The organism is Mucilaginibacter sp. (assembly GCF_025362475.1).
In the GTDB taxonomy this organism is placed as follows: Bacteria; Bacteroidota; Bacteroidia; order Sphingobacteriales; family Sphingobacteriaceae; genus Mucilaginibacter.
The window spans coordinates 57672-115342 of record NZ_JANYGH010000023.1; the positions used below are offsets into that span (position 1 = coordinate 57672).

Here is a 57671-nt window from a genome sequence, read left to right on the forward strand (position 1 = left end):
TAAAAGCATGTCGGCATCCGTTTTGCCTAACCGGAAAACCCAGGTATATATTGGGATAGCTGATTATTGGACACAGCAGGCAGACCCCGCAAATTACAGTCAATGGAACTATGTAAGGCACAACGCAGACGGCTTCTATGCTAATTTTATATCCATGTGGCAGAATAAATATCAAAGCAGCGCGCCACAGCAAAACATAAACAATATGCGTAGCGCATTTGTCAACAACGGCTGTTTTTTTGAGACCAGCCTGGAAACACAGGTTAACGATGGTCCAAACGGTGCGAATAATCAAAGCACAGATGAAAACTCGATAGCGGCGCTAAGCACAGGCGGTTTTAACGTTAACAACACTAGCCTTAACTATGGCGTAAATGCCGGAAGAGTAAATACATTAAAGACTTACCAATATACCAGGACCTGCATGGCACTGGAAGGCGCCTGGACATTTGGAGGGGACATTAACGGGGCTGGTAATTCCCAGGTAAGACAGGATATATTGGCAACAGATGGCGTGGAGCTTGACGGGCCAATGGGGTTTTGGTATTCTAACGGCGGAGGTATGCGCGAGGGGACTTATTCAGCCATTCAATTTGCTCATAGTCACGGATTGTTAGCAACTATATTGTTATCGCCGTACAATGCCGGCCAAAGCGGATACAATGCTACTAATGATTTTTTTAATACTTCAAAACAATGCGTCCTGAATTGCGAAGATAATAATGCAGCGCCCGACATTTGGGCCATATGGACTTACGGCGAAGACCCTGGTCAACCAGCATTCCCGGAATCTGTTACCACAAACGGACAAACTGCCCCGGCTAATACCATGATGGGCGTTGGCTATTGGTTGCTTAAGCATTTAAACAACCTTCCTCAATTTCAAATACCTAATACAGGGGCGGTAGGTAATAATACATCCGTAAATATTATTGACAATTCGCATGCTCAATTGACCATGAATACCCAGGGGGATACCACCAGTTTTTACGCCATGCCAATCGTTTTTTCAAATGCCCCCGACCCGAAAATAGAGATCTCACCAGTCATCAGTGCAGCCCTCAGCGGAGACACGACCAACTGGAAGGTTACTTTCAAACTTGGAAGCCAGGATGTTACAAATCAAATATTACACAATGGCGGCCTGAACTGCGTAGGAACTAAACGCATCACCAACAACAGCAATCTTAACCTGGTTATGAATCTCAAGGCCTCTAACCAAGCTGCGCAGCCAATCAGCGTGAATTTTACAACCATGAGCAACATTGGAAATACAGGCAACATCAGCAACTATTCAATTGTGGCACAAACACAGTCGGGCCTGATAAACGGGGGGATATATCAAATAACCAATCGCTATCTTAATAAAGCACTTGAGTTTGCCGGTGCCGGTACAGCCAATGGAACCTTAGCCGATTTGTTCGACTGGAATGGAACGCTTACGCAACACATGCGACTAAACAACCAGGGAAATGGTTATTTTCGTTTAACACCGATGCATGACACCGGAGCATGCCTGGACAACTCAGGTTCCTTAGCTAATGGAGCCCAGACAACACTTTGGGAGTGGAATGGCGGAACCAACCAGATGTGGTCACTATCCGCAATCGGCAATGGTTTTTATAAGATTATAAACCAGACCAGTGGAAAGGCGCTGGAGGATACCGGTTTTGCCACTAATAACGGCGCTGCGGCTTGTCAATGGGATTATGTTGGCGGCGCTAATCAACAATGGAAATTTACTTATTTGGGCAATTAAAATTGCGGCTTCGGATCCGGTAAGTGGCTGAGAAGTGTCATTTACCGGATTAATTAAACTGTCGATTCGTTTAAAAAGTGATTGCAGATTTATATCGATTCGATCTTTAATCTAACAGTCCGCATCAAGCGCTCGGTATCCGGCTGTAATGAATATGATTTGTTGCCATCCCGTCCTGGAAACCTTTTCCATCTTTGTATCATGGCAATATAACAACTGTTTAGCCAAATGCTTTACACGCTATAGAATCCGATTGGACTGATGACGATAAAATTACCATTAAATACTTTAAGCTTCAGTTCTGCATTGTCATCAACCAGGTCTATACGTACAAAACGGAAGCCGGTATTACCAACCTCCGGTTTACCCAGCCATGATAACGATACTATAAAATCGCGCATGGCGTGATCTTTGGTTGCATTCCTGACCGTATCGTCAACATCCGCCATGGCTTCGGCAGCAGATTCGCCAAATTGAAGCCGTACCCTGATCGGTTTGCGGCCCTTTGACCGATCAGTAATTAATTGCAGTCCACCATGAATTTTCTTTGCCAAAATCCAGCAGCATACCGGCTTTTCACTTTGCGTTGCTACTTAATATGCATTGGTTCTTGCCCGAAAAATCTGACCGGCCAATGCCTTTTTTCAAGTATTTGATCGGCATCGACAATTTTTTTTACTCGTTTTCGGACTGCCAGAATATTTTAATGAGCGCAAGATAACGCCGCACACTGGTTTCGCTGCGGGCTTGCTATTCCCGTTCTGCAGAAAATACCGGGGACAGTTGAGCTTCTGCTGTTATAGCTAAACTAAGGAATAAGATAATAGAAAAAATGTATTTTTTCTATTATCTTATGGCTATGTGATTATAATTCGACATGTTTAGGCAATGCTTTAAGCAGTTTATCCCATCCATTTGCGTTTTAACAACGGGAGCCTGCTACCTATTCAGTTCAATTTATGGGCGTTAGGTAACCGTTACTGCACCCTGCGTTTTTGTGGTTATTACACCTATTTTACGGATGCAAACAATAACATCAATACCATATGGTGTTACCCCGTTTGGCGATTGATCACGCCTATTTTGTCACTTTAATATTCACCGGCCCGGTTATGCCCGAAGGCTCAAGCGGGCTTGTTGGTGTATATATGTTTACATTCGTCCAGGTTTTTCTTTGCTCCGGCGACAGACGGCTATCCCCTATCAAACGGTTAACCCAGGTGTTGGCCACATCAATATCCAGCGTGTTTACACCTGGCTTAACTGCACTGGTTATATCCAACTGGTAGGGCGCTGTCCAAACGCCGCCAACAGATACCCCGTTAACCTTCACTTTAGCAATTGCTTTAACCATGCCCAGATCAAGTATTATGTGCTGGCCCTTGTCAATTTTAGGCCCCTTGAATGTATGGTGATATATTGCCGTTCCCGAATAAAATTTAATGCTGTCCTCGGGGCGTAAGGCCCAGTCGGTAAGTTTATCAAACATTACTGGTTTTGCCGGGCCCCACCTTTTAGCATCAAAGGTTACTTTCCACTGGCTGCTTATATCGGCAACTATTTTTTGGTCGGGATAATTTAAAGCTTCGCTTACAGCAGTATCCTTACTGCCTGCATTACGGAAAACAATGAATGAGCTTTGGTATGGGGCCAGCTTAAGGGGTACGATAGTTACACCAGCTTCCTGTTTGTAGGAAGACAAATTGCGAGAGCTGCCGGTTACCGGGTCCCAAAGCTCGGGCGATTTTCCTTGTACCCTGAACGTTGTATTCAGGCTGATATTTTTATCTGTCTGGTTTGAAATAAAATAGATATCGCCACCGGCAATTTTGCGGTGGATAAACAAGGCCTGCCCGTCGGCGTTAAACTTGCAATCGGGTATAACATTTATCAGATCGAGAGCTTGTTGCGTATCCATACCATTTATTACTAACCCTTTGCCGTATTTATGGATTTTTATGGTTGTACCATTTATATCGCCCCAAAGTTCGGCAGCGCCGCTTTGTATTTCCTTATCGGCGATGCCATAGTTTTGCAGGCTTGGCGAACGGTTTGGCGCAGGGCCTAATACCACTAAGCCCTGGTTAACCAGTGTTTTTAATTTCCTTAAAAATTCAGGCCGCATAGTTTCCAGTTTGGGCAATATCAATAGCCTGTAACTCATGCCTCCCGGTAAAACCAGTTTTCCATCCACCACTTTCGCCCAGTTATTGATCACTTCGGCATTGATGTAATCAAAAGAATAACCTAATGGCAATTCAGGGTCGCGTACGCCTGTCATCTTAGGTGCATCCTCACCAATATAATAAGCAACATCGGCCACGTAGGTACCCTGACGCAACATCAAGTTGCATCGTTTAAGATAAGTAATAAACAGATCTAGATAATTAAACCATGTATTGTTATGATTAAATTCATTACCGAAATTGGCATTGATACCGGGAATCTTATCCAGGTATGCCTGCTCGATATAAACGTGTAATAAGGTGTTGTTTATACCCTCGGTAAAAAAACGGTCGCCCCGTTGTTTCATCGTAGCGGGGTAGCGCGAATAGCCGTAAAATCCGCAGGTAAATGATTCGGCTGAAACTTTGTTTTTCCCATAGATATGCGCGCATGAAGAGGCCGCCCTGTTCTCGATATTTCCCAGTTCACCCTCGCTCCAGAATTCGCCTGCAACTTCGTCCGACTGACCGCCGTATTGCAAAAATTCGCCAGGGAAGCCCCAGTGTCCATAATTTTCGAGCCAGGTGGTCAACCCATTCTTATGACTTACCTCTCTAAGACCAGCTACATACTGGTAGGCTACTTGGTCAGCGATGAAGCGGCGCATATCCCATAAAAAACGGTCAGACATTTCGACACTGCCTACTACCTGCCCGTTCATTGTGGGGATATATGGCGTAGGATCATACCCATAAGTATTTTTAAACTGTTCGATCAAACCATCTGTCCAGTTCTGGCCGCCAGTTTCATAACTATCCTCCACCGTTACTTTAAAGCATTTACGGTCGGCTGCCGGAATGCGGCGGATGATCTCGCCCAAAAAAGCATCAAAATGTTCGGCAATATGTTTTTTACTCATCTTGTCCGTTTCCAATCCGCGCCCCTCAGGAGCGGCGGGAGAATTTGGCACCATGGTCGATGTCATGCCGCTGCGCATAATTATCCAGTTGCCGCCGGGTACAACCCAGTTTAAGGTACCATCGGGGGCCATGTATTTAGAAATATCGATCACTTTTTTGGGATCAATCAGATAATCGCCATTATCAACAACTGGCTGTGCGGCCCACTGGTACTCTTTCCAGTAAGGCAGTGGGGTCTGATACATTTTCGCCAGCGTTTTTTCGCTATAATTTTCAATCTCCGGCAATTCAGAGATCTTCAATTCTGCAATAGCGCAATGTTCGGATTCTTTATCAAATATGATTCTGAATTTTTTTGATGTGGCTGCCGGTATGGATACCACCGCAGGTGCGTAAGGGGCAAAACCAACGTTCAGGTTATCATTACTCCTGTCAATTTTAAAGTGCCTCACTGTTTGGTAAGTACTGTTATTAAAAACCTGCACGTCGCCTTCAAAATACATCATTTTATGAGCCGGATAAATAGTGATACTGCGGGCTGTAAAAGCATCGGTTGTTGCAATAGTTACCTCAACCGGCTTATTTTCAGGCATCTCAACCACTGTATTTTCATCGCCGTCCATAATGTTATTGATCGCCGTAACAGAAGGTCCTGATGTGATAACCGGCTTATTTTTGATAATAGTTGAATTGTAGCCTTTGGGTGCGGGGTAAGCGATTACCCTTACATCCTGAAATTGCTCGGTGGGTGCTGATAGTTTTTGGTTAAAACGCGACGGCCCCTTAACCATTTGGCTTGACGATGTAAGATAACGCATACTTTGCTCTGGCTTAACCCATGGGCCGCCAGACTGACTCCAGCCCGGGCTATTAAAGATGCCAATATCAATACCCAGTCGGGTTGCTGTTTTGAGTGCCGTATGCATAATATCCCACCACTCGTTGGATAATAGTTTTACTTTACCGTAAGGAGTATCATCCAAACCTACGTTACCGATAAAGGCGCGATTGATACCCACCTTTTTCATAGATTCGAGGTCTTTTATTACGCCCTCTTTCGATATATTGTCAGATACCCAATACCAGTAAACGCTGGTCTGGATGGTATCGGGCAAATTTTTAAAGCCTGAATAAAGCTTCTGGCTACGGCTTTGCTGCGCGAAAGCTGTGGCGGACATACTCAATAAAAAAACAATCAGCAAACTAATGTATTTGGTGTGTTTGTGTAGTTGCATAGTAAACTTGATTTTAGATAGATATAGCTTGATCACTTTTAATTGGTATAGAAATGGTTAAACCTGCGTCAGGGTGAGGAATTACCATTAATAAAAATTCGTTGATGTCATTAAGTTTTGAGGATGTTATCAACCCAGTAGAAATTAAAAGACAGTCTCCCGCTTTGCTTTTTCAAAGTGCTTAAAGGGATTTTAAGGGTCAGTGCATTATTGCTGACAGTGTATTTAATAATTGCGACCGTTTTCCAGGCTTCATTTACTCTTTTCTTTGAGGTAGTTTCCTGTTTACAATGCAAGATGCAATAGAAGTGTTAGGCAGATGAAAGCTTTTACAAAAAGCTATTCATTTAGACATAAGCATACAAAAAACAGAAATTATACAAAGGGATGAACACTATTCATAGTTCTTGATTAAAAAAGATGATAACATGGTTATTCAAGTTTAAAAAGGAGTGCAAATTTTATTGCACTCCTTTATCAAAACGTAAAAAATTATGGTTTGTATTCGGCCGAGGGAACAGGAAAATAATCCCAGGTGCCTTTTGCATATTTGCTGGCCGGGTTAATCAGCGACGTACCAACTTTCGGTGATTTGGCCGCCATTTGGTGCAGACTAACTTCCGCAATCCCCCATCGCCTCAGGTTTTCGTAGCTCCAGTCTTCACCGGCTAATTCAACCCTGTACTCATGCTGGATAGCGGTCCGCATTGCCGCCTGAGCTAAACTCGCACTGATCATCGGCAATGTACCGGTAGCAATTGTTTTCTGGTATATCCTACGCTGATCAATCGATATACTATTGTTTGCACGGGTTCGGAGTTCGTTAATATAAGGTACGGCTTCGACTGTCCTCCCAACTTCATTTAGCGCTTCAGCGTACATCAATACAGCATCGGCAAAGCGTAGGTATTTAATATTGAGATCTTCGCCGGTGACACCTGCGTTATTTTGCAGGCCGGTACGTTCTTTAGCATTTCTCAAATATTTGTAGTTAGGATACCAGTCGTTGTTTTTCCCCGGCCATACCCAACCCTGGTAGGATTTATCAGAGTTGTCCTTAACATCATAATTAAGCGTATTGGTTGCAGTATTAACTTTTACATTTTTTATGAGGAACTTACCTATTGAATTATGTAACAAAGTATCGCCATTCAGGTTTATATAAAATACATCACCTGGTTCAAGCATAGTATACGTAAATCTTTTATCTTCAATTTTACCTGAATTGTCTTTTTCAAACTCATCATAAAGATCAGCTGTGAAACATTCTCTTCCTCCGAAACCATCGTACATATCTGGTTGCTCAAACACCTGTAAAAAGTTGCCCGGCGCACCTACTTCCAGACTGATACCTGCACCCTGAGGGTAATACATTTCATTTACTTCGAACACAGACTCGATACTTTGATCGTGTGCTTTATTATACACATCGCCATAGTTTGGCAGCAGGTCAACGCTGTAATCTGCCCTTTTATCCTTTGGCACCATATCAGCCAAAATATCAACTGCTTTTTGCCAGTTATCGGTTTTATTGATAGGATAGCCGGCAAGTTGCATGTAGGTTTTGGCCAGCATCATTTTAACCGCAACCTGGCTTAACCTGCCTTTATTGGCGGCATCCCACGTTTTTGGAAGGCCGGTTAAAGCGTCCTGAAAATCCTGGATAACCTGCGCATAAATTTCAGTTGCGGTATTAAATTTAACGTTATAATATTGTGCTATAGGTAAAACAGTGGTTATAATAGGTGCTTTGCCCCAGCGGGTTGCAACCATGTAATACATAAAGCCCCTGATAGCCTTACATTCAGCAGAAAGCTTGTTTTTCTCACCATCGGGGATTGACGCTGTTTTCAGCTTATCAAGCGTATAATTACAAAGATATATCCCCTGGAAACAGTATTTCCATCCCCATAAAAATTGAACGTTATCTGGCGAAAAGTTATTCCATACTGTAAAGTCATCTGTATTGGTGCGCAACAGATCAATTCCTGCATAGTCATTCAACGCGTGACGGACAAACAGGTAAATAGGCCCAAGATGTACCGTACGGTTATAGTTTTGGAAAACAGCCCCCTGGCATTGAGCAATCGTTTTGTAAAAATTATCATCTGTTACAACAGCATACGGCGCCGAGTTTAAGAAGTCTTTTTTACACGAACTTACTGTCAATAATGACAATAACATTATCACTGGTATCGTATATTTAAGCTTTTTCATTTTTATTTTTTTATATTATTATATAACACCACCTATCAAAATCTGGCGCTTAAACCAATAGTATACGTTTTTTGAATTGGGTAACGGTCCCCGTAATCAAGGCCCATAATATAACTTGGGCTATTACCCTGGCCACCTTCGTTCACATTCAGCCTGGCACCGTTAGCAATTTCAGGGTCATCGCCACGATATTTTGTAATCACAAAAACATTTTCGGCCGATAAATAAATGCGGAAACTTGTAAAACCTAAGTTTTTCAACCCATTTCCGGGTATAGTGTAGCCCAATTGAACGTTTTTCAGCCTCAGGAACGATCCGTCCTGGATGCTGGATGATACAGGTCCTTTTTCGTAATTACGTTTTGTGCCACCATTGCTCACATTAGGGTATAGGGCATTCATATGGGTTGAGCTCCATGAATTGGCAACTACATCGCTCCATATATTTTGCGGACCGCCCTCATCCCATCCCGACAGATAAATATCGCCTATTGAGTAAATTGAGTTTCCATACACCCCATTCCAAAATGTTTTCAGGTCAAAGCCCCCGTAATTGAAATTCAGGTTAAATGAATAAGATAATTTAGGATTTGGGTCGCCGAGAACTTTTTTATCCTTGTCATCGATTACACCATCGTTATTTAAGTCGGCAAATTTAAAGTCACCAACTTGCGCGCCCTGCTGCCTTTCGTATCCAGCAGAATTTTTTAGCTCGGCTGCGTTATTATAAAAACCTTGAACAACATACCCATAAAACGCTCCCAGCGGATCACCCTGTTTCATTTGAATAACAATAGGGATACGTTCGTCGTTCACCTGGATAGGGATATTATCATTCAGTTTAAATACCTTGGTTTTGTAGGTAGATAAATTAACACCCAGGTCGATGCCTAATTTGCCTAAGTTGGTGGTATAATTGGCAGTAAAATCTAAACCATGGTTTTTAATTGAAGCGCCATTAACCCATTGTGTAACAGGCGCTATACCATCCGAAGCAGGTACGCCCGAGTATAAAGGCAGTGTTTTTTGATATAATACGTTGGTAGTGTAACGATAGAAATAATCGATACCTAACGTTAACTGGTTTTTAAACAGGCCTATATCAGCACCAATATTTGTTGACGTAGTAGTTTCCCAGGTAAGATCAGGATTGGGAGCATTGGTAGGACCATATCCTTGAACAAATGTTTTGCTGGAATTATCGCCACCAACACCGCCCAATACATAACCACGGTTGTTGGTACCGGCTATTTGCGACAGGTAAGGAAAATTAGATTGAATGTTTTGGTTACCTAACTGACCCCAGCTACCCCGAAGTTTCAAGTCGCTTAACCAGCTTGCAGCAAAATCTTTAAAGAATTGCTCATTGAATACCCTCCAACCTAAGCCTACCGAGGGGAAAGTCCCCCAACGTTTTCCGGGAGCAAAACGGTATGACCCGTCGCGGCGTATACTTGCCTGTAATAAATAACGGTCATTATAATTATAATTTACACGACCGACATAGGATAGATAAGAAAAACTAAAATCACTCCCGCCAGCATTATAATTTGCTGTTTGCGCATCAATTACTTGTAAATACGGATCATTGGAAATGCCTGTAGTTGCGCTTGCATTAAAGTGATGTGAAGTTTCCCTCTCAGCCACCGTGCCTGCGGTAACGCCGATAGTATGTTTACCAAAAGATTTATTGTAGCTCATGAAATTGTTCCATGTCCAGTGGAAATACTTTCCAAAATAATCACCAACCGCGGTTGTGGTAGAATACTCACGTGCTCCTAAAGCAAATATCGGCGAAAAGCTATGAGAATCATTATCAATGCGCTCAAACCCCAAGGTTGAATTGAATTTTAAACCAGCCAGCGGATCGAAAATCTTACCGAAATCCAATTCGCCCTGAACGTTCCCATAAAGGCTAAGCCAATGGTTGGTTCCATTATTTCTTTGTGTTTGGGCTACCGGATTGTTCAGGATATTTAATGCCTGAGCAACATCAAAATACTGGTTGTAAGGCCTTGAATCTGCATCGAGCGCCGCTATTTGGTCGGCAGTTTTGTATATAGGCGCAATGCTGGGAACGTTCCGCGCCGCGCCATACACGTTATTATTATGCCTTACCTCGTTGCTTATGGCAAGGTCCTCGTTAAGCTTAAACCATTTAAACAAATTATTAGTAGTATTTAAACGTACTGTGAGCCTTTGATTGTCGGACTTTAATTGTGTGCCATCAACCATGGAATAATCGACACTTGTGAAGTAAGTATGGTCTTCGCTGCCGCCCCTAATGCTTAAATCATAATTTTGATTTGTACCGGTGCGGGTTATAGCTTTCACCCAATCGGTATTGTACCCCTTGTTGTAAAGGTCCGTTAGCGGGCCGTCTTCATTTTTTAATTTTATGTAATCAAAAAACTCCTGCGAATTGGCCATAGGGCGCACCCTGCCATTTTTAGCTGATCCATAATAGGCATCGAAAGAAATCTGCCTTTTTCCCGATTTACCTTTTTTGGTAGTGATGTAAATAACACCGCTTGCAGCGCGGTTACCATAAATGGCTGCTGCAGCCGCGTCTTTAAAAACCTGGATACTCTCGATATCGCCAGGATTTAAAAAATTAAGCCCATTATTTACAGGGATACCATCAACCACGTAGAGCGGGTTATTATCGCCAAAAGTGCCGACGCCCCTGATTCTTATCTTGCCATTTGAGCCCGGCTCGCCGCCATCTGCCGTTACTGTTAAGCCCGCAGCCTGCCCTTGTAATAAGGACTCTGTATTTTGTACCGGCATGCCTTCCAATTTTTTGCTGCTTATGATTGAAATTGCCGATGTAAGGTCCTTCTTTTTCTGGGTACCATAACCGATAACAACTACATCGCTTAAAGTCGTAGAATTTGCAGTTAATGTAATGTTGATAACACTCTGGTCACCTACAATCACTTGTTTTTCGGCAAAACCAACGAATCTGAACACCAAAGTACTACCCGAAGCAGCCTGAATCGTATAATTACCGTTCAAATCGGTTTGCGTACCGTTTGAGGTCCCTTTTACTAATATTGACACACCTACCATAGGGTTACTTTCAGCGTCTTTTACTACCCCTTTAAGGGTAGCGAGTTGCTGGGAAAATACTGTAAGGCTGAAGCACAAAACTAAAGCCATTAAATAGAAGTGTTTTCCATAAAAAAGTTTTAGTACAAGTTTCTTTGACATAGTTTTTAATTTAGATTTATAATAGCCCGATTAGGCGGGCGGCAAAATTGGTTAATTATGCAACTATAGATATTGGTATTTCCCCCCGCAACCCGCACTGTTATGCGCGGTGCTATATTTTCATGGATTATATTTTAAATAATGCTTTAGGCACTGGTAAAATATTGCAATTCATAAAAATATAAGATCTTAAGTATTTATAAATCAGACAATAAATTTACATCCTCTGACTCTTAAGCATTTTCAATCAAGAGATTTCGGTGTAATTTTGAGATCACTATCATTTTGCTTTATTTTTTCTGAGGTAAAATATCTTTTAGCAAAACATTGCCTGCCAGTTCATTTATTTCGCTACTTTTTGTCGTTAACAACACGGAGGCATTTTGTAGACTGATCGGTATCCATTAGGTGGAGCGGCACAGCGGTCCTTCCGGCCCCCTGCTGAACAAGCGTAGCGGCGAGGAGCTAAATCTCTTTTTTACACCAGCCGGCTCATCTTACACTTTAAGTGAACCGAATATACATTTTAAAGAGGTTCATTAAGTATATTTGAGGTTCCAGTTTTAATCATTGAAAAAATATATCCTATTCTTTATAGTGTTGCTGTGGCTAACTGAAAACGTTTGGTCGCAACCATATTATTTTAAACATTATGTTACAGAAAACGGCCTGTCAAACAATACCGTTGTTTGCTGTATACAGGATAAAAAAGGCTTTGTATGGTTTGGCACACAGGATGGGCTCAACCGTTTTGACGGTTACACTTTCAAAGTTTACCGCAACAACCCTGCAGACCCTAATAGCCTGGGCAACAATTTAGTACACACTCTTTATGAAAATACCGATGGTACAATTTGGGTTGGTACCGATAATGGAATTTACCAGTACAATCCTCAAACAGAAAGCTTTAGCATTTTGCCTAACGCTTCGTCTGGCGCGATACTAAGTTTATTAAAGGATAATAAAGGTAATGTTTGGTACGTATCCAATCAGCACTTATTTGAAATTGTAAAAAACACCAGCCTGCTTAAATCCTATACTATAAATAATTGCAAGGTAACATCGGTTTGTGTATCTCCGAGGGGCCACATATGGTTATCATCTTCTACCGGGAATTTATACGGCTATGATGAAAAGGGCGATACTTTTACCCGGCACAATGTATTCAACCATTCGGTACCGGCGCGCTCTGATTGGATAGTTAAGATTTATAGTTATAACGAGCGGTATATTTTAATTGGCACTACCAACCAGGGCCTCAAGCTTTTTGATACCAGTACCCATACCTACCAGGATATCCTGACCTACAATAACGAGCATACGGATATTTTTGTAAGGGATATGCTGCACGTTAACGCTGATGAATGCTGGGTTGCTACCGAATCGGGGATTTATATTTATAATATGGCAACAAAATCCGTGACTAATTTGAAGAAACAATATGATGACCCTTATTCTCTTTCAGATAATTCGATATATTGTTTATTTAAAGACCGGGAGGAGAACATTTGGGCTGGCACTTATTTTGGTGGCGTAAATAATTACTCCAGCCAATATGCCTTGTTTAAAAAATACTTCCCAAAGTATAATAGCAATTCTCTTAGCGGCAATGTAGTGCGTAAAATATGTGGCGACATATATGGCAACATATGGATAGGTACCGAAGATGCCGGCCTAAACAAACTTGATCCACAAACCGGTATTTTTACGCACTTTAAACCCAATGGCGATAAAAGCAGCCTTTCTTACAATAACATCCATGGTTTGTTGCCTGTTGATGATAAATTGTGGATAGGAACGTTTGAACACGGCCTTGACATTATGGACATAAAAACAGGCAAAATTATTCGCCATTATGAAACCATTGATAAGGAACACGCCCTGGAACGCAACTTCATAATCTGCATTTATCAAACCCGGTCAAAAACTGTTTATATAGGTACAGGTAACGGTTTATACCGATATAATAAAGCTAAAGACGACTTTACTTTTATACACGGCGGCCATGTACAGGCTATTTTGGAAGATGACCTGGGCGTAATTTGGGTGGGCACCCGGCAAGCGGGTTTATATTTTTATAATCCGGAAACTAACCAGGTCAAAAAATTTGTAGATAAGAACGCTAACCAAGACAATATTACCATAAATGACATTTTTGAAGACAGCGATAAACACCTTTGGTTTACCACCGAAAACGGTTTGTACTTGCTTAACAATGATAGAAATAGTTTTAAAATATATTCAACCGCTAACGGTTTGCCGGCAAACGTTACATTAAGTATAGAAGAAGATCAAAATAAAAACCTGTGGATAAGCACATCAGGTGGCCTGGTAACTATGAACTTGGTAACTCAAAAAACAACCACCTATACTAAGGGCAACGGCCTGCTCAGTAACCAATTCAACTATGATTCTGGCTTTAAAGATATACACGGCACCATTTATTTTGGAGGAGTAAGGGGATTGATAAGCTTTAATCCGGCTGCTTTTAATAGTAAAGGATTTATATTACCGGTTTATATTACCGGTTTCCAGGTGAATAACCGGGAGCTGAAAATCAAAGGCGCTAATTCGTCGCTGGAGCAATCTATCATAAATACCCGCGCCATTTCATTAAATCACGACCAGTCGTCATTCAGCATCGATTTTGCCGCGTTAAGCTTTTCGGCACCCGAAATGTCTGAATACGCTTATAAAATGACTGGGATTGATAAAGACTGGACTTACCTGAAAACAAATAGGAAAGTATATTTCACCAATTTAAACCCGGGCAGCTATGTATTCCAGGTAAAAGCTGTTAATAACAAAGGTATCTGGAACCAATGGCCTACAAATTTATCAATAACAATTAAGCCACCCTTTTGGGCATCAGATGCCGCCTATGCCGTTTATTTTATCCTGATGTGCGTTATTGTTTATTTCATTTTTAGAGGTTATCATAAACGACATGAAGAGAGGATAAACAGGAAATTTGAGCTATTTGAAAATGAAAAGGAAAGGGAAATTTACCATGCAAAAATTGAATTCTTTACCCATATCACCCATGAAATAAGAACGCCACTTACGTTGATAAAAGGCCCGCTTGAAAATGTTATAAAAAAAACAGAATCATCATCGTCAACGTATAACGATCTGCAATCGGTTGATAAAAACACCAACCGTCTGCTTGACCTTACAAATCAGTTGCTCGACTTCAGAAAAACAGAAAGCAAAGGTTACAACCTCAATTTTGTGAACATCAGTGTTTCTGATTTGCTGGAGAATATCTTTTTAACCTTTAAGGACCTGGCAAACCAAAAAGCAATTATCTTTAAAATAGAATTGCCCCCAAACATCATTTATGCCGATGTTGACGCCGAAGCTTTACATAAAATATTAGCCAATTTATTTACCAATGCCATCAAATACGCGGCTCATCAAATAATGATAACGTTGGATATTGCCGGAGAAAACTTTTTTATCGAACTAAAGAACGATGGCTTTTTAATTCCTGCCGAATTAAAGGATAAAATATTTGAACCTTTTTTCAGGATACCCCAAACAGATAAGCAGCCGGGTAACGGAATCGGGCTTGCTTTGTGCAGGTCGCTTGCCGAACTACATAAGGGTAGTTTAAGGTTCGAAAATTCTCTGGTTGGTTTTAATACCTTCAAACTTTCTTTACCCCTGCATCAGCAAAATGTATTTATGCTCCGCAATGATGCGAAAGGAGAGGACAAAGCTAAAATAACTGAAAAGGCCGAAGCTGCTCCGTTAAAACCAGCGATACTTGTAGTGGAAGATAATCCTGAGATCAGTAATTTTTTAACAGAGGCCCTTAGCGCCGATTACACAGTAATTACCGCAGGTAATGGTAGCAGGGCACTGGATTGCTTAAAAGAAAAAACCGTTCAGCTTATTTTGAGCGATGTTATAATGCCCGTTATGGATGGATTTGAACTTTGCGAAAAAATAAAGACAAATCTCGATTTCAGCCATATCCCCATTATATTGCTTACTGCAAAAAACGCGCTGCAATCAAAAATTGAAGGCTTGGACTCTGGTGCTGACGCCTACATCGAAAAGCCATTTTCTCCAGACCACCTGCGAGCACAAATCGCCAACCTGCTAAAAAACAGGAGTAATATTAAGGCATACTTTGCAAGTTCGCCATTGGTAAATATTAAAAACATAGCTTACTCAAAAGCCGACGAAATATTTTTAGAGAAATTAAATACCACGATACTACAGCACTTGGACAATTCAAAGTTGGATGTTGATCTGCTGGCTGATGTGATGAACATGAGCAGGCCCACCTTATATCGAAAGATAAAAGCCATATCAAACTTAACACCTAACGAGCTCATTAACCTGGCGCGCCTAAAAAAGTCAGCGGAACTATTAGCCGCCGACGAGCACAAAATTTACGAAATATCTGCAATTGCGGGCTTTAGCTCACCCTCCTATTTTAGCCATGCCTTTTTTAAGCAATTTGGGATGTCGCCATCTGATTATGCCAATCTGAAACGTACCGAAAAAAAGGGTACTGTTTAAAAGAGAAACCATTATCAGGCCGAATATCGTTTGATATAATTGAATGGAACTTCTACATGCTGGCTGGAATGATTTGTTATTAAATGTGCCGCCTTTTCGCCCATATACTTAAAATCGGTTGATATTGTTGAGATTCCATTAAGTATGATCTTTTTTATCGGCGTTTCATTATAAGATATTACGCCAATATCTTTTCCAATTTCAAGCTTCAGTACCAGCGCCCGCTCAATAAGTTTAACTAGGTCATCTTCCATTAAATTGATGAAAACTTCGCCATAATTAATGGCTTCGGTATCTATGTCTTTTACTACATCAAACAAAAACGCGTGCTCCCGGCAAAACCTGATAAACCCCGTCAATATCTCTTTAGGGAAGTAACTATTTTGCGGAAATATGATTTTTAATGTATGGTAACGGCTTAACTCTACATGTGCTTTTTTCAGTGCCTCGTAAATATCTTTCTCAAAGTTTTCATACACAGCGGCATAATTGCCCGTAATTCCGGGGATTTTTTTATCCAGCAAAACAAGTTTTTCTTTGGGGATAGTATTGATAATTTCGCAGGCATTTTCTTCCCCCTCCAAAAAATGCGGCACTATTACATAATGCGAATAACTGGCATAACTTTTTTCCATAAAAAGTTTTTTAAACAGGCCGTAATCATTGTTGTATACATAAAAGTCTACCAGCGCGGTTTCACCAAGCGCGGCAATAAAGGCATCATAAATAATTTTTTTATGTGCGCTTAGCTTGTTGAAGAGTAAAAATATCTTGAGATTGTGCGAAAAATTCGGGTTGGCCACATAATATCCTTTGCCCGGATAAGATCCCACCACTCCTATTTTTTTCAGGTGTCTGTACGCCTTTTCGGCAGTATCGCGGGCAACCTCCAATCGGAAGCTAACATCGTTAATAGATGGCAACAATTCATCCTTATTAATATCGCCAGACCTGATGGCCTTTACTATTGAATTGGCCAACTGAAGATATATTGGCGTACCCGAGTATTCATCTAATTTAATGTGATCAAAAAATGGCGGCGACTTAAAATAAGTGATCATATTTTCCTTTATCCTTTAAAACGAGTGGCATACAGATAAAACAGCCCCTTAAATTAACGGGGATAACCTGCTTTAATAATTGGTAATTAATTGGCTAAAGCGCTTGGGCTTTTATATTGTAAAGGAAATTATTCGTGCTGTTTTTTTGTTGATTTACCGTCTCAACATCTATCAAATTTGTATCAAATTATGCTTACAATAGCTATAAACAGGCAAAGCCGCGCCAATTTACAGGACGCAGCTTTGTTTTTTTATACCTGGTTATCACTTAATAATTTTTACCTCTCGCGGCGCTTTTACACTTGTAGTTATTTTGCCATTGGGTTGCCTAACATGTTTAATCTTTACAATTCCGTAAGGGGTAGGGAATGTTCCTTCGGCGAATTTGAGATCGCCTAAATGGGGTTCAATTTTAAGCACTTTGCACCCGGGTACTACAACATTAACGCCAAGCACATGTTGGGTTAACCACGGTGTAGGGCCAGATGCCCAGCCATGAGCCAAACTATGCCTGAAACCCTTATAGCAGTATGCGCCATAATCGCCGTGAATATCTTTTTTGCCGGCAGGCACTAGCTCATCAATACGGGATGCGTCGGGCAGCCAGTCTATATTAAAGTCTTCCCAAAATGTGGTTGCCCCTAAGCCAAGCATCGGGCCCCAATAGCTTCTGATAGCATCGATGGCACCTTGGTAATCGCCAGCCTTTGCTTTGGCCTGCAGCATATAATAACCGAAAAAGGTAGAATAGTTACGCACACCACCCACGGATAAAGCTTCATTTGCCGCAGCCGGAGAAATTAAACCAGACAAGCTAAGCAAGGCAACAGCCTGTTTGGAGCCATTAGCATCGGGTACATTTTTCTTTAGTTTTAAAACAGCATCATCGCATTTTTTTGCGGTTGCAGGGTCGTTAAGTACTTTGCATAATTCCGATCCGGCATTTAGTGTCATAACCAACATTGCCTGTAAGCCGGCATGGATGCCTTTTATATTGTCACTCGATGGCCAGTCCAAAAAACGACCTCCACTATTTAACGCTTCGCTGTTGTTACTGTCAATCTGTAACGAATATTGGTTTAGCAACTTAATGAGATAGCTTCTTTGTTGTTTCAAATAGGCCAGGTTGCCGGTATGCATATACCAATCGTGCTGAATAAGTATCCACCACATAGAGTACGAAACCATCCCATTCATATACTCCGGCAACGGGGTGATATCGCGTGCCAAATCAAGGCTTTTAGGAACCACATCATTGTTGCCGAAAACGGCCGCAATAGTTGATGTTTCGGGGTGCATATCCCCTACCCAAACCAGCCGGTCGCGTTTAATGCCGTCCCATAAATAATCCTGCATGTTCAGGTGTACGGTATACGCGCCAGTAATCCATATCTTGTTTAATAACGTATCACTACAATTAAACGAACCCAGGTATGGGATATCCCTGAATGTAAAAATGGCGTTTACCTCTTTAAGTTTTAACTCGACATTATCGTCAACAAGGTCAATCCTCACAAAACGAAAACCCGTGTTGCCTACCTCTAATTTGCCCAGCCATGGTAACGAGATGGTAAAATCGCGCATGGCATGGTCATTAGTGGCATCTTTGGCCACATCCATTACATCTGACATTGCCTCGGCAGCAGATTCGCCAAAACGCAGCCGCACCCTAACAGGCTTCCCTCCTCTTGATTGATCGGTAATGAGCTGTAAACCGCCGTGAAGTTCTTTGCCAAAATCAAACAAAATGCCTGGTTTACCTTTTTCATTGCTGGTAAGCACACAAAGATTTTTGCCCGAAAGATCGGCCTGTCCGATACCAGGGTTCAGCAATTTTTCTGGATTAAGGATATTGGTTGTCGCATTACCAGACTGCCACAATATTTTTACCGGCGGCAGGTAACGGCGCACGGTAGCTTCGCCCCTGGCCTGGCTTTTTCTTGCTTGTGAAAAAACCGGGGGCAGCTGCGCTTTAACAGTTAAAGAAAAGGCAATTAACAGAATTAAACAGATCAGGTAATTTTTCATTGCTGGTTTATGTTGTTATAATAATTCGCACTCTTGGTTATGCCGGTAAAACTATTTATTGGTTGTATAATGATAATCAAACCGGCGTAACGGGGCCGAATCGCCATTGACAAAAAACTCATTGATATCGTTGAGACGTTGAATGTTATCGATCCAATGAAAGTTAAAAGACAAATTATTTTTTGTTTGATGAATTAACGATAACGGCATTTTTAGCATGATTTGGCTACCAATTACCTCATAGTCAATTAAGGCTATTGTTTGCCACTTGCCCTTAACCCACTTTTTTAATGTAGTTTTATTATTGCTTTTCACATCGGCATTAATCAAATAATCATAACCTTCCCAACCTGTTTTTTTGTTTTGATCAGCGTTAATAAACAATAGCATCCAATTGGCACCCGTGTGCGGAGTTATGGTCGAATCTGTTTTTGCATAAAAATACAGACATTTGCTATCGCGCGCCGTGCGCGATTCTATAATGTGGTTACGGCCGGTGTTGTTGTTATAATGCAAACCTGGCAGCACACCGGCGAAATTGCGCTGGCCGCCATTAACCAGGGTATTTGTATAAATAGGCATAACTCCCTTCCAGTCCGAAAAATCGCCCTTCAGGTTGATACTGATAGGTACCGATGCAGGTTGTGGCGGCATCATACCTTTGTATTTACGCATACGCGCCACAAACTGGTAATAGAAATTATCGGTATAGCCGTTTTTTATGGGCTCCAAATCGCGGTTAAACTCCCGGTTAAATTCATCAACAAAATACAGGTCGCCTTCCTTCATTTTTTTATCCTCAAAGGCAAATCCTTTGGTTGCTGCCAGCTCCTTACTGGTGGGCCATGCGCCGGCTTTAAATTCATTCCAGCCGGTAACTAATAAAATAGGTGCATGAACAGAATCGGCCCGGTTCCATTGTTCATTTAAAAATATACCTGTGCCTGTTTCTTTAGATAACCAATATTTATCTACTGTGGCAACATAGTGTAAACCATCGCTTGATCCGTTTGTACGATAATTCCACAGCGGCGCACCCATGGATTTGGATACCACATATTGCTCGGCCCTGCCCAATGAATCTAACGCTACACGCTGCGGATGGGTATCCATAAAACGCCATTTGCCTCCCGCCCCCCTATCATCATCAAACAAAGCCCAGGTTGGCCTCCATGTATAGTAATTTAGCAACTCTGCTAATTGTGTTTTATCTTTAATATCATCGACTTTAACTTTGGGCGACATGATGAGCGGTTTACCGTTCCAATAAAACCATACATCGTCATAGTTTCCTGGCTTATAAAAGTTATTATAAAGCAACTGAACTTTCCAGCCATATTCGGAATTAAGAAAGGGTACCACATAAGGCGCCTTTACCCCTCGCTTACGCAGGTTTTGTATGGTTGCAAGTAAGGTTTTTATTTCGGGCTCGTACACTTCGCCATTGGTAAGATCTAAAAAAATAAAATCGACACCGGCAGCGGCCATTAAAGCCAGGTGCCTTTTAATTACCCAAGGATCGGCCGACCGGTAATAACCAAATTCAGACTCATCCCAATAGTAATCCTCGGGCCGCCAATCAGTTTTCAGCGGATTTAAAGCAAGTATTTTTGTAACATTTACAGAATCTGTATTGGTTGCAGTGCTGCGCAGGTCGCCATGCCAAAGCCAGTAAAATACGCCTACATAGGTATTAGGTTTAGGGGCACCTGTTTCTTTATAGGTGGGTAAATTCCGGCCCAGTGCATCGGTTGCTACCCAGTTGGAATTTTGGATATTTATTTGTGGCGTATTTTGGCAAATGGCCTGTTGGCTTAACAGCAAACCTAAAATAAGCGCACTGTAAAAAGATTTTATATAGAACATAGAGTTTTGCTATTTATAATTTCTGCTATTTTAATCCATACAGGGCAGGTTGGCAACCTGCTCTGTATGCACGCTGCAACTTAGTTATTCCTTATAAATTTAAACCAGTCTACTTTTAAAAGGTCGTCGCCTTCGCCGGTGAAGGATAGCCAAACAGCATGGACACCTTTGGCTGCGTTAACCTTAGCGGTAAAAGCTGCCAGGTTTTGCCATCTCCGTTACCAGGCACATAAATAGTTACCATGTCACCGGCCCATGATTCGTCAAGCTTTATTTCAACAAGAGATGGTTTGGTCCCAGGTGCAGTATTCATGGTTATATGCCCAACCAAAAGAGAAAAGCAGATCAGCATTATAAACTGATCTGCTTTTTATTATCTACCAGCCCGGGTTTTGAACAAACTTAGGCAGTATTGATATCTCGCTTAATGGAATAGGCCAGATTAAAAACTTGGTATCGTATGATTTCCGCCTGTCAACAACTACCCTGGTGTTGGTTAAGGTGGTCCCATTTTTAACCCATTTCATCCCGGTAGTCAAACGGTCGGTTTTATCAAGGATCTTCCAGCGGCGCACATCCCAAAAACGTTGCTCCTCAAATGACAGTTCAACGCGCCGTTCATTACGTATCCTTTGCCTCAATTCATCCTGGCTTAGGCCTGCCAATGCCGGCATATTTACGCGGGCACGTATTTTATTTACCGCCGTAAAAGCTACGTTGGTTGCGCCGTTAGCTTCATTTTCTGCTTCGGCAAGATTAAGGTAAAGTTCGGCCATCCTGAATTTGCGATACCTGGCGCCGCTTCCCTGCCCGTCCTGCAAATCGCCGTTAACAAATTTATGCAGATAGTAACCATTATGGGTAAAGTGCCTGTCACTCGCCAAAAATCCGTCGGCGCCACCTACATATGATTGTAAGGTATACGAACCGCCGTTTATGTTTCCATAAAAGCCGCCGTTATAAAATACGGTAGCATAAAACCGTGGATCGCGGTTTAAGTACGGTTTACTATCATCATAGCCCGACGTTGGATCAACAACAGGCTGCAAATGATCATTATCGGCATAGCCGGTAATTGGCACTTTGCCATTGGCCATTTCATAAGAGTCGACTAATTCCTGCGTTGGTGAAACTCCTGCCTTATAGGCATGTACAGACGGACATCCATTTAAAAACTCCCATTGCGATATATTGGTATTCTGTTTCATCTCCAATATAGTCTCGTTATCAACAGGGTTAACGCCAATATCGGGCGTAGTAATAAAATAAGCGCCGTAATCCGGAAACAGCCCATAGTTGCTGCTTGTTGTTAATGCTGTTATAGCCTCTTGTGCGGCTGCGGCCGCAGCCTGCCATTTGGCTTTATCGTTGGTTGGGTTCCATAACGCGCTGGCATTAAATAACAATGCTTCTGATTTTATAGCGTAGGCAACAGCTTTGGTAAAGCGGCCCCTATCGTCATTATTGGTCGTAATACGGTAAGGCAGTTTTGATTCTGCTATAGCATCGTCGCAATCTTTAACAATAAATTGAATATCGTCGTTATAGACGGGCCTTGATAGGGCTTTAAAATCGGTGGTAAGCTCAAAAGGCTTATCAACAACAGGCATCGAGCCGTACCTCAATATCAGGTCCCAATAATAAAACGCGCGGATCACCTTGGCTTCGGCTTTCCAGCGGGCTTTATCTGAGCTGTTTGTTACCGAAGCGTTATCGATATTTTGTAAAAACACATTGCACTTGCGAATGCCAGACCATGCGTTGCCGTAATAGTTGCCATCCCACCCTCCGGCATCAAGCGGGTTGTTAGTTGGTGTTAAGCCACCCTGGTACCAGTGGGTGCTGGCCAAACCTTCAGTAGGGTCGTCATTATCATGTCCCTCATCGGTAAAACTGGCCAACATGGTATGAAAGCTGTAATGGCCGCCATATTGCTGCAAATAGCCGTAGCAGGAGTTTAGGTATGCCGCGGTTTCATTATTATCCTTAAAAACGTCTGCAAGCTCTATCCTGCCATTGGGGGTAATATCCAGCGGATCTTTTTTGCAACCTCCGCCAACTACCAGGATAAAAGATAGTAGAATTATAATTTTTTTCATCGTAATAGTTTTAAATATTAAAAAATAACGTTAACGCCCAGGTTGTAAACTTTATAAATTGGGTAAGTAAGCGGGCCTGATGATTCGGGATCATACCCTTTGTTCACCATTTTATCCCACGTAATCAGGTTGAAACCGTTGGCATAAAACCTCACTTTTTTTGCACCGATTTTCTGGCTCCACGCGGCTGGTAATGAAAAACCTACCTCGGCATTTTTTAACCTGATGTATGATGTATTTTCGCGCCAGTAATTACTTGGCATACTTGGGTCTTCGCCATTTGTGGCAGATGCGCTCAAGGCCGGAAACTCAATTTTTGCACCGGATGCAGCCCTTGCAGGCGTCCACGCATTTAAATGCCTTTCGGTTAAAAATCCGTTACCGTAGTTTTCCCATACTCCCCATCCCCTAAAATCCTGGGTAACATTTGCAACGCCCTGGAACAAAAGCGACACATCAAAACTTTTGTAGTTGACACCCAGTGTGGCGCCAAAAGTGTATTGAGGAACGTTGGAATAGCCTATAGGCGCAAAGTCCTTACTGTCAATAACCTTATCGTGGTTCAGATCTTCAAATTTCAGATCGCCGGGGCGCGGCGACCTGCCAGAAAAAGTAAGGCCCGAATTGTCAATTTCCTGTTGGCTGCCCCAAAAACCGTTGGCAATTAATCCGAACGGTGTACCTACCGGATAGCCAGTAGCATTATACCTGTATGCATAATCTGCTGTCTTCTCGGGCTCATCAATAAAGTTGATGATGTTTTTAGAATAGTTAAAATTGAATTTGGTTAAGATGGATAGATCCTTACCGAGCGATTTATTATAATCCAATTCAATTTCATACCCCTTATTTGTTAACCGGCCTAAGTTTTGCGGCGGTATGGCGCTTGATGGCAAACCATTTAGCTGCGGCACAGTACCCCTGTTAATTAACATGTTGTTGTTTACAGATTTGTATACATCAACTATCAGGTTTAACGAGGTGAATAGTTCCATATCTAACCCGATATTTGTTTTTTTTGAGGTTTCCCAGCTTAAGTTTTGGTTACCTACGTATGATTCATTTACAACACTTCCGTTTATGCCCAACGTACCGCCGCCGCCAACGTAACCACCGCCCTGTATAACGGTATTATCAAGATAAAGGAACCGGGCGTTGTTAATCCTATCATTACCTACCAATCCATATGAACCTCTTACTTTTAGCGAGGTAATTACCGGGTTATCCTTTAAAAACTCCTCATGTGAAACTAACCAACCTGCAGAGTACGATGGGAAGAAACCATACCTGTGGCCCTTGGCAAATTGTTCGGAGCCGTTGTAACCGGCATTAAACTCAGCAAAATATTTATTATCATAACCATAAGTTACACGTGCTGAAAGGCCTCTTAAGTTAAAAGGCAAGGGAAAATCGGTAGCGCTTGGGTTATCACCTCCTTGTGGCTTTATGGTTTTATCCTGTTGGCCAAGCAATAAACCGGTAATGGCATGCTTACCAAATGTGCGGCTGTAATTTAATGTAGCCTGGAAGTTAGAATAGGTTTGAAATGTATTATTTACATTGGGGTTTAGGGTGGAGTTACGGTCGCCGTTGGCGGGTACGTATACGGTGCTATCCTTACCGCCTGCCCCCGGAACTATAGCCTGATTATAGTGAGTGTAACTTTGCGTTTCTGTAAGATCATGAATTGAACGGGTATCAAACGAGATCATGAACTTTGCCGATAAACCAGGTGTCCAGCTTTTCAGGTCCTGCTCCATGCCGAAAGAGGCCGTGATATTGTTGCGGGTTTCCTGCACATAACCGGTACGGTTTATGGTGGCGTATGGTGAATTGTTATTGCCATATACCAAAACTTTACCATCGGCTGTTACAGGGCCTGGCGTAATGGGAGGCGTGTTAAATATATCTACCAAAACATTAATGGCGTTACCGTACCCAAGGCCTGCTCCACCTGCCGGGCTGTTTACATTTTCAACGTAACCTCCTAAATTTAAAAACGCCTTTAAAGTTTTGTTCTTGTTTAAGTAGGCATCAATATTGGAGCGAAAATTATAACGTTTAAGGTAGGATGAAGGGTCGTAGTCTTTCTGATCAACTTTCCATTGTCCGCCCTGATCAAGGTAGCCGGCATTGATAAAATAACTTACATATTCGGTACCGCCCGATAAGTTTAAGTTGTAACGTGTTTGGCCAACGTATTTGTGCATCAACATTTTCACCCAGTCGTTATTAGGGTAATGAAGAGGATCATCCTGTGTTTTGTAATGATTTAATGCATCGGCAGAGTAAATAGCCGGGTTACCGTCATTAGTGGCCATTTGATTTTTTAAAGTAGCCCAATCAAAAGAGTTTAAGCTTTGTGGCAGGCGCGTAAAGGCCTGCTGGCCAGATTCTACTGTAAAATTGATCTCTGGTTTATCCATTTTGCCCCTGCGGGTGGTAACTAATATTACGCCATTGGCGCCACGTACCCCGAATACCGCGGTAGACGAAGCATCTTTTAATATGGTGATGCTTTCTACCTCATTAGGGTCAATATAAGTGATATCGCGCGGTACACCATCTACAAGTATTATCGGCGTTTGCCCGTTGATGGTTCCCTGTCCCCGTAAATACAATGATACGGCGTCTTTACCTGGCTCGCCGCTTGATTGGATGGCCGTTAACCCCGGTAAACGCCCCGCCAGTGATGCTGCGAGGTTGGCTGCCGGGCTTTGTTTGATCTCTTTTGTGGAGATGGTTGATATAGCACCGGTAATGGTTTGCTTTTTTTGCGTACCGTAAGCCACCACAACAACTTCGCTCAGATCTTGCCCGGGCGCGGTTAGCAATACGTTGATCTCTTCGCGGCCATCGACGGCAACATTTTTTTGGTTGAAGCCGATGTACCTGAAAATTAACGTTCCATTTGATGCCGCTTTAATGCTATACCTGCCATTTGCATCGGTTACCGCGCCGGTTGATGTACCCTTTACCAGTACAGAAACGCCAATGAGGGTTTCGTTTTTGGCCGAGTCCCTTACAACACCGGTAATGGTTTTGGTTTGTGAAAAAGCAATTTGGCCCAGGCAGAGCATTACTGCCAGCAAACTAAAATGCTTTCCGTAAAAAAGTTTTAGTACAAGTTTTTTTAACATAATAAATAGTTTAAAGGTTTATTGAAATGTGCTAAGCAGCACGGATAATTGGTTACTTATACAATGGTAGATATTGCTAAAAAAACCTGCAACCCGCACTGTTATGCTCTTAGGCGGCCTTGCCTTATAATAATTTGATTATCTGATAAGCCGCAAGGCATTATCAGCCCCACGTAGGGCCATGACTGCTTACCTAAAAAACTTGCCTATGTAAAAAGCCCCGTAACGTTTTATTACAGGGCCTAACAAAGTGCCGATAAACAACTATCAGCGGGTTGCTGTCAAAAAAACAAAGACAACAAACCCGTTGGTTTATAAAATTACCGTATGAGCAAGCATTTGGAGTCGTGGGCGTTTAACATTACTTGCAGGTTGCCCGCGGAGTGTAGCATCTGTTCATTTGAAAATATATCTTTAAGTAAAACGTTGTCGCGTAAAGCGGTAACTTCATCTGTTTTTACGGTAATAATTACTGGCTTATCTGCTGTGTTTATTAAAATAATATATATTTTTCCGTCGTTAATCCTCAGCCATTTAGTGGGCTGGTCTGTGTCCATCAAATCTAATGGCACACCGGGCTTTCCCGGCCCGTATTGTGCAAGAGTTGCCGCAAGGTTTGCTATCTCGGGTTTAACAACTCCGGGGTTATCGGCCCAGTTAAAATGGCCGCCTAAGGCAAAGCACATGGAGGCCCAGGTTTTTGCTTTGGTGTAAGTAAAGCCCTCGTATTGCCTGTCGCCCGATTCTAACGCGTAGCCGGGGAATGCCCCGGGTTTGAGGGTTTCGGGCCCGCGGCCGACAAAAAAATCGGGATCAGTATTAAACAAGGTGCCATTCATCCAGTACCGGTAGGCTATCCGCAAATAAATACCTTTGGTAACATTCCAGTTTTCGGTAATATCGGCCATAATGCGCGCGCCGTCGCAAATTCCTGCGCAAGGCGCTATTACCGTGCTGCACCCCAGCAAAAAGGCATCTTTACCGATAGCCTTTTTAATTTCTGCCAAAAACTCTCTTATTACCCTTTCTGGAGGGAATTTGGAGAATTTATAAGGTCTGTCTGTATAGGCCAGCGCCAGGAAATCAATTTTAAAATACTTATATCCCGATTGGCTCAATTCCCTGAACCGTTCAATCACATATCGCCTTACGTTGGGGTCGCTGGGGTCAACCCGGTACCTGATTACGTGATCGGGCACTTCTTCCTGCACGGTCATGTGGTATTTATCAACCATATCTTTGTTTGACCAAAATGGCGAGATCCATACACCGGGACGCATGCCTGCCCCTTCTACAATTTTTGCCCAGCCTTTTTCGCCTTCAGGAAATTTACTAAGGTCAAACTCCCAGCTTCCCCTTTGCTTAAACCAGCCGTCGTCGAGTATGAAATTCTGTAGTTTTACATCATTGGCCTGGTTAAAATCATGCAAAGAATCTAAAATAGGCCTAAGTTGCTTTGTAGAGATGCCACCACGGTAAAAATCCCAAGTATTAAAACCCGAATGATTCACAGCCTGGGCAATAGGCATTGATGGGGTGTACATTTTTCCTATAGCCCGCCAGCCATCCATGGCATTAAATTCGGCACTCAACAATATTGGATCAAAGGTGATTGTTTCGCCTGGATCAACCGGAAATTTTCGACCCCTAAAATTCAAGTAACCTGTAATATCATTCCCCTTTTTTTTGATCATGGAGGTCCATAACTGCGGTGGTTGGTAAGTGATCATCCAGACCGGCCCCATCCGGTCTTTATCTGAATATAATGCCGCGTAATAGTAACTGTCGTGGTTTCTATCCCTGCCAACTTCATAGGTGGCACTTTCCCACATCATTCGTAGATCGTCCCCTGTCGCACCCTTTAAAGCCTTATCACTGCTGGTTATTAAAGGTTCAAACGATATTATGTGCAAGGTATCGCGCGTAGGGTTAAATACCGATACGCTTGCCTGCACCCACTTTCCATTGATGACTTTAAACCGTGTAATAACGTCCAACCCATCAATGGTTGAGCGGTAGGAGTCGCCGTGCAGGCCGGCATTCAATAAAATATTTTTACCGTTTAGTTGCGAGGTTATATGCGGCAGGTTCTGGAATGCCGATTGCACCCCCCATTCGCCGGTTGCAGTTTTTACCTTAAATGTTGTTTGCGCTTTTAAAGTAAAAACGGAACAATAAAACAAACCAGGAATAGCAACCATTTTTGCTATCCGGATTATTGCTTTAAGGGCATAGGTATTCATATATCGTGTTGTTAAATTTGATTAAGGTTGCTTATTTTTTTATTATAAAGGGCGATGCCGGTAAGCCGGATGTATTGTATAAAGACGCAATGGGGTCATCGGCCCAGGCGTAACGTACTGCAGCCGGACGCGATATACCCTTTACCTTCAACAGGATTTTATTATGGATTATTACCGCGCTGGCGGTTATAAAACTATTGGGGGCGGCAGTATCTGCCATTTCAAAACCCACAAGGGTGTCGTGATTTTTGATCGTTAATCCCCTCCCTATACAATCAAAATCAAGAATTGCATTATCACCCCTGATTGCTATTTTTTTGATAAGAGGGCCACTGGCAACATGTTTTTGGTTATGGTATATATTTACCGATGCCCAAAGTGCCACCCGGTGCCCAACTGTTTTTTTGTTTACTGGGTGGATATTATGGGTATCGCCAACATCGATGGTTGTTATCATCCCAACATTATTTAACTCTTTGGAGGTTTGTAATTGCGCCTGCCTGATATCGGCCCAATGGATATTGCCAGATGCATCTGAATAATTGGGAAGCTGAACTATGCAAAACGGCAATACAGGTTTGTTCCAGGCTGTACGCCAGCTGTTAATTAAAGTTTGCAATAACGTTTTATACTCTGCCGCGCGGTCGGCTATGCTCCTTTCAGATCCATCCGGCAGGGTGTTTGATTCACCCTGATACCATATTACCCCTTTTGCAGAAAAAGGGATTATTGGGGCAACCACATCTGCATAAAATTTGCCTGGAATATGGTTTGGGTTTGCGTCCCGGTCGTTTTTCTTTTTATCCCAGTAAGCCAACAGGGGCTTTAAAAGCGGTTGCTGCTCAAGAGCGGCAGTATTTGTCCATGATTCAGCGCGAGTATTACCACAAGCCATGACAACAATGCCAATTGGTATATTTTCTTCCGTTTGAAGCTGTTTTGCAAAATAATATGCCAAAGCCGAAAACTTAGCGGCATCCTGCCCCCTTGCAGATTCCCATTTAGAATTGTCTACATTTTCTGGGTTGAGTACCCCGGCCGGCATAGCCGTTCGGTATTCACGGATGTCATCATTGTTAATATTTGCAATTTCCCCGGGGCCGTCCTGCTCGGCAGCCAGCATAAAATTCATATTTGACTGCCCCGCGCATATCCATACATCGCCGACTTTAATATTAACAAGCCTTATTGTTTTCTCGTTGGCCGCAGATACCAACAACTCAAATGCTGCACCAACTTTAAAGGGTTTTAAAACAACTTTCCATCGCCCGTTTTTATCAGCGGTAGCATTGTGTACCTGCCGCAGAACTTTTATAGTAATTATTTTGCCAGGTTCGGCATTTCCCCACATCGCCACCGGCTGATTGCGTTGCAGTATCATATTATCCGCAAAAATGGCAGGCAACGATAATTGCCCGAATGACAACAGTGGAATTATCAGAAAAGCAATAACAATCCGTTTTCGCAATGGCGTTGAATTTAATGTTAGTGATTAATTTATAAAACTTTAGCTGCTATGGTGTAAACACCGGCGTTTGCTGTATTTGAAATATTGCTCATCGTTTTTATTTTGATACTAACCGGTGCCGCGTTTGCAATCTTATTCCTGATGATCATATTAAGGGTAAGCTTATTGGTTTTACTTAACCGTAACGTTTTAATGCAATTTAACCCACCATTGTAAACAACATCATCAGTAACATTATTACCTGCAAGGTTAAAGCTTATTTCCCAGTCATTGACACCACCACTTATTGCCACATTGATCACCGGCGAAAGCTCTATCTGCGGATCGGCATCGTTGGAGATAATTACCGGCATGGTGTAAGCTGTGTTGCCAGCATCGTTTTTCATACTTAGCCGAGCGTTGCTATTATCTAATATGCTGACACTTGCAGTTCTGCTTACCACGCCTGTATCCTTTGGTAGTACCTTAGGTAAATTATTTAGGTGTTTTATTAACCAGTAACCCACCCCTGTTAATGTATTGGCCGGCGTGGTTTCGCCATTGGAGTTTACTGCAGATTCGGGAAAGGTTGGTTCGTCGCTACGTTCGCCGTAGGTCCATATAGTCCACATATCTGGGGCGGCGTTGTTATCCTCGTGCCCAAAAACGCAGGCTTTGGAACTATTAAAAAAATCGGTTGTGGGGTTATAGTTAATTATCCCCCCATCTGCAGGGGCCAGCATTATTGCCGATTGTTTATGGTTTTGACTTGTAAATTGTGCTATCGAATAGCTTCCTTCCCGTATGTTATCGGCATTGCCAAACCAAAAACCCAACACACCATCGGTTTCCGCGCCATCTGTAGCCAAAATATCTTGCCTTAGCTGGGCATTGCCGGTTGTAGCATCGCTCATAATATTGCCTCCAACAAGCCAGGGGCCAACCAATGCGAAACAGTTGCGCGGGTTTCGGTAGGTTTTAAGCGTATTAACCCGTTGCGCGTCTATCCCATAGTTTAGGCTCGTGTTATCTACATTAAAACCGGCATTGGTTAGCTGGTCTATATACTTTTTATCGGTAGTTTCGTTGTTACCGCCTGTAGCATCGTCATTTACCTTGGTTTCCAGGCTGGTTTCAAAAAAGCAACTGTTATGCGCAAAAGCCTGGCGCATTTTGTTGCAGCTCTCCTGCGGATCTTCGTTGTTTTGATAGGAGTTTACCCACATGGTAATAAAATTGGTGTAAAAACCGCTGGCATTAGCACGCACATAACTCCAGCTGCTATAATTTGCGGGGTCTTCCACATCGTGCCACCTGTCTGCAATACCTATATAAACTTTTACCTGTGTATTTGGTAAGGTAAGTACGTTTTTTTGTTTAACGGTTACGGTATCCTGCTTAATATCCCCTTTAACAGGGCTACCTTTTTTACAACTATACATTGACATTAAAACACTAATAAACGATAAAATAAAGGTGCTTTTCATTTTTTATAATTGGGTTGATGATTTATTGAATAGTGCGCCAGCCATTAATTTTTCAACCAATTAATCTTAATTAATTGGTACTATTTATTCACAACTGCTGCTACATGTAACTGGTTACATGCAAGTTTATCAATTGCAAAATTTGGCGGCAACCCGCACTGTTATGCCCATGTCAACGTTAAAAGCCGCCTTGCGGTATCGCAAAACGGCTATCCATTAACTCATCGCCCCGGCAATAACCATCTATTACTTATTACCTGCACTGCCTATTCCATCAGCATTAAACCTGGTAATATCGTAGTCGCTGCCATCCTCATAAATAAAGAAATGTCCTAATAAACTCCAACCCCAAAATGGATCGAGGCCAACGCCGGTACCTGTTTCTGAGTGATAATATTCGCGGTTGCCGGCTTGTTTTAAAAGCGCATTGGTTTTAAAAGCCAAAACAGATGCTAGCTCATGATAACCGTAATATTTTAAAGCATGATAGATCATGTAATTGGTTGGTATCCAGGTATTGGCTCTCCAACTGCAGCCAAGGTCACTTGCCAGCTGTTTTTCAGAATAGCCTGGCTCAGACCGAGCCAGCGTGGGCACGGGCCAGCTGCTCCAAAACTCATTAGGATTCATCAATTGTTCGTAAATTATTCGTTTTGCCTGCTTTTCTGATGCTATGCCCGCCCATAGCGGTGAAAAGCCGGCTATACTTTTAACCGGGATAAGCCCATTGCCTTTATACGCATTGTCATAAAAAAAGCCAGTCTTCTCATCCCATAGTTTTGTTCTTATCAATTCAGCCTTTTTATCGGCTTTTAACCTGTATTCATTGGACAGCTCTTTTTTACCCCTGGTTTCTGCTATAGCTGCAAAGGCGCGCATTTCTTTAACCAGGTAGCAATTCAGGTCTACACCTTCACTTTTCCTGTCCAGCCACCAGCCGGCGCGTTCGTGTTGGTTATCCATGCCCGTATGAGGCGCGCTCATCCATTCGCTTAAACCATTATGGTCGCTGTCCATCTGGTTAAGCCAGTAATCAAGGTATTTTTGCAGGCGGTTAAAATTTGTTTCACTAAGCCAGGAGGTTTCATGGTAGTTATTGAAAACCAGCAGGCTTATCTGGCATAAAAATGGCTTTATGTGTTCGTTATTATGAAACTTATTGCCCGGCACCGATCTCACGATCATCCCATCGGGCTTTTGATGATCAAGAAAAATAGTTACCCCGTTAATGATATGGGTTGATGGCCGACCCATATATATCTGCACTATCGATTCAAAATACTGATCCCAATCATATAACGTTTTGTAGGCATAGCCGGTAAAATAAAACTTGCGTGTATCGGTATCCTGCAAAATGCCTTTATTCATTAATGAGTCTTCAGCAATCAGTGTTTTCCGCAGCGATAAAAGCGCAGTGTCTGTTTTTAACGTAAGCTTTGCTTTTTGAGCATTTGCCTTGCCAATAAATGTAATAATTAGCAAGGCCGGTAACAAGGTTTTTAAATGCAGTTTAAATAGGTAGGGCATGTTTTATTTTATTTAGATGATTGTATACAGTTAATTTAGATGGCCGTCCAGGTAATAAGCCCGGCATCAATAAATTGATTTTCATCCGCCTTTTTACAATGGATAGCTATTACTGCTTGTTTATGGCGTTTAAGCGAAGCCTTTGCTTCATTACTTATTTTCTTTAAAGAAAATTTATTAAAACCTGTCATCGTACACGCCTCAATACCATTAATGTATACCTCTACATTGGCATCGTGACTTATTGATAATACCATATTTTGCAATTCGGCGGCAGAAAGGGTCGCGGTATCAAACCGTTTTCTGAGCCATATATCGTTTGCGTTCCAGGGCGTATTTCCATTTTTTCCAAATCCGCTTTTGCCGCCCGGCCACAAACCGTCATTAAATAAAGGTTTAAGCCACCCCTTGGTAGGTTTGCTGTATGTATATTTCCAGACTATTGGTTTAATTTGTTGCGTTGGCAGTATTACCTTTGCCCTTGCATTGCCCCGCAATGGCAAAATTTTCCCATTGCACTCTAACTGTAAGCGGGTAACAGAGGGGGTGATATACACTGGCGACAAATCATCTGAGCCAAACATCGTTGCCCATATAGCACCCCGCTTATCGGTAAACAAAGTGCTGTGGCCGCCGTGCCGCAGAGCCTGCCAGCTATCGCTATAAGGCCCGTAAATATTATCGGCTACGGCAATATTCAGGTCATAGGTATTTTTGCCCATATCGTCGTTGCTTTTGGCCGAGTATAAATAATACCTGCCTTTATATTTAAGCATGCCGGGCCCTTCAAAACCAACATTTTTGCCGTTGTAGGTTTGCAGTGGTTTAAAGGGTTCGGCAAAACCCGTCATGTCGTTATTCATTAAGGCCATAAGGCAATGGTTGCGTAAAAAGTACACTTTGTCATTTTCTTCAAATAGCGATCCGTCGATACCTTCGGTTATGGGGCCGCTTACAACATCCCGGTATGGGCCTTCGGGCTTGCCCGATGTGCTTTTCATCAGCCCCGTCCTTATCCCTTGCGGGGCAAACGTACCCATGCTGTAAACCATATACCAATTTTTCATTTTATTGATATAATGTATCTCGGGTGCCCAAAGTGGGCGCCGGCCCTTGGCATCATACTCTTTTTGCCATGTACCATCTTTATCAATACTCCATACTAAGCCTAAGTCAGTCCAGTTTTTAAGGTCGGCCGATTTCCAAAGGCGTAAACCATCGTTATTGTCCCAGCAGTGCTGGTGGGCAAGGTTACCCGCCAGGTAGCAGCTGGTATGTACCATGTAGTAAACACCATTGGGACCACGCGTAACTTCCGGGTCGCGCCCTATAACGTTCATCATCACCCGTATGGGAGGCAATTCTGCACCTTCGGGTATTAATTGTGCCGCCGGTATAATTTGCCGGTGCCGATGCCTGCTTTGCCATTCCAGTTTAATAAGGGATGTATTTGAGCATTCAACTTTTATGGCATATTGGATGCCTTTTGTCAGGTTAATATTTGCTTTTAATGTAGCCAGGGTTTTAAGGACCGATTGGCTAATTAATAAACTATCATTTACCCATACCCGGGCGTTGCCTACTGATGTAAGATAAACGCTATACTGCCCGTTAAATTGAGGAATGAGGTAGCCCAACCAGCGTACAGAATCGGGACACTTTTGTTGATTGCGCCAATCGAAATTTATTACCGAATCACGTATAATTACCGAATCTTTAAGGTTTGCCGGGCTATAATAAACAGCCTTTAAGCCACGCTGGTTAAACGTTTGCGCTTTCAAACCTGCCGGAGACATCAGGAATATTAAACATAAATAAATGGCGGCTATTTTTAGGCAGTATTGGTTCATGCTTCTTTTAAAAGGCTAACTATAGCTTAAAGCTGCGCTAAAAACGGTGCAGCAATTGGCATACGATGTTAGCTGTATTTTGCAAATGCGGCAACCTGCGCTATCCTGTTGCATAGCAGCAAGGCAATATTTATAACATAGATAACGCCTTATTGACCATATTAACCGATCCAATAAATATGGGCGACCGCTGGTGAATATCATTGACCTGTATATCAAGTATCCTGATATGGCCGTTACTGGCAATGCCACCCGCCTGTTCAATAATAAAAGCCATGGGATTACACTCGTATAATAGTCGGAGTTTCCCGTTAGGATTATCTGCCGACGAAGGATATATGAAGATGCCCCCTTTGATCAAGTTGCGGTGAATATCGGCTACCATGGAGCCGGTATAACGGGAGGCGAACGGCCGATGCGAAGCCTGATCGGTTTCCTGGCAGTATGTTATAAATAATTTTACACCCTGCTGAAAACAACCTAAGTTGCCCTCATTAATAGAATACACTGCACCATCCTCAGGCATCATCATATTAGGGTGAGAAAGGCAAAATTCGCCTATCGAAGGATCAAGGGTAAAACCATTAACTCCTTTACCGGTGGTATATACCAACATGGTTGATGAGCCGTAAATAATATACCCTGCCGCTACCTGATGGGTCCCTTGTTGAAAAACATCTTCAAGACTTGCCTTGGTTTCGATGGTTTTTCTGCGGTATACTGAAAAAATTGTACCCACCGTTACATTTACATCAATATTGGTTGAGCCATCCAGTGGATCAATGGCGACAATATATTTGGCATCCTTCGCTATGGCCGAATCAATGTGGATATGTTCTTCATTTTCTTCCGATATAATCATACAGCATTCGCCTCCGCTTTTTAAGGCAGATATAAATTGTTCATTTGCGTATACATCAAGCAACTTTTGAGTTTCGCCTTGTACGTTCATTGTTCCTGCATCACCCACAATATCAATGAGACAGGCCTGATTTACTGCCCGGTTCACAATTTTAGCCGCTATACCCACATCGCGTAGTAAACGCGATAATTCTCCTTTCGCATACGGAAAATCGGCTTGTTTTTCAATAATAAACTGACCTAATGTTTTAACTGCCTTCATATAATGGTGTTCGTAGTTCAAAGCGAATAGCATGGTAACAGCATTTGCTATCTTGATTTAGAGTACCAATTTGTTAAAAAAGATAGTGCGTTCCGTACCCCCCCATAGCGCATATAGCAACTTCTAAAATGATATTGCATCAACTAAATACCATGCGTTATCAATGATTTTGCAGGCATAACCTGTATGCCAAGTTAAACAACCGGAAATTATTGACTGTCATGGGCTATCATGTAACTATATAGAGACAAGCATAAATACGGGAACACGTTTGATAACTTGGTACTTCTAAACTGATTTTTTGCAAGAACAATTCAGAATAGTCAGAACCGGGTAACGATTGTTTCATAAGCACTACGAGGCTACATACAAGTAGCCATTGTAAACCTTATGCCGGGTCCCTCAAAATTGCCGAAGCCCACTTTTACTACAGTTTTATCATTAACCTCCTGCAATAAAAGCGTACCATGTCCCTTAACCTGTTTAGCCAGCCTTGGATAAGGCTGGCCATGTGGTGTTAAAACAGTACGTCTTACCTTGCCTATACCCTCAAATAGCTTTATTGCTGTAAACCATGTGGCGTTCTCAAACCTGCGTTGAACATTCTTCAGGTGCTTTTATTAATCATGGCAGCAAGCGTTAGTACCGATAATTTGTTGGTATAGGATCTTCTCATATTTTTTTTTCAAACACCGTGACAGAATTGGACCTGCTTATATTGTATTTCTATTCAAAGCCTAATAGTTACTCAGTCAATTAGTTACTCAGTCAATTTTGCATGTAGATTTTGTATACGTTGCTCGATCTGGCTCATCGTCTGCGGTATCTGACAACACCTTCGCTAACAAAGCTGCTGTGGGTGGCATGGAGGATGTTGTCCTGGGTAAAATGGCCGCTGAGAAAAGGGACAGTAAAGCGGTTAAAGACTTTGGTAATATGATGGTAATGGATCATGGTAAAGCCAATGACGAGCTTAAAGCCATTGCCCAAAAGAAAAACATTCCCCTGCCGGCGGGCTTGGACGCAGAGCACCAGGCGTAAAGCGACAGCCTAAGTAAGCTGAGCGGCAATGATTTTGATAAAGCCTATGTGGCGGCTATGATTGAAGGGCACCAATAAACACTCGCCTTGATGCAATCGGAAGCCAGCAGCGGCAAGGATGTAGACTTAAAAGCATTCGCCGCCAAGACAGCGCCGGTAATTCAGCATCACCTAGACGCCATAAGTAAGATCGGCCAGAATGCAGAGATATTCTCGTCGGCAACTATTGTCCTCGTACATATTGCAATCATTGGATATGGTTCGAACCTATCATTCAGTTTTTTATAATCAAAATCATTTTGAATTTCTCTTAAGATCAAACGTTTTGTATATTTGTAATGCAGCGATTAATGGCTAAATACAGTGTTGTGCAAATCGTTGAATGATCTTTTAAGTATTTATAACTCATTATAATTTAAGAACTTACAAAGAGGGTTCGATTCCCGCTCTGAGTACTTTAGAATCGACACAAAGCCTGGTATGAAAATATCAGGCTTTGTTGTTTATATCAACATCACCCCAACCGGGGCAGAGAATTAAAGGATCAGGGATCAGTCGGAAATTTTACACCTATGAATTTGTATCAATATCGACTCGCGCAGTATTACCGACCAATCGCTCAAGTTGATCACAGATGACCGAGGATCTTTAGGTTTGAAACAACAGAATATTAAAAACGGGTTATCGCCTACAATTCCAGTCCTCACGGAATATCCGACACAGCACTTTCATTTATTCTTTTCCCTTTAAAAAACCATTGTCCACCAACCAAAGCCTGACTTGCCTGGGCCACTCTGTGTAAGAACCTTTATTTGTTTCCCGGATGCCAAAGCCATGACCCACGCTTGAGTAAATATGCAACTCTGCGGGTACACCGGCTTCTTTATATTTAAGATACAGTTGGGCTACCCCTTCTGATATATCCTTCCTGTCTTTATAACCACCGGCAATGAATACAGGGGGAGCTGCCGGGCTTACAGAAAGCCTGTGAATATTGCCGGGATAAATTAAACACTGAAAATCAGGCTTATCGCTTTCACGATCAATAGGATCTTTAGCGCTTTGATCTTTTGTTGTATAGCGCATTGCCGCTAATGCTGCAAGTTCGCCGCCAGCAGAAAATCCCATAACTCCTATTCTGGCGGTATCTATTCCCCATTCTTTCGCCCGGCTTCTTACTAATCTGATAGCACGTTGAATATCAGCCACCTCTTCCTTATCAACCGTATAAGTTGAATTGGTATCGCGCGCCAGGCGGTATTTTAAAACAAACGCAGCAATGCCATGATCCCTGAACCATTTTGCCGGGCTATAGCCTTCGTGACTTATCCATAGCTCGCTGTGACCTCCGCCGGGTGCAACTATAATAGCAGTTCCGGTAGCTTTACCAGCGTCGGGCAAATAGGGTGTTAAAGAAGGTTTATGCACACTTGAAATTACGATATCGCCCTGGTCGGTTACGCGCGTTTTTTGAGGGGCCGTTTTTCCCTCTGATCCCGGAGCGCCATTGGGCCAAAGTAATATCTCTTTCGGCTCATCGGTAACTGCGACCATAGCGCAGAATAAAAAAAATGTAACAATTGATTGCAATAGCACTTTATATCTCATAACAGTAAGGCATTAACTTTATAAATTGGTTTTGATGATTTGCAAAGCTAAATAACTGTAAATAAACCCTATTTTATTGTGCTATTGATTATCATTTTGGTGCTATTGATTTATCAATGTAATAAATCAGTTACTAACCTATACCGCTTTAGTATTGACGTATGCTTTATATCGTTCCTTGTATAAAACATAAATTTCCTGCAGTTTATCCCAGTCTTCACTTTCCAGGATATCTTTTGGGAACAGGTGGCTGCCTATTCCAACAGCCTTTGCCCCTGCTGCCAGGTAGCCGGTAAAATTTTCAAGATTTATTCCGCCGGTTGGCACCAGGCTAATATGATTTAACGGGCCTAATACTTCCCGGATATATCCTGTGCCTAAAGTAGTCGCCGGGAAAACCTTTACCATTGTTGCACCCAGGCTCCAGGCTTTATATATTTCAGTAGGCGTATAAGCCCCCGGAAAAACAGGTATTTTTTGAGCTGCACAGGTACTTATGACATCTTCATTTACAATTGGCGTAACAATAAATTGAGCTCCCGCATTTAAAGCCTTTTCCAGATCGTCAATAGTACAAACCGTTCCGGCGCCGATATTTAATTTATCACCATATGTATTAACTAATGACGCGATAATCTCTTCCGCACCGGCAGAATTCATTGTAACTTCAAGGCAGGTTAAGCCCGACTGCTGATAAACATGGCCGATGCTTTCTGTATATTCCCTGGAAATATTCCTCATAATACCGATAATGGGCATCCGGTTAAAAAGCTCCCATGAAAATTTGTTGTTCATTGCATTGTTGTTTTATAAATTTTATGTTGACCGCGCACAACTGCTTCATCAGCCCAGCTGGTATTAACTATCCGTATTTTTGACGAAAGGCCCAATTCTTCCAGGGCGCACCGGTAATACTCACCCAAATTTGAGCCGCCAAGGAGGTTTATTTTTTGTATGCCGGAGGTTTTTAAATCCTTTAGTTCAGTTGCTATCAATAAACCGCTCAGGTAATTATAGTTCTCCCTGTTTGATAGCTTATTCAGCAGGCTATTTGTTCTTACTTTAAAAGCAGCGTTTAATAAGTTGGCATCAATTGCATCATTCACCCCCATCTTAAAGCTGCCCGAAGTTTGTGGATCTGTTTGCTCATCGTTATTTTCAACGCTTAGCCTCAATATGCTTTTTTGCGACAGCAGTTCAAAAAATTCTCCGGTCATATAGGTCTTGATGCCAGTTATTTGATCCTTCGATACAAAAATATGTTTTGAATGCGTGCCTGGAAAAATGAACAATTCATCATCGATTTTTCCATACGATGGATCAATACAACCAATCAGCTGGGTTTCCTCTCCCCTAACTACATCATCATCAGACCGCAAACCCGAAATAACCATCACATCATGCGCAAAATGCCCATCTGCAGAAATAGATTGTGTTTTAATATTCGTACCATCTGTACCAACAGGCAGCTGGCTATAAGGAATGTCAATAAAACCTATCGTCGAAGATGCCATCCCCGAAATGATGAGTTGCACACCACTTAGGGACCTACTTGTTTTACTTTCAATTTTTTTGATGTATTTATTTATTACATCCAGATAAAATGAACGTCGTTCTTCTTCGGGTTGCCCACTTTGTTTCCACAAAGCAAAAGTGGCTGCAATGCCGTTGTTATCTGTTTCTTCGGCCAATATTTGATATCCGTTCACATCAACCAGCCGCAGCCTAAAGCTAGAAGTTCCCCAATCGCAGCTAAGAAACTGTTTCATTATGCAGTAATTTTAAATTTGGATTCTCCTGATCGGGATTGTTGACATTACCAACTAAAAACAGGTATGATAGCACACCTGCAAAAGCTAATATTCCTATAAATAGTATGGAAGATGTAAAACTACCGTCTTTAGCTAAATAACCGATAACCAGCGGAACTATTATTGACGATAAGCCGCCCATAAAATTAAAAACACCTCCCGTAAGGCCGATAAGATTTTTGGGTGCAAGTAAGGATACAAACACCCATGCTATAGATGCCAGGCCGTTCCCAAAAAAGGCGATAGTCATGAATAAAATTACAAGTGTGGTATTGTTAACATAGTTTGCCCCAATAATAAAGGTTGATAGCAGCAAACCAATTATTACTGGCGTTTTGCGTGCTTTATTGAATGAGATGCCTTTTTTTATTAAACGATCGGAAATTAAACCGGATAATATGACCCCGGCAAATGCGGCAAAAAACGGTATTGAAGATAAAAAACCTGATTTTAAAAAATCAAAGCCGCGATATTTAACCAGGTAAGTTGGAAACCAGGTTAGAAAAAACCATAAGGTTGATGTAACCGCAAACTGGCCTAAATAAATGCCCCATAATTTGCGATTGGTTAGTACCTGCTTAAATTCCTTTCGGGTGATTTTTTTTGACGGAAGGTTAACCGCCGGGGTATCATTTTTTGTAACAGGTCGTGCCTCATCTATTACGGGGTCCCGGTAAAAGCTATACCAAACCAGGCTCCAGATTATGCCAACTACGCCGGTACTAATAAATAAGCCACGCCAGCCCCAGTAACTTTGAATAACTGCTAAAAGAGGAGTTAAAAATGCGAGCCCGATGAATTGTCCCGAGGTATAAACAGCTATTGCGGATGCCCTTTCGTTTTCAGGAAACCAGTTGCTGACAACCCGGTTATTTATGGGGTATGAAGGCGCCTCGAACATACCTGTGGCCATCCTGAGGCCCAATAAAGAATAAAATCCACGGGTAATACCCTGCAACAACGTTACAACAGACCAACTGCATAATGTTATTGCATATAATACGCGGGGGCTAAACCGATCAATAATAATTCCACCCGGAATTTGGAAAGCGACGTACATCCAACCAAAAGCCGAAAATATCAGCCCTAATTGTATGGTGCTTAATTTCAGGTCGGCACTGATTGCAGTGGCCGCTACCGAAATATTGCTGCGGTCCATATAATTGATAATAACGTTTACAAATAAAAAAGCCAATACCCGGAATCTGGTTCTGCTATATTTATTGTTGTTTACCGTAGTTACCATTCCGCTACGCTCCCATCCTCATGGCGCCAGAGCGGGTTAGTCCAGTTATGCCCAATAGCTGCCATTTTGCGTACATGGTCTTCATTTATTTCGATGCCCAAACCTGCGCCGTCCGGTATGTTTACAAACCCGTTTTCATATTTAAATACATCTTTATTGGTGATATAATCCAGGATATCACTCCCCTTATTATAATGTATGCCCAGGCTTTGTTCCTGTATAAAAGCATTGTGACACGTGGCATCAACCTGTAAACAGGCAGCCAGCGCGATGGGGCCAAGCGGGCAATGCGGCGCGGCTGCCACATCAAAGGCCTCGGCCATTGATATGATCTTTTTACATTCAGTTATCCCGCCGGCATGTGACAGATCTGGCTGGATAATATCTACATAGCCCTCTTTTAAAAGGGTTTTAAACTGCCATTTAGAGAACATCCGCTCGCCGCAGGCTATTGGGATAGCAGTATGCCGGGCAATTTCGCGCATTACCTCGTTATTTTCGGGCAAGGCCGGCTCTTCAATAAACATAGGGCGAAATACTTCCAACTCCTTAGCTAATATTTTGGCCATCGGTTTATGTACACGGCCATGAAAATCAATACCGATGCCCACATAGTTACCAACAGCTTCGCGTACCGCTGCTATACGGCTAATGGCTTGGTCAATTTTTTCATAGGAGTCCACGTATTGCAGTTCTTCGGTGGCATTCATTTTTACCGCGCCAAAACCGGCTTTAACCATTTCTTTTGCTGCATTACCCACATCAGCAGGTCTGTCTCCTCCTATCCAGGAATAAACTTTCATTTTATCCCTGGCTTTCCCCCCAAGCAACTGATGTACCGGCGCATTGTAATATTTCCCTTTAATATCCCACAGCGCCTGATCAATGCCTGCGATAGCACTCATTAAAATTGGACCACCTCTATAAAAACCACCTCTGTACATTACATTCCAGTGGTCTTCTATATTCATGGGGTCTTTACCAATAATATAGTTCATCAGTTCTTCAACAGCGGTTTTAACCGTTGCTGCTTTACCTTCAATAACAGGTTCGCCCCAGCCCGTTATACCTTCGTCGGTCTCTATTTTAAGAAATAGCCAGCGTGGGGGTACTGTGAATAATTCAAAGCTTTTTATTTTCACTGCAAATGATATTTATCGGAGTAAGTTATTTTTAATGTAGGTTGCGCTTTTGGCAATGCTTATATAAGGGTCAATATCGATATAATTTTCCTGTTCAAGAATATTTCCAGCATTTCCTGGGCGTCTCTCGCCATATAATGATTGCTGTGGTTTATAATCAGGTCGCAAAGCAAATAACAGCCAAAATGATTTTTAACGATTGTTCAATTGTGCATATTTTTAATGCAATCGGTTTTATTTAATGCCCAATACAAGCGCATCGATGCTTTTATTTCTAATGTCTTATTTTCACTAAACGTCAGCATAAAAAATACGATTTTAATTAGCTTCCAGAAGTTAATCTATTTACAATAAATTGATTAACAGTAATTTATTAAAACAAACTTTCAATAAACACCTTCAGGTTAAAATTTATAATCCCATAATAAAATACCTGTATTTAAAGCTTTGAATGAACGATATACCCGCCGGCCGAAAACTTACCGGCAATTCAAGGGATAATTTTTGCCTAATGTGTTTTCTATATTTAACCAGCAATTGGGCCTTGATAAAACGCCTTCAGTCACCTTAAATATTGATATGAAACCATTATTATTGATCTCTTTATTTTTTGCCACGTTATATTTATATCCCGGCAACCTTTCGGCGCAGCAAAATACGGATTCACAAGGTCCTATTGCCGGTAAGGCCTGGCAATTACCTTTGAATGAAAAGGCAATATTACCGATGAGCTGGATCCCTGCGGGCACATTTTTTATGGGCAGCCCGGAAACTGAAGCTGGACGAAAACCAGATGAAAGCCCTCAAACTACAGTAACGTTAACCAAAGGCTATTGGATTGGCAATACCGAAGTTACTGTTGGAGAGTGGAAGGCCGTTACAGGAATGAGTGTGCGGGATAAGGTTAATAAATTACTGAATGATACAACGATGTATGATTTTATGGGGAAAAGGATGCTGATAAGGGATTTTATGCATTTTGACAAAAACGATCCCGATAAAGTATTGGCTAATGAAAACGATGAATTGCCCATGTATTTTGTAAACTGGAACGAAGCTATGCAGTTTTGCAAAATGCTTACCAGCCAGGAACGTGCTGCACACAGGCTACCCGCAGGCTATGAATATACATTGCCAACAGAGGCCCAATGGGAATATGCCTGCAGGGCTGGCACCACCAGCGCAACATACGGCAGTACCACTGATCATATAGCCTGGTATGACGGTAATAGTTTTAAAGATTATAAGGGCAAAGGGTTTGGCAATCCTGTTACCGGCTCGCGTAATGTTGCCACAAAGCTGCCGAATAAATGGGGCTTGTATGATATGCTTGGCAATTTATGGGAATGGTGTTATGACTGGTATGGGCAATATCCCGGCGGGCAGGTAAAGGATCCTATTGGCCCGGCAACCGGGATATACCGTGTAAACCGGGGCGGTAGCTTTGGCAGCGGCAGTAATGATGAACGAAGTGCTAACAGAGCCACAAATCCGCCTAATGAAGACAGTGCATGGCGTGGCTTTCGCATTGTGCTATCGTCAGTAAAAAGATCTTAATTCATTTTTTTACCGGTTCTAATTTCGCTTAAAAACTGCGAAGGCGTTTTACCGAACTCCTTTTTGAAAGCTTTGGTAAAATAGGATTGGGTTTGTATGCCTACCCGATACATAACATCGGTTAACAAAATATCCTCGTGCGAGATAATATAGGCCGCTTTTTTTAGTCGAAACGTTCTGACAAATTCACCGATGGATAAGCCGGATACCTTCTTTATTTTATTATAGAGCTTTGTTTTACTCATGCCCATTTCACGGCATAGATGATCCACATCCAGATCCGGGTTGCCTAATTGCGACTCTATTACCTGAACCAGTTGATCAAGGAAACTATTATCGCTTTGCTGATCCGTGGCTTCATGTGCCTCGATGAAATAGTTCTTTATATGACTTTTTTTGAGTGTGCTCTGCTGTCTGAATATGTTATGGATTGAAAGCAACAACAGGTTTATGCTTACAGGTTTTGGAAAATAAAGATCGGCGCCAGACTCCGCGCCTTCAATTTTAGACTCAAGCGCATCTTTTGCAGAAAGGATAATAAAGGGTATCTGGCAAGTTTCCGGATGTGATTTAATTTCCTCGCAAAAATCGATACCATTCATTCCCGGCATCATCAAATCACTTATGATCATGTCGGGAAATTCAGTTTTTACCTTTTCCAGGCCATCTATACCGTTTACAGCTTCTATTACCTCGTAAAACTCATCTAAGCTATGATGAAGAAAATTTCTTAGTTCATCATTATCATCAACTACAAGTATCTTATTCAACTGCCCCTTTTCCCGCCTTTCTACCTGCTCGGTTTCGGCTGTTTTGTAATTCTGGTGCAGAAATGTGCTGATACTTTCCAATTGTATCCCGCTATTATCAGCATTGTTAATCCATCTTTCCTCAATTGCATAATCCGCTTTATCAACGGGTATTTTTACGATAAAGTCGGTGCCTTTATTTTTCTCGCTATAGGCAATTATACTTCCTTTGTGTATCAGGATAAGAGTTTTTACAAATGCAAGCCCCACTCCCGACCCCATGTGCGCATCTGTAATGCGATAATACCTTTCAAACAAATGATGGATCGAGTCATTAGAGATGCCAATACCATTGTCTGAAACCCTTATGTAGATGTATTTTTTTGCACGGTAATTACTGTTAACCATCATGGAGTGCTTATACGCGGTTTCAAAACCATCCGGGTTGGCATAAAGCTCAATGGTTATTTCGCCGCCTATATTGGTGTATTTATAGGCGTTATGGATCAGGTTAATAATGATTTTTTCAATTATCTGCCTGTCAAACCATGTCTCTCCAAGATTGCGCTGGGTAGTGAGGTGCAATGCGATGTGTTTTTCTGAAGCAAGACTCTTGAAATCTTCCACCACTTCAGAAATGAACTGGTCGAGATTACCGGGCATTACCTTCAACTTTAACGATCCGCTTTCTGCTTTCCTAAAATCGAGAAGCTCGTTAATTAATAAAACTAATCTATTCGCATTACGGTGTATCGTATCATAATACAGGCGAAAAACCTGGCTCTTATCTTCGCTCATTATTTTTTCGAGCGGACCCAGTATTAAACTTAGTGGTGTTCTAAATTCATGGGAGATGTTTGTGAAAAACTGCAATTGGATTTTGTGCATTTCCTCACGTTTGTTTTCTTCTATTTTTTGCAAATCGAGGTTCTTTTTGAAACGCAGTAAATAATAGCTGGCCGTAATACCTGAAAACAAAACAATTAACCGGAACCACCATGTTGACCAAAACGGAGGCGAAATACTGATATCAATGTAGGCACTTTTATTATTCCATATCCCATCATTGTTTGATGCCTTTACATAGAAGGTATAATTACCCGGGCTCAAATTGGTGTAATTGGCTTTCCGTTCGGAGGTGTATTGCCAATCCTGATCAAAGTTTTTTAGTTTATATGCATAATGGTTATTCTCTGAAGCAGTATAGCTTAATATGGCAAAGTCAAATGATAAGGTAGACCGCTTGTAATCCAGCTTGATTTCATGGGTTAAACTAATATCACTTTTCAGTGGCGATTTCTCGTCACCTGGCAGTATGTCTTTATTAAAGATCTGTAAGCCGGTGATATATACCGGCGCCACAAAGTGATTCACCCTGATGTCCTTCGGATAAAAGTGGTTTACGCCGTTAATGCCGCCAAAATACATTTCACCACTTTTAGTTTTCATGTATGCGCCGGCTTCAAACTCAAGGCCCTGTAAACCATCGGCTACATTATATTTCTTTAACTCGCTTGTATTGGGATTGAATTTAGTGAGGCCGTTTGAGGTACTGATCCACAAAAAACCAAAGTTGTCCTCTGTAATCCCCTTTATAAACTCGCTTGATAAGCCCCCCTTGTTGGTATAAATGTTAAACTTATTTGTAGTTGGGTTAAAAAGGTACAACCCTTCCTGCCCAACCCATATCCGGCCTTTGCTGTCAGTAAATATTACCCTTATATCAGGGGTTTTATCCCCGTTTATAAAATAGTGCGTAAATGTTTTTTTTATAAGATTATAGCGATTCAGACCGCCGTCATCAGTACCTATCCACAGATTCTTTTCTTTATCTTCATTTAACGCGATAATGTTATTTCCATATAAGCTGCTTTTGTCGTTTATGGTATTGGTGAGCCGCTTAAAAATATGAGTCTTCGGATCAAACAGGTTTAGGCCCCCATAATATGTCGCCACCCAAAAATTCCCTTCGCTATCCTGCAGCGTGGTTTGTACATAGTTCGAGCTTATAGAATTTGCGTCAGAAGGTTTATTTACAAAATGGGTAAAGGTGCCCATTTTCCGGTCCATCAGGTTTAAGCCACCGCCCCAGGTACTAATCCAAAGGTTTTTGTCCCTATCCTCGGTGGTGTTTAACACCGCGTCAGAGCTGATACTGGTTAAGTCAAAAGCATTATATTTATAATGTTTGAAGTTATTTGTTTGTTCGTCGTATTGATTCAGTCCTTCATCATCGGTACCTATCCATATAATTCCTTTACTGTCCTCGTAAAAAGATTTTACATCATTGTAGCTCAGGCTATTTTCGGTAGCGCCCTGCTGCAGTAGCTTAAATTTTTCGGCAAGTGGCGCATAAAAGTTTACACCACCCCGGTGTGTACCTATCCACAGGTTGTTTTGATTATCCTGAAACAATGACGAGACTGTTTTTTGTGACAAGCTGAGAGAGTTACCCGGTTCATTTTGCGCATGCAGAAAAGTGTTACCCGACGGGTTCAAAAGGTCAAGGCTGCCATTAACTCCTCCAGTCCACACGTTTCCTTTATTATCAACCAATAAGCTCCTGATTAAATTGGTGCTGATGCTGTATGTTTTTTTGTCGTCATGTAAAAATTGTTTAAAAACGTGATTGACCAGATTTACCATCACTAAACCATTGTTTATGGTTCCCAACCAGATATTACCTTGCTGATCTTCCTGAAGCCTTAATGTTGGGACGCTTATCACGAAAGCGCGGTTGTTATTAAGATTAAAACTTGTATTTACTGTTCCCTTTGTTTTATCGAGCAAGCCCACACCTTTATCTGTAGCTATCCAAAAATTATTTTTGCGGTCTTCAAGAACACTGTTTACATCAAAATTATCAATTGCAAGCGGCTGGTTATTTTTGGGCACAAAACGTTTGAATTCATTTTTTTCGGCGTCGAATACGCTCAAACCACCGCCATTGCTGCCAACAATAAGCAACCCGCTTTTAGATTTATAAATACAATTAATACCATTACCCGGAAGACTTTGATTATTAACAGGATTATGGCCATACCTTGTAAAAGTATTTTTGTAAGCGTCAAAACGGTTTAGTCCATCGCTGGTACCTATCCACAAATTATGGGATGCATCTTCATTGATACATTTAATAAAATTATCGCTTATGCTGTTTTTATTATTAGGATCGTTCCTGAAAACAGTAATCTGATAGCCATCATATTTATTTAAGCCATCCCTTGTGCCAAACCAGATAAACCCTTTACTATCCTGGTAAATTGATTCAATGGTGCTGTTTGATAACCCCTGGCCTATGTTGATGTGCTTGAATTTGAGGTTCAGCGTTTGTGCATGGGCATATCCCGTTGTAATAAGCAGTATGAATATAATTGATTGCGGTAACAGGCGCAGGTACCTGCGTGTTTGACTATGATTCTTCAGCAGCATGATTTCCCGGTGTGGTGAAATGATTGTAGTAATTGGTTATAACAAATTAATATGCAGATAAAGTTATACATAAAAGGATAGATTGAAACTGCGGAAGGACTGGTTATATTCTAAATGTCCGATTGAACAAAATATATGAATAATAGCACAAATCATATCATAGTAAATAGTCTTTCATTTGTTCACCAATTTAAGCGCCCCATTTCACGCTTCGAAAGATTGCAGGATTTGAACGTGTTTTAACAGTTGCTGTTATTCGGGCGGAGGCTTCTTTCATTGGGGAGGAACTCTAATATAAACCAATTAACCCTAATTTATTATGCAAAATTTTACTTTTTTGTTTAAAAGGCGGTGGCCTTTGCTCTTGTTCTTACAATTGTTGTTTTCAATTTCGGTTTTCGCACAGCAAAAAACTATTACAGGTAAAGTTACTGGTGCTTCGGGCGAGACACTGCCTGGCGTAACCGTTACCGTAAAAGGTACCCAATCCGGCACCCAAACAGATAATGATGGAAATTACAAATTAACCGTAAATGGCAATACGAGTACACTTGTTTTTTCATTTATAGGCTATATTACTAAAGAAGAAGCCATTGATGACCGTGTAAAAATCAATGTTCAGCTAACATCCGACAGCAAATCATTGAATGAAGTTGTTGTACTGGGCTACGGTACATCAACCAAAAAGGATGTAACCGGCTCTGTTGTTTCCGTAAAAACGTCAGATCTTCCGCAGGTTGCCCAAACGTCCATTAACAATTTGTTACAAGGTCAGGCGGCAGGTTTAACGCTTGATACCAGAAGTGCACAGCCGGGCGGCGGTTTAACCGTAACCATCCGCGGTGCAATTTCTCCGCATGGCGCCAACACCCCCCTTTACATTATTGATGGTGTTCCTATAACCAATAACAGTTCTGCAACACCATCTATAAACGATAAAGACCTTGGGTTTTCTGGTGGCGTAGATCAGGATCCCTTGAGCAGTATCAATCCCTCAGATATCGAAAATGTAACCGTACTTAAGGATGCCAGCGCCACTGCCATATACGGTGCCGCGGCTGCTAACGGTGTAATATTGGTAACTACCAAAAGAGGAAAAAAAGGAAATGCGGTAGTTTCATACAGCGGCAGTTATACCATACAAAAACCAAAGTCGTATTTTAATCTGCTGGATGCAACCGGCTTTGAAACTCAACAGGTAAGGTTGGCACATGATAAATATTTATTCGATAACGGCCTTGCTCCTTACGGCAATAATAATCCGGCTGCAGCACCGGGATTTACGCCGCTGTTTACACCTGACCAGATTGCATCTGCCGGTAAGGGAACAGATTGGCTGGGGTCGATCATAAGAAATGGTTATGTTGATGAACATAATATTTCCGTATCCGGCGGCACCGATAAAACCAAGATATTCTCATCATTCAATTATTACGACAATAAGGCTATCCTGCAAAACTCCAACTTTAAGCGTTATTCAGGTCGTGTAAACATCGATCAGCAATTGGGTGAAAGGGTGAAATTTTCTCTAAACCTTACTTTCAGCCAAATAAACAGCAACAATGCATCTACAGGAAGCAACAGCGGTGGCGCCGAAAAGTACAATCAGTTGCAGGCGGCTTATTCATTTGCACCTAATCTCAATGCTTACAATAGCGATGGTTCGTATACCAAAAGTTACGACAACATTATAACAAACCCAGCAGCGTTTCTAATCATACAAAACAATACAAATACCAACCGTTTTATGGCATCGCCAAATATCGAAGTAAAGATAACTGACGATTTAAAATGGAATACAGTAGTAGGTATTGACAAACAAACCAGCGAACTGCAATTTTTCCTGCCTGTAAAAGCACAAAATTACCAGTTACCTACAGGTATGGCTCAGTTAACAAATAACCACATACAAAACTATAGTGCAGAGTCATTTTTTACCTACAACAAAAGGATAAACAGTGATAACAACTTTTCGGTAGTTGGTGGTGTGGGCTACTATAAAAGCTCGAATGAAGGCTATGGTTTGGAAGCTGTAGGTTTCCCGACGGATGCGCTTGGATTTTATAATGTAGGTTTAGCAAGCGATAAGGACAAAAGCTTTGATTTCTCCAATCGCGACCGCGATTTAATTAAGGTTTCAGGTTATTTCAGAGCAAATTACTCTTACAAGAATAAATACCTGTTAACAATAACCGGACGCGAGGATGGTGAAAGCTACTTCGCTACCAACAAACAATTCGGTTTCTTCCCGGGTGCGTCACTGGGATGGAGAATAAACCAGGAAGATTTTCTTAAAAACTCCAAAGTTATTTCATCACTGAAACTACGTGCAGGCTATGGTACATCAGGTAACTCACCTATTTTAGGATCGGGTGCATTGCCGCTCTACGGATCGGCAGGCCCAATTTTTGTGATCGGCAGTACCTACTATCCGGGTATCGGCATTACCCAGATTGCCAATAATAATTTAAAATGGGAAACGGACAAAACAATCAACTTTGGTTTAGATTATGGCTTATTTAATGACCGTTTAACAGGTTCGATAGATGTGTTTCAAAAGACAGCATCAGGCCTGATAGATTATGACCCTCTGCCTGTAAATAACGAGGTAGGACAGGTAGTGACCAACATTGGTTCAACCCGCAGCCGCGGTATCGAGTTTTCGATACTATCGCAAAACGTAAAAACCGAAAACTTTAACTGGACAACTAACTTCAATATATCAGCCTATAAAAACTACTGGGTTGCGAGAAATCCAGAAACGCCTTTGGCCTCATACATCGGCTATAAAGATCCGATACGGGAAGTATACGGCTGGCAAACTGACGGCATCATCCACAATAAAAGTGAAATTCCATCATACATGCCAAATGCAAACCTGGGTAACATTATCTACAAAGATCGTAACGGCGATGGAAAATTAGATGTGAATGATGTAATTGCCTTGGGTAACCCTGATCCTAAGTTTTCACTTGGCTTTGGCAACACATTTACCTATAAAAACTTCGATCTGTACGTATTTATGTATGGCAGCTTTGGCATGTATGAGGTAAATAATTATGGCGCATTTTATGATCCGGCTGTAATTAATGAATCAACAAGGCCCCATAACACGCTGGCAGGTGCTGCGAATATATTCTCGGCCGATAATACAAACGGAATTTATCCGGGTTATGCAGCTAACGTTTATACTGGGAATAACCCAAGCCAAACAAATAATTTTTACGGGCAAAACGTCAACTTCCTGCGATTAAAAAATGTAACCCTGGGGTACAAATTGCCTTTACATGATAAATTCATCAAAACGTTAAGGTTTTTTGCCGATGCGCAGAACCTGTTCATCATCACCAATTACAAAGGATACGATCCTGAATATACCGAAACAAACCCCTACCCTTTGGCAACATCAATTACGTTTGGTGTAAACGCTACTTTTTAAAATTTTAAACGCTAAATAAATGGAAAGCTTAAAAAATAAACGAAATAAATTAGCGAAGTACACTGTACTCCTGCTAAGCTGCTGTACACTGTTGCTGGTCGATTCAGGTTGCAAAAAGGCGCTAAACTCAAAAGTTTACAGCCAGATATCCCCAAGTAACTTTTACAAAACCGAATCGGACATCAACGCCGCGGTGATAGTCATTTACAGTCCCTTCTCTTCAAACTGGGATCAAACTGATTTAGGTAACAATCAGCAATCGGCATCGCTTTATAATGCCGATATAAAAACATATCTGTTAAAAAGCATAATGACAACCGATGAGGCCAGTACGGATTGGGACCAGAATTTAACCAGCTTTACCTGGGGCCCGGCTACTTATCAGGGGCTTAATAATTCGGTTTATCCGTACATAAGTTATGTGGCTAAGGCAACCGACGTTATTGACAATATATCAAAAGTTACTGCCGTAAGCGATCAGATAAAAAAGAGATATACTGCCGAAGCAAAAGTTTTACGCGCCTGGCTGATGTTTGTATTATATGACTTTTACGGTCCGGTTAATGCAACAACCGACGCTACAAAACTGGCCAGCCTTACCATTGCACCACGCCCAACCGCCGAAGTATATTCCGCACAAATGATAAGCGACCTTACTTCAGCCATTCCAGATTTGCCGGCAAAATATAATACCGACAATGCCAACTGGGGCCGCATGTCGCAAGGTGTTGCGCAAATGCTGTTGTTGAAGATTTATATGATGAATAAACAATGGGATAAAGCAGAAGCTACAGCTAAAACCATTGTGGGCATGGGCTACAGCCTGATGCCAAATTATGCCGATGTGTTTAATGTAAAACAAAACAATGAGCTCATATATGCTACCCCTACCAACAGTGCAAGTCCTAATTATTGGGTACAGGAAGTACTGCCAGGCGATTTTACCGCTTCACCGCTTTTAACAAGGGGGCCGGGATGGGCAGGTTATTATATGCCCTGGGCATTTTACAATAAATTTGATGCAGCCGACAGCCGAAAAAGCACCATTATAGCATCATATACCAACACCAGCGGAAAAACAATTAACCAGTCAACCGGCTTAAGAGGCGCTATTCCTGTAAAATATACCGGTGTGCTGGGCGATGGACCAGGCTATTCATTTGACGTAGTTGTGTTTAGATATGCCGAAGTGTTGCTATCATTATCCGAAGCTATTAATGAACAACGTGGCCCGGCCGATGCTTACCAATATGTAAATATGGTACGTAAACGTGCAGGAGTCAGCAATTTTGCGGGCATGAATACAGCCGATTTCCGTGCCGCATTGATCGACGAAAGCGGCCGCGAGTTATATTGTGAAGGTTCACGCCGCCAAACACTGATAAGGCAAGGCGTATTGATATCTAACGCCAAGGCGCGCGGAAAAACAGCTGCACAGGATTTCATGACTCTTTTCCCGATACCAAGCAACGTAATGATACAAGGTAACGGGATACTCAAACAAAATCCGGGTTATTCTCAATAATATACCTCCCTAAGGTTTGGCCTTTCAATTTATCAAGTGCTGCCCCAAGGCAGCACTTGATAATAACCTGATACAACTTTTACCTTCATCTATGAAATACCGCATCTTACTAATCATCATTTCCATTTTCTTAGTTTTTGCCCAGTCTACCCATGGACAACAAAGCAAGAATTTAGTGTATACGGATAAGCAAGGCCGATTGCGATGGGAAAAGGATCAATCAGAAGTTTATCTCTTCGGTGTAAATTATACTGTGCCCTTTGCTTATGGCTACCGTTCCATGAAAGCCATGAATAAGGATATTGAGAAAGAGATTGATGAAGATACCTATCACATGGCCCGTATGGGAGTGAACGCTTTCAGGGTGCATATCTGGGATACAGAAATCAGCGACTCAACGGGTAACCTGTTACAGAATGAGCACCTGAAACTTTTTGATTATCTACTCTATCGCTTAAAGCAGCGTAATATTCGCATTATTATCACCACTATAGCTTTTTATGGCAATGGTTATCCTCAAAAGGACGAACCTTCGATAGGGTTTTCAGCAAAATATGGTAAAGGCCCTGTTACGCGGATTGAAGCAGGGATTAAAGCACAGGAAAACTATATTAAACAGCTTTTACAGCATGTTAACCCCTATACAAAAATAAACTACCGCGATGAGCCCAATATTATCGGTGCCGAACTAAATAACGAACCGGCCCATAGCGGCCCAAAAAGCGAGGTAACAGCTTATATTAACAGGTTAGAGGCGGCAGCGCGCAGTACCGGCTGGAGTAAACCCATATTTTATAATATCAGCCAAAACCCCTCGTATGCTGATGCGGTTGCCAAATCAAATGTTAATGGTTTCAGTTTTCAGTGGTACCCTACAGGGCTGGTAGAGGGGCACGAACAAAAAGGCAATTTTTTACCCAATGTGGATCATTACCATATTCCTTTTGATACCATACCCGAGTTCAAAAATAAAGCACGCATGATATATGAGTTTGATGCAGCCGATGTTTTACAATCATGCTTATACCCGGCAATTGCGCGCAGCTTTAAACAAGCCGGCTTTCAATGGATAACGCAGTTTGCATATGATCCCTTGGGGAATGGCTATGCCAATACAGAATATCAAACCCATTACCTTAACCTTGCTTATACCCCCGCAAAAGCTATTAGCTATTTAATTGCCACCAGGGTATTCCGCCAGCTTCCAAGGGAAAAAAAATACGGCACCTATCCGGCCGACAGCGTTTTTGATGCCTACCATGTAAGCTACAATCAATCAATGAGTGAGATGAATACGGCCAGTGAATTCTACTATTCGGGTACAACATCTTCAGCACCTGCCGATGTGAAAAAATTAGAACACGTTGCCGGCTTAGGTTCTTCAGCCATAATACAATACAAGGGGTACGGCGCTTATTTTTTAGACAAAGTTGAAAACGGTATCTGGCGGCTTGAGGTTATGCCGGACGCCATTACCGTACGTGATCCGTTTTCAAAACCATCACCGGCACGCGAGGTGGTGCATATTCAATGGCATGACCAACCAATGCAGATCAGTTTAACCCAACTTGGAAACGATTTTAACGTTAAGGCGGTTAACGCCGGCAACAATTACAGCACAACGGCGGCCAACGGCTCATTTATCATAAAACCCGGAACTTATTTATTATCCAAAAAAGGCAGCTCAATAACAAATAGTGCAGATAAAAAAATATTGGATGTTATTGGCCTTAACGAGTTTGTTGCCCCGCAGTCTTTCAGCAAGGAACCATTCGTTCGGCATACCCCTGCTACAGAGATCAGCGCGGGAAAGGATTTTACAGTGAAAGCAAAAATCATCAATATTGACCCGGATGCTAAAGTAACCTTGCTGGTAAATAAACCTTTTGGTGGCCATGCGGCTATCGTTATGGAAAAGAGTACACCATATGATTATAGTGCAACCATCCCTGCGAAGCAAATAATATCGGGCCTGTTAAATTACCACATCCTGATACAGCAGGGCGATAAATACCTGTCTTTCCCCGGAGGGCACGAAGGCGACCCTGCTTCATGGAATTATCTGAACACCGAAAGCTGGCAAACTTCTGTTGCTGCCCCACTGGGGAATTTAAGCTTGTTTAATGCTACAACCGACCGGGAAAATGCAAACAGTTATTTTTCGGGCTCAGGCCGTAATGGCGGAGTTCAGTACATCAGCGGGGAAGTAACGGGCCAGCTTGCCTTTAAAGCGGCAACCGCAAACATCAGGAAAAACCAGGAAATGGGTTTTCAGCTTTATATAGGCGACAAAATAAAAGATCGCCTGCCTGAAGTTGCATCCTATAGTAAAATGGTGATAAGGGCACGCATGCAAACTGGCCAAAACGGTAAGCTTCGGGTAGCCATCATAAACAAAGATGCATCAGCATATGCAGCCTACATCAATATGAGCGATCAGTATAAAAATATAGAAATACCGCTATCAGCATTTAAGCCCGATTCTCATCTTATGGTGCCAAGACCTTATCCCGAATTTCAGGCACTATGGTTTAAAGCGGGCACTTTTAGCGGATTAAGCATCCCCCAATTTGATAAGCTGGAAATCACTACTGTTGATGATCTCAGCCCCGATCAGTTTAATAAACCCTATGGTATAGAAATAGAATCAGCATGGCTGGAAAATTAATAAATCGCCCGAAAATATAATGTTCACTAAGTTTTATACCCTTTAAATGAAAAAGCTCCTACTTTGTATATTGCTGATAACCGGCTGTTTAATAAAAACTAAAGCACAACTAAAAATCCCATCAACCACCGGCTTTAATGCTAACTGGGAGTTTGTAAAAGATATTGATACAACAAATTCGGCTCAGTTGCTGAGTAATATCAGCACCCCTAAGATTAACTGGGAGAAAATATCATTGCCCCATACAGCCCATATAGAACCTGTTAAAAAGGTTAAAGAACAATGGCAGGGCACCTGCTTTTACCGCAAGTACTTTACCGTACCAACCGTAAATAAAGGTAAACACATAGCTATTAAATTTGATGCCGCTATGCATGAGGCAGATGTTTATCTTAATGGTAAGCATGTATATAAGCATTTGGGCGGCTTTTTGCCGTTTTACATTGATATTTCTGATCACGTATTATTTGGCAAATCAAATTGTATCCTGGTTAAATTAAACAACCAGGATAATCCGGAAATTCCGCCGGCAAAGCCAATAAAGGACCTGGATTATAACTATTACGGAGGAATTTACCGTAATGCCTGGCTAATTATTAAAAATAAGATCTATATCAATGATGCGGTACAGGCCGCCCATGAAAATGGTGGAGGCATTCTTTTGCATGACGAAGAGGTAAGCGACAAGCTGGCCACGCTGGTTGTGAAAACAGAGGTCAATAATGACTTTGATCAGCAAAAAACAGTAAGTGTAAAAATTAGCCTCACAGATAAAACAGGCAAAACAGTTGCTACATCGCTTGCCGGTAAGCAGTTGTTAAAAGCCAATTCCTTTGGATCTTTTACTCAAAATTTAACAGTCAATAATCCAAAGCTCTGGTCGCCCACCCACCCTGATCTGTACAGCGTGCTGGTACAGGTTTTAGAAAACGGAAAAATCATTGACGAACAAAAATTTAACACCGGCATAAAGACGTTTAAGTTTGAGGCAGGTGGTTTTTATCTGAATGGTGAAAAATTCAAAATTGTTGGTACTAACCGCCACCAGGAATACCCGTATATTGGTTATGCCCTTTCAGACAATGCTCAATACCGGGATGCCTGGAAAATAAAAAACGCAGGTTATAATTTTGTGAGGTGCTCTCACTATCCCCCATCGCCTGCATTTTTGGATGCCTGTGATGAATTGGGCATACTGGTCATGGATGCCATCCCCGGATGGCAGTTTTTTGGAGGCCGTACATTTCAGGCAAACAGCTTTCAGAATATCCGTGATATGATCCGCCGCGACCGTAATCATGCTGCTATTGTTTTATGGGAGGCATCCTTAAATGAAACAGATATGAGTAAGCCTTATATGGATACTGCAAACAACATAGTGCACCACGAGCTTCCTTTTAAAGATGTTTTTTCAACCGGGTGGGAAGATTATGCATTTGATGTTTTTAACCCTGCCCGCCAGCATTTAAAAGCGCCGGATTACTGGAAAAAATACAATAAAAATAAACCATTACTGATTGCGGAGTACGGCGATTGGGAA

At 41.9% G+C, this 57671-nt stretch carries 29 protein-coding genes and 1 pseudogene (2 of these 30 cut by a window edge); 8 read left to right on the forward strand and 22 right to left on the reverse strand.

Going from position 1 to position 57671, the window contains the following annotated elements; translation table 11 throughout:
• On the forward strand, positions 1–1759 hold the 3' portion of the coding sequence (locus Q0R88_RS08565; RefSeq protein WP_295715058.1) for an RICIN domain-containing protein. The gene continues 116 nt to the left of window position 1, outside the view; the window shows 1759 of its 1875 coding nt (coding positions 117–1875); its start codon lies off the left edge, out of view; its stop codon occupies positions 1757–1759.
• A 233-nt stretch (positions 1760–1992) separates the two neighbouring features.
• Here the strand turns inward: Q0R88_RS08565 and Q0R88_RS08570 are convergent, their stop codons facing one another.
• The 4 genes from Q0R88_RS08570 to Q0R88_RS08585 all read right to left on the reverse strand — a co-directional run bounded on the left by Q0R88_RS08570 (position 1993) and on the right by Q0R88_RS08585 (position 11509).
• The gene (locus Q0R88_RS08570; RefSeq protein ID WP_295715059.1) at positions 1993–2313 is read right to left on the reverse strand and encodes a hypothetical protein; all 321 of its coding nucleotides are present in this window, start codon (positions 2311–2313) and stop codon (positions 1993–1995) included.
• A gap of 524 nt (positions 2314–2837) precedes the next feature.
• Entirely contained in the window at positions 2838–6080 is a 3243-nt protein-coding gene (locus tag Q0R88_RS08575) for a glycosyl hydrolase (RefSeq protein ID WP_295715061.1), read from the reverse strand.
• 492 nt (positions 6081–6572) lie between these two features.
• On the reverse strand, positions 6573–8297 hold the full coding sequence (locus tag Q0R88_RS08580) for a RagB/SusD family nutrient uptake outer membrane protein (RefSeq protein ID WP_295715063.1): 1725 nt from the start codon (positions 8295–8297) through the stop codon (positions 6573–6575).
• A 35-nt stretch (positions 8298–8332) separates the two neighbouring features.
• Positions 8333–11509 carry a TonB-dependent receptor gene (locus Q0R88_RS08585; RefSeq protein WP_295715065.1) on the reverse strand — a complete coding sequence of 1059 codons (3177 nt, stop codon included), beginning with the start codon at positions 11507–11509 and terminating at the stop codon, positions 8333–8335.
• Between the two features lie 570 nt (positions 11510–12079).
• On the opposite strand from Q0R88_RS08585, the gene Q0R88_RS08590 reads away from it, so the two are divergent.
• Positions 12080–16042 (forward strand): two-component regulator propeller domain-containing protein, encoded by a 3963-nt coding sequence (locus Q0R88_RS08590; protein ID WP_295715067.1) that lies wholly within the window; start codon positions 12080–12082, stop codon positions 16040–16042.
• A gap of 14 nt (positions 16043–16056) precedes the next feature.
• Here the strand turns inward: Q0R88_RS08590 and Q0R88_RS08595 are convergent, their stop codons facing one another.
• From Q0R88_RS08595 to fbp, 12 genes are all read right to left on the reverse strand, one after another.
• On the reverse strand, positions 16057–17103 hold the full coding sequence (locus Q0R88_RS08595) for a GntR family transcriptional regulator (RefSeq protein WP_295715069.1): 1047 nt from the start codon (positions 17101–17103) through the stop codon (positions 16057–16059).
• Positions 17104–17367: 264 nt separating this feature from the next.
• A complete protein-coding gene (locus Q0R88_RS08600; protein ID WP_295715071.1) occupies positions 17368–19131 on the reverse strand; it encodes an alpha-L-rhamnosidase C-terminal domain-containing protein in 1764 nt (587 codons plus the stop codon).
• Between the two features lie 51 nt (positions 19132–19182).
• Positions 19183–20997, reverse strand: a complete 1815-nt coding sequence (locus Q0R88_RS08605) for a hypothetical protein (protein ID WP_295715073.1) — start codon at positions 20995–20997, stop codon at positions 19183–19185.
• 80 nt (positions 20998–21077) lie between these two features.
• A complete protein-coding gene (locus Q0R88_RS27190; protein WP_366087007.1) occupies positions 21078–21200 on the reverse strand; it encodes a hypothetical protein in 123 nt (40 codons plus the stop codon).
• A 174-nt stretch (positions 21201–21374) separates the two neighbouring features.
• Positions 21375–23096, reverse strand: a complete 1722-nt coding sequence (locus Q0R88_RS08615) for a RagB/SusD family nutrient uptake outer membrane protein (RefSeq protein ID WP_295715076.1) — start codon at positions 23094–23096, stop codon at positions 21375–21377.
• A gap of 17 nt (positions 23097–23113) precedes the next feature.
• Entirely contained in the window at positions 23114–26236 is a 3123-nt protein-coding gene (locus Q0R88_RS08620) for a TonB-dependent receptor (protein WP_295715078.1), read from the reverse strand.
• A 320-nt stretch (positions 26237–26556) separates the two neighbouring features.
• Positions 26557–28479 (reverse strand): alpha-galactosidase, encoded by a 1923-nt coding sequence (locus Q0R88_RS08625; RefSeq protein ID WP_295715080.1) that lies wholly within the window; start codon positions 28477–28479, stop codon positions 26557–26559.
• 31 nt (positions 28480–28510) lie between these two features.
• Positions 28511–29947, reverse strand: a complete 1437-nt coding sequence (locus Q0R88_RS08630; protein WP_295715082.1) for a sialate O-acetylesterase — start codon at positions 29945–29947, stop codon at positions 28511–28513.
• A 29-nt stretch (positions 29948–29976) separates the two neighbouring features.
• Entirely contained in the window at positions 29977–31413 is a 1437-nt protein-coding gene (locus Q0R88_RS08635) for a hypothetical protein (RefSeq protein ID WP_295715084.1), read from the reverse strand.
• 246 nt (positions 31414–31659) lie between these two features.
• The gene (locus tag Q0R88_RS08640) at positions 31660–32940 is read right to left on the reverse strand and encodes a trehalase family glycosidase (protein ID WP_295715086.1); all 1281 of its coding nucleotides are present in this window, start codon (positions 32938–32940) and stop codon (positions 31660–31662) included.
• A gap of 35 nt (positions 32941–32975) precedes the next feature.
• Positions 32976–34790 carry a family 43 glycosylhydrolase gene (locus Q0R88_RS08645; RefSeq protein WP_295715088.1) on the reverse strand — a complete coding sequence of 605 codons (1815 nt, stop codon included), beginning with the start codon at positions 34788–34790 and terminating at the stop codon, positions 32976–32978.
• A 130-nt stretch (positions 34791–34920) separates the two neighbouring features.
• Positions 34921–35913: a class 1 fructose-bisphosphatase gene (gene fbp, locus Q0R88_RS08650; protein ID WP_295715090.1), complete on the reverse strand. Its 993-nt coding sequence runs from the start codon at positions 35911–35913 to the stop codon at positions 34921–34923.
• 774 nt (positions 35914–36687) lie between these two features.
• Between fbp and Q0R88_RS08655 the strand changes: the two are divergent.
• A pseudogene (locus Q0R88_RS08655) lies at positions 36688–37242 on the forward strand (DUF4142 domain-containing protein).
• Positions 37243–37686: 444 nt separating this feature from the next.
• Here the strand turns inward: Q0R88_RS08655 and Q0R88_RS08660 are convergent.
• The 5 genes from Q0R88_RS08660 to dgoD form a co-directional block, all read right to left on the reverse strand.
• Positions 37687–38508, reverse strand: coding sequence for an alpha/beta hydrolase (locus Q0R88_RS08660; protein WP_295715092.1), 822 nt, complete (start codon positions 38506–38508; stop codon positions 37687–37689).
• Positions 38509–38700: 192 nt separating this feature from the next.
• On the reverse strand, positions 38701–39357 hold the full coding sequence (locus Q0R88_RS08665; RefSeq protein ID WP_295715094.1) for a bifunctional 4-hydroxy-2-oxoglutarate aldolase/2-dehydro-3-deoxy-phosphogluconate aldolase: 657 nt from the start codon (positions 39355–39357) through the stop codon (positions 38701–38703).
• On the reverse strand, positions 39354–40331 hold the full coding sequence (locus Q0R88_RS08670) for a 2-dehydro-3-deoxygalactonokinase (RefSeq protein ID WP_295715096.1): 978 nt from the start codon (positions 40329–40331) through the stop codon (positions 39354–39356). Before Q0R88_RS08670 ends, Q0R88_RS08665 begins: the two co-directional genes overlap by 4 nt.
• A complete protein-coding gene (locus tag Q0R88_RS08675; protein WP_295715098.1) occupies positions 40315–41619 on the reverse strand; it encodes an MFS transporter in 1305 nt (434 codons plus the stop codon). The genes Q0R88_RS08670 and Q0R88_RS08675 overlap by 17 nt, the downstream gene beginning before the upstream one ends.
• Entirely contained in the window at positions 41613–42761 is a 1149-nt protein-coding gene (gene dgoD / locus Q0R88_RS08680; RefSeq protein WP_295715099.1) for a galactonate dehydratase, read from the reverse strand. The genes Q0R88_RS08675 and dgoD overlap by 7 nt, the downstream gene beginning before the upstream one ends.
• Positions 42762–43340: 579 nt before the next feature.
• Here dgoD and Q0R88_RS08685 point away from each other — a divergent pair.
• Entirely contained in the window at positions 43341–44318 is a 978-nt protein-coding gene (locus Q0R88_RS08685; RefSeq protein ID WP_295715101.1) for a formylglycine-generating enzyme family protein, read from the forward strand.
• On the opposite strand, the gene Q0R88_RS08690 is transcribed toward Q0R88_RS08685, so the two are convergent.
• Entirely contained in the window at positions 44315–48499 is a 4185-nt protein-coding gene (locus tag Q0R88_RS08690) for a hybrid sensor histidine kinase/response regulator transcription factor (RefSeq protein ID WP_295715103.1), read from the reverse strand. The two genes, Q0R88_RS08685 and Q0R88_RS08690, sit on opposite strands and share 4 nt — an antisense overlap.
• Before the next feature lie 319 nt (positions 48500–48818).
• Here Q0R88_RS08690 and Q0R88_RS08695 point away from each other — a divergent pair, with 319 nt between their 5' ends.
• The 4 genes from Q0R88_RS08695 to Q0R88_RS08710 form a co-directional block, all read left to right on the forward strand.
• The gene (locus tag Q0R88_RS08695) at positions 48819–51938 is read left to right on the forward strand and encodes a SusC/RagA family TonB-linked outer membrane protein (protein WP_295715105.1); all 3120 of its coding nucleotides are present in this window, start codon (positions 48819–48821) and stop codon (positions 51936–51938) included.
• 19 nt (positions 51939–51957) lie between these two features.
• Complete coding sequence (locus Q0R88_RS08700) at positions 51958–53463, forward strand: RagB/SusD family nutrient uptake outer membrane protein (RefSeq protein WP_295715108.1); 1506 nt, start codon at positions 51958–51960, stop codon at positions 53461–53463.
• Between the two features lie 91 nt (positions 53464–53554).
• Positions 53555–56131, forward strand: a complete 2577-nt coding sequence (locus Q0R88_RS08705; protein WP_295715110.1) for a membrane or secreted protein — start codon at positions 53555–53557, stop codon at positions 56129–56131.
• A gap of 46 nt (positions 56132–56177) precedes the next feature.
• Positions 56178–57671, forward strand: partial view of a glycoside hydrolase family 2 TIM barrel-domain containing protein gene (locus Q0R88_RS08710; protein ID WP_295715112.1) — the 5' portion only. It continues 864 nt past the right edge of the window; only the first 1494 of its 2358 coding nucleotides appear in the window; its start codon is at positions 56178–56180; its stop codon lies off the right edge, out of view.

Coding starts and splice junctions, on each gene's coding strand:
- Q0R88_RS08575 (WP_295715061.1), bottom strand. CDS start 6,080: ATGCAACTACACAAACACACCAAATACATTAGTTTGCTGATTGTTTTT.
- Q0R88_RS08580 (WP_295715063.1), bottom strand. CDS start 8,297: ATGAAAAAGCTTAAATATACGATACCAGTGATAATGTTATTGTCATTA.
- Q0R88_RS08585 (WP_295715065.1), bottom strand. CDS start 11,509: ATGTCAAAGAAACTTGTACTAAAACTTTTTTATGGAAAACACTTCTAT.
- Q0R88_RS08595 (WP_295715069.1), bottom strand. CDS start 17,103: ATGATCACTTATTTTAAGTCGCCGCCATTTTTTGATCACATTAAATTA.
- Q0R88_RS08600 (WP_295715071.1), bottom strand. CDS start 19,131: ATGAAAAATTACCTGATCTGTTTAATTCTGTTAATTGCCTTTTCTTTA.
- Q0R88_RS08605 (WP_295715073.1), bottom strand. CDS start 20,997: ATGTTCTATATAAAATCTTTTTACAGTGCGCTTATTTTAGGTTTGCTG.
- Q0R88_RS08615 (WP_295715076.1), bottom strand. CDS start 23,096: ATGAAAAAAATTATAATTCTACTATCTTTTATCCTGGTAGTTGGCGGA.
- Q0R88_RS08620 (WP_295715078.1), bottom strand. CDS start 26,236: ATGTTAAAAAAACTTGTACTAAAACTTTTTTACGGAAAGCATTTTAGT.
- Q0R88_RS08625 (WP_295715080.1), bottom strand. CDS start 28,479: ATGAATACCTATGCCCTTAAAGCAATAATCCGGATAGCAAAAATGGTT.
- Q0R88_RS08635 (WP_295715084.1), bottom strand. CDS start 31,413: ATGAAAAGCACCTTTATTTTATCGTTTATTAGTGTTTTAATGTCAATG.
- Q0R88_RS08640 (WP_295715086.1), bottom strand. CDS start 32,940: ATGCCCTACCTATTTAAACTGCATTTAAAAACCTTGTTACCGGCCTTG.
- Q0R88_RS08645 (WP_295715088.1), bottom strand. CDS start 34,790: ATGAACCAATACTGCCTAAAAATAGCCGCCATTTATTTATGTTTAATA.
- fbp (WP_295715090.1), bottom strand. CDS start 35,913: ATGAAGGCAGTTAAAACATTAGGTCAGTTTATTATTGAAAAACAAGCC.
- Q0R88_RS08660 (WP_295715092.1), bottom strand. CDS start 38,508: ATGGTCGCAGTTACCGATGAGCCGAAAGAGATATTACTTTGGCCCAAT.
- Q0R88_RS08665 (WP_295715094.1), bottom strand. CDS start 39,357: ATGAACAACAAATTTTCATGGGAGCTTTTTAACCGGATGCCCATTATC.
- Q0R88_RS08670 (WP_295715096.1), bottom strand. CDS start 40,331: ATGAAACAGTTTCTTAGCTGCGATTGGGGAACTTCTAGCTTTAGGCTG.
- Q0R88_RS08675 (WP_295715098.1), bottom strand. CDS start 41,619: ATGGTAACTACGGTAAACAACAATAAATATAGCAGAACCAGATTCCGG.
- Q0R88_RS08685 (WP_295715101.1), top strand. CDS start 43,341: ATGAAACCATTATTATTGATCTCTTTATTTTTTGCCACGTTATATTTA.
- Q0R88_RS08690 (WP_295715103.1), bottom strand. CDS start 48,499: ATGCTGCTGAAGAATCATAGTCAAACACGCAGGTACCTGCGCCTGTTA.
- Q0R88_RS08695 (WP_295715105.1), top strand. CDS start 48,819: ATGCAAAATTTTACTTTTTTGTTTAAAAGGCGGTGGCCTTTGCTCTTG.
- Q0R88_RS08700 (WP_295715108.1), top strand. CDS start 51,958: ATGGAAAGCTTAAAAAATAAACGAAATAAATTAGCGAAGTACACTGTA.
- Q0R88_RS08705 (WP_295715110.1), top strand. CDS start 53,555: ATGAAATACCGCATCTTACTAATCATCATTTCCATTTTCTTAGTTTTT.